At 40.7% G+C, this 41444-nt stretch carries 37 protein-coding genes and 1 pseudogene; 26 read left to right on the top strand and 12 right to left on the bottom strand.

All coding sequences use genetic code 11. From position 1 onward, the window contains the following. From ACE3PQ_RS09510 to ACE3PQ_RS09500, 3 genes and pseudogenes are all read left to right on the top strand, one after another. Positions 1-123 (top strand): annotated as a pseudogene (locus tag ACE3PQ_RS09510) (IS701 family transposase); the annotation flags it as partial. Positions 124-275: 152 nt separating this feature from the next. Further along, complete coding sequence (locus ACE3PQ_RS09505) at positions 276-728, top strand: glycine zipper domain-containing protein (protein WP_374297255.1); 453 nt, start codon at positions 276-278, stop codon at positions 726-728. A gap of 393 nt (positions 729-1121) precedes the next feature. Continuing rightward, complete coding sequence (locus ACE3PQ_RS09500) at positions 1122-2165, top strand: LLM class flavin-dependent oxidoreductase (protein WP_374297253.1); 1044 nt, start codon at positions 1122-1124, stop codon at positions 2163-2165. Between the two features lie 103 nt (positions 2166-2268). Here ACE3PQ_RS09500 and ACE3PQ_RS09495 read toward each other — a convergent pair whose 3' ends face one another. Continuing rightward, positions 2269-3105, bottom strand: a complete 837-nt coding sequence (locus tag ACE3PQ_RS09495; RefSeq protein WP_374297251.1) for a pyruvate, water dikinase regulatory protein — start codon at positions 3103-3105, stop codon at positions 2269-2271. A gap of 319 nt (positions 3106-3424) precedes the next feature. Here ACE3PQ_RS09495 and ppsA point away from each other — a divergent pair, with 319 nt between their 5' ends. The 10 genes from ppsA to rplI all read left to right on the top strand — a co-directional run bounded on the left by ppsA (position 3425) and on the right by rplI (position 13296). Further along, positions 3425-5800 (top strand): phosphoenolpyruvate synthase, encoded by a 2376-nt coding sequence (gene ppsA, locus ACE3PQ_RS09490; RefSeq protein ID WP_374297249.1) that lies wholly within the window; start codon positions 3425-3427, stop codon positions 5798-5800. A 127-nt stretch (positions 5801-5927) separates the two neighbouring features. After that, complete coding sequence (locus ACE3PQ_RS09485) at positions 5928-6695, top strand: RDD family protein (RefSeq protein ID WP_374297247.1); 768 nt, start codon at positions 5928-5930, stop codon at positions 6693-6695. 364 nt (positions 6696-7059) lie between these two features. Next, entirely contained in the window at positions 7060-8163 is a 1104-nt protein-coding gene (gene cyoA, locus ACE3PQ_RS09480; RefSeq protein ID WP_374297245.1) for a ubiquinol oxidase subunit II, read from the top strand. Positions 8164-8165: 2 nt separating this feature from the next. Next, the gene (gene cyoB / locus ACE3PQ_RS09475) at positions 8166-10163 is read left to right on the top strand and encodes a cytochrome o ubiquinol oxidase subunit I (protein ID WP_374297243.1); all 1998 of its coding nucleotides are present in this window, start codon (positions 8166-8168) and stop codon (positions 10161-10163) included. A 4-nt stretch (positions 10164-10167) separates the two neighbouring features. Then, entirely contained in the window at positions 10168-10791 is a 624-nt protein-coding gene (cyoC, locus tag ACE3PQ_RS09470; protein WP_241571593.1) for a cytochrome o ubiquinol oxidase subunit III, read from the top strand. Next, positions 10788-11111 (top strand): cytochrome o ubiquinol oxidase subunit IV, encoded by a 324-nt coding sequence (gene cyoD / locus ACE3PQ_RS09465; protein WP_241571595.1) that lies wholly within the window; start codon positions 10788-10790, stop codon positions 11109-11111. The genes cyoC and cyoD overlap by 4 nt, the downstream gene beginning before the upstream one ends. 9 nt (positions 11112-11120) lie before the next feature. Next, the gene (gene cyoE / locus ACE3PQ_RS09460; protein ID WP_374297240.1) at positions 11121-11999 is read left to right on the top strand and encodes a heme o synthase; all 879 of its coding nucleotides are present in this window, start codon (positions 11121-11123) and stop codon (positions 11997-11999) included. Between the two features lie 210 nt (positions 12000-12209). After that, positions 12210-12602 (top strand): 30S ribosomal protein S6, encoded by a 393-nt coding sequence (gene rpsF / locus ACE3PQ_RS09455; protein ID WP_241571599.1) that lies wholly within the window; start codon positions 12210-12212, stop codon positions 12600-12602. Between the two features lie 11 nt (positions 12603-12613). After that, entirely contained in the window at positions 12614-12841 is a 228-nt protein-coding gene (gene rpsR, locus ACE3PQ_RS09450) for a 30S ribosomal protein S18 (protein ID WP_092615240.1), read from the top strand. Positions 12842-12849: 8 nt separating this feature from the next. Further along, complete coding sequence (gene rplI, locus ACE3PQ_RS09445) at positions 12850-13296, top strand: 50S ribosomal protein L9 (protein WP_241571601.1); 447 nt, start codon at positions 12850-12852, stop codon at positions 13294-13296. Between the two features lie 181 nt (positions 13297-13477). Here rplI and ahpF read toward each other — a convergent pair whose 3' ends face one another. After that, on the bottom strand, positions 13478-15043 hold the full coding sequence (gene ahpF / locus ACE3PQ_RS09440) for an alkyl hydroperoxide reductase subunit F (RefSeq protein ID WP_374297237.1): 1566 nt from the start codon (positions 15041-15043) through the stop codon (positions 13478-13480). A 284-nt stretch (positions 15044-15327) separates the two neighbouring features. Here ahpF and trmB point away from each other — a divergent pair, with 284 nt between their 5' ends. Then, positions 15328-16104: a tRNA (guanosine(46)-N7)-methyltransferase TrmB gene (gene trmB, locus ACE3PQ_RS09435; RefSeq protein ID WP_374297262.1), complete on the top strand. Its 777-nt coding sequence runs from the start codon at positions 15328-15330 to the stop codon at positions 16102-16104. Between the two features lie 153 nt (positions 16105-16257). Further along, positions 16258-16803: a 1-acyl-sn-glycerol-3-phosphate acyltransferase gene (locus ACE3PQ_RS09430; RefSeq protein WP_374297235.1), complete on the top strand. Its 546-nt coding sequence runs from the start codon at positions 16258-16260 to the stop codon at positions 16801-16803. 61 nt (positions 16804-16864) lie between these two features. Here ACE3PQ_RS09430 and ACE3PQ_RS09425 read toward each other — a convergent pair whose 3' ends face one another. Further along, positions 16865-17752, bottom strand: a complete 888-nt coding sequence (locus ACE3PQ_RS09425) for a DUF4349 domain-containing protein (RefSeq protein ID WP_374297233.1) — start codon at positions 17750-17752, stop codon at positions 16865-16867. 87 nt (positions 17753-17839) lie between these two features. Further along, a complete protein-coding gene (locus ACE3PQ_RS09420; protein ID WP_374297231.1) occupies positions 17840-18469 on the bottom strand; it encodes a glutathione S-transferase family protein in 630 nt (209 codons plus the stop codon). Between the two features lie 240 nt (positions 18470-18709). On the opposite strand from ACE3PQ_RS09420, the gene ACE3PQ_RS09415 reads away from it, so the two are divergent. The 4 genes from ACE3PQ_RS09415 to ACE3PQ_RS09400 all read left to right on the top strand — a co-directional run bounded on the left by ACE3PQ_RS09415 (position 18710) and on the right by ACE3PQ_RS09400 (position 21830). Beyond that, the gene (locus tag ACE3PQ_RS09415; protein ID WP_374297229.1) at positions 18710-19456 is read left to right on the top strand and encodes a YebC/PmpR family DNA-binding transcriptional regulator; all 747 of its coding nucleotides are present in this window, start codon (positions 18710-18712) and stop codon (positions 19454-19456) included. 186 nt (positions 19457-19642) lie between these two features. Next, the gene (locus ACE3PQ_RS09410; RefSeq protein ID WP_374297227.1) at positions 19643-20245 is read left to right on the top strand and encodes a DUF1287 domain-containing protein; all 603 of its coding nucleotides are present in this window, start codon (positions 19643-19645) and stop codon (positions 20243-20245) included. A 106-nt stretch (positions 20246-20351) separates the two neighbouring features. Beyond that, positions 20352-21269, top strand: a complete 918-nt coding sequence (locus tag ACE3PQ_RS09405) for a LysR family transcriptional regulator (RefSeq protein WP_374297225.1) — start codon at positions 20352-20354, stop codon at positions 21267-21269. A 174-nt stretch (positions 21270-21443) separates the two neighbouring features. Continuing rightward, positions 21444-21830 carry a hypothetical protein gene (locus ACE3PQ_RS09400; protein ID WP_374297223.1) on the top strand — a complete coding sequence of 129 codons (387 nt, stop codon included), beginning with the start codon at positions 21444-21446 and terminating at the stop codon, positions 21828-21830. A 95-nt stretch (positions 21831-21925) separates the two neighbouring features. On the opposite strand, the gene rhlB is transcribed toward ACE3PQ_RS09400, so the two are convergent. The 3 genes from rhlB to ACE3PQ_RS09385 form a co-directional block, all read right to left on the bottom strand. Further along, positions 21926-23077 (bottom strand): ATP-dependent RNA helicase RhlB, encoded by a 1152-nt coding sequence (rhlB, locus tag ACE3PQ_RS09395; protein ID WP_374297221.1) that lies wholly within the window; start codon positions 23075-23077, stop codon positions 21926-21928. Between the two features lie 217 nt (positions 23078-23294). Continuing rightward, complete coding sequence (dnaX, locus tag ACE3PQ_RS09390) at positions 23295-25361, bottom strand: DNA polymerase III subunit gamma/tau (protein ID WP_374297219.1); 2067 nt, start codon at positions 25359-25361, stop codon at positions 23295-23297. 128 nt (positions 25362-25489) lie between these two features. Beyond that, the gene (locus ACE3PQ_RS09385) at positions 25490-26248 is read right to left on the bottom strand and encodes a Nif3-like dinuclear metal center hexameric protein (protein ID WP_374297260.1); all 759 of its coding nucleotides are present in this window, start codon (positions 26246-26248) and stop codon (positions 25490-25492) included. Between the two features lie 144 nt (positions 26249-26392). On the opposite strand from ACE3PQ_RS09385, the gene pyrC reads away from it, so the two are divergent. From pyrC to ACE3PQ_RS09370, 3 genes are all read left to right on the top strand, one after another. Further along, positions 26393-27433 (top strand): dihydroorotase, encoded by a 1041-nt coding sequence (gene pyrC, locus ACE3PQ_RS09380; protein ID WP_374297217.1) that lies wholly within the window; start codon positions 26393-26395, stop codon positions 27431-27433. A 7-nt stretch (positions 27434-27440) separates the two neighbouring features. After that, positions 27441-28136 (top strand): ribonuclease T, encoded by a 696-nt coding sequence (gene rnt / locus ACE3PQ_RS09375; protein WP_374297215.1) that lies wholly within the window; start codon positions 27441-27443, stop codon positions 28134-28136. 156 nt (positions 28137-28292) lie between these two features. Continuing rightward, positions 28293-29684, top strand: a complete 1392-nt coding sequence (locus ACE3PQ_RS09370; RefSeq protein WP_374297212.1) for an amino acid permease — start codon at positions 28293-28295, stop codon at positions 29682-29684. Between the two features lie 197 nt (positions 29685-29881). Here ACE3PQ_RS09370 and ACE3PQ_RS09365 read toward each other — a convergent pair whose 3' ends face one another. Then, a complete protein-coding gene (locus ACE3PQ_RS09365) occupies positions 29882-30505 on the bottom strand; it encodes a LysE family transporter (protein ID WP_374297211.1) in 624 nt (207 codons plus the stop codon). 112 nt (positions 30506-30617) lie between these two features. Further along, positions 30618-33539 (bottom strand): DNA translocase FtsK, encoded by a 2922-nt coding sequence (locus tag ACE3PQ_RS09360; RefSeq protein WP_374297209.1) that lies wholly within the window; start codon positions 33537-33539, stop codon positions 30618-30620. 321 nt (positions 33540-33860) lie between these two features. Between ACE3PQ_RS09360 and ACE3PQ_RS09355 the strand changes: the two genes are divergently transcribed. From ACE3PQ_RS09355 to ACE3PQ_RS09345, 3 genes are all read left to right on the top strand, one after another. After that, positions 33861-34733 (top strand): NAD(P)-dependent oxidoreductase, encoded by an 873-nt coding sequence (locus ACE3PQ_RS09355; RefSeq protein ID WP_374297207.1) that lies wholly within the window; start codon positions 33861-33863, stop codon positions 34731-34733. Between the two features lie 222 nt (positions 34734-34955). Further along, positions 34956-35228, top strand: a complete 273-nt coding sequence (locus ACE3PQ_RS09350; protein WP_374297257.1) for a YARHG domain-containing protein — start codon at positions 34956-34958, stop codon at positions 35226-35228. A 144-nt stretch (positions 35229-35372) separates the two neighbouring features. After that, the gene (locus ACE3PQ_RS09345; RefSeq protein WP_374297205.1) at positions 35373-35789 is read left to right on the top strand and encodes an HIT family protein; all 417 of its coding nucleotides are present in this window, start codon (positions 35373-35375) and stop codon (positions 35787-35789) included. Positions 35790-35887: 98 nt separating this feature from the next. Here ACE3PQ_RS09345 and tsaA read toward each other — a convergent pair whose 3' ends face one another. Then, the gene (gene tsaA / locus ACE3PQ_RS09340) at positions 35888-36625 is read right to left on the bottom strand and encodes a tRNA (N6-threonylcarbamoyladenosine(37)-N6)-methyltransferase TrmO (protein WP_374297203.1); all 738 of its coding nucleotides are present in this window, start codon (positions 36623-36625) and stop codon (positions 35888-35890) included. A 100-nt stretch (positions 36626-36725) separates the two neighbouring features. Here tsaA and ACE3PQ_RS09335 point away from each other — a divergent pair, with 100 nt between their 5' ends. Beyond that, entirely contained in the window at positions 36726-37505 is a 780-nt protein-coding gene (locus ACE3PQ_RS09335) for a ferredoxin--NADP reductase (RefSeq protein WP_374297202.1), read from the top strand. Between the two features lie 190 nt (positions 37506-37695). Here the strand turns inward: ACE3PQ_RS09335 and ACE3PQ_RS09330 are convergent, their stop codons facing one another. Together ACE3PQ_RS09330 and ligA are read right to left on the bottom strand one after the other, a co-directional pair. Beyond that, positions 37696-39423 (bottom strand): DUF262 domain-containing protein, encoded by a 1728-nt coding sequence (locus ACE3PQ_RS09330; protein WP_374297200.1) that lies wholly within the window; start codon positions 39421-39423, stop codon positions 37696-37698. A 107-nt stretch (positions 39424-39530) separates the two neighbouring features. Continuing rightward, on the bottom strand, positions 39531-41444 hold a 1914-nt coding region (ligA, locus tag ACE3PQ_RS09325; RefSeq protein ID WP_374297198.1), incomplete at its 5' end, for an NAD-dependent DNA ligase LigA.

Below are 41444 nucleotides of genomic sequence, written 5' to 3'. Positions count from 1 at the left end.
GAGCGGATCTTTGAAAATGTATATCGTTGGCAGAAGAAATTATTTAGACCAATCATCAAAGACTTCATTGATGACTTTATTCTCGATAAAAATCATCTCCTACCACAGAGAATCTATAAATAATAGTGCGTAAGTCCTATATGTGTTTACGCTATAGATCTCCATTTTTTAAGCCCTATCCTTTGCTAAATTCATTTCCATCAAAACATTTTGACATACTTTGTCAAAAAGACTCAAAAAAGATGGCTTAAATAGAAGCTTATAAGGAGAGCACAATGATACATTATGCATATATCTTAACTGGAGTTTTGGCGAGTTCGATCATTGCAACACCTGCGATGGCGGATAGTACTACACGTGTGGCAGCAGCGAGTGCACTTGGTAGCGTCGTGGGTAATGTCATCGGTAAACAAGTTGGCGGATCAAACGGTGCAGACTTAGGTGCTGCGATCGGTGGGGCTGGTGGGGCTGCAGCGGCAAGTAGCAAATCAAGTCGCACTGAATCAGCAATTGGTGGTGGTTTAGGCTCTTATGCAGGCTCTGCATTGGGTAAAAACTATGGTTCAAATGGTCAACTCATCGGTGCAGCGCTTGGTGCAGCAGGTGGCGCAGCACTTGGTAATAAAATCAGTGATGATAAAGATGCCGACAACCGCAAATACAACAACTCTCGCAAATACAAGCGTAACCAATGGAAACGCTCACGTTATAACCGTTATCGTGACTAATTTACACTTAATTCAGCTCAAGAAAGCACCTCAGGGTGCTTTTTTTATCACCTTCACCACAAGACTTCGATAATTTTAAATAATTGATTTTAAAGGGAGGCTTGGAGGGCGATAGCCCTCCAAACACCACAAAAAATCGCTTTCGCTTGCGAAAGCGATTTTTTGCTTTTAAATGACAAACCATGTGCTAATTTTATAAATTATTTTTGGATATTCACACTATCCAAAAATTGATGAAGTTTATAGACACAGATCCAAGAGTTGCGACACTATCATTTTCAAAATTAAAATCAGCTTATTTATAACCTTATGAAAAAACTAAAAGATAAAAATTGATTTTATCCGAATCAACCTTATATTAGCACGACATGATTTTTAAAACGAGGTGGCTTAGTGTCCAAAGCCGATACAGCGTTCAATGAAAACGCATCATCCAATCTGAAAGATGTAAAATTCTCCATTTTAGAACTTGCACCGATTCGTGATGATGGTACCGCTAAAGATGCTTTAGAAAATGCAAAACAACTTGCACAACATGCTGAGAAGCTGGGCTATCATCGTCTTTGGGTCGCCGAACATCACAATATGAAAGGCATTGCCAGCTCGGCAACCAGTGTGTTGCTTGGTTATCTTGCTGCCAATACGTCAACACTGCGATTAGGTTCGGGTGGCATCATGTTACCAAATCATGCCCCACTTGTGGTTGCTGAGCAATTCGGTACTTTAGCGACACTCTACCCTGATCGGATTGATCTCGGATTAGGTCGTGCACCGGGTACAGATCAGAGCACAATGCGAGCTTTGCGTCGTGGACGTTTTGAAACTGAGGAGCAATTCCCGCAAGATGTAAGTGAAATTTTAACTTATTTCGATGATGCTAAAGCAGGACAACAAATCATTGCTGTTCCAGGGCAAGGTTCAAAAGTGCCTGTTTACCTACTCGGTTCAAGTTTATTTAGTGCACAGCTTGCTGCACGACTCGGCTTACCTTATGCCTTTGCTTCACACTTTGCGCCACGGATGATGATGCAAGCCATCGCGTTGTATCGTGAAAACTTCCAAGCCTCGGCTTATTTGGATAAACCTTATGTGATAATTGGTGTGCCAAGTCTTGTTGCAGAGAGTGATGAAGAAGCAAAATATCTTGCCACGACCAATTATCAGCGCATCCTTGCACTATTTCGTGGTCAACCAACCAATCTTGTGCCACCTGTAGCGTCGATGGATGGTTTATGGTCTGAAGTAGAAAAACGTGGTGTTGAAGGTTTCTTTGGTGTTGAGCAGATTGGCTCAAAAGAAACCGTGAAACACGGCTTAGAGGAATTACTACAGCGTACTCAGGCAGATGAATTCATCTTCACTTGTGATGTGTATGATCCTGAAAAACGGCTCAAAAGCTTTGAATTATTGAAACAAATTCAAGGTGAATCTCAATAATTTAGATTGAAAAACGCCAAGTTGCTTATGAACTTGCCGTTTTATTATTTGCTTTTTGATATTTCCGTTTCGAAAAAATCAATTTTTCAAATTAAAGAAAATCCTAGCCAATCCGACGCTTTAAACCTGTCGTTTGCAAAATTCGTGTCGAAATTTCTTCGATCGACATTTCTGATACATTCAAATATGGAATACCTTCGGAAATATAAATCCCTTCGATTGCTCGAAGCTCCATCTGACATTGACTAAAGCTTGCATAACGACTATTTGCTTTGCGTTCGCTACGAATTGCTACCAAACGCTCCGCATCAATCATTAAGCCAAATAGTTTGCTTTTATGTGGTTTGAGTACCGCAGGCAAGCGATTGTCATCAAGATCATCTTCGGTCAATGGATAGTTTGCCACACGAATACCAAATTGTAATGACAAATAAATCGACGTTGGTGTTTTCCCTGAGCGAGATACACCGATCAAAATCAAATCCGCCTGATCATAATGACGAGTACGTGCACCATCATCATTATCAAGGGCAAAATGAACCGCATCAATCCTTGCTTTATAATACTCTGAGTCTGTTACTGCATGAGTCTGACCGACTAATGTGGTCGCTTTGGTATCCAACTCTGTTTCAAGCTTACTGATGATGCCTTCAAACACATCAAGGTTAATCGCATTGGCTGTATTGATGATGTCACGGACTTTTGGATCGACTAAAGTATCAAATACAATCGGTAAACATCCATCACCAGCTGCGATATTATTAATCTTCATGACCACATTCATTGCGCTTTCTTCGCTATCAATATAAGGCATGATATGAATGTCAAATTTTACGTTTGGAAATTGTGCTAAAAGTGAATGCCCTAAGGTTTCCGCTGTAATCGCTGTACCATCGGAAATAAAGAATACACTTCGATGGATCATGTTACTTTCTGACATGTTTTTTTCACCTTTAGCATTTGTTTTCATAGCACATAATCTTTATAGTAAACGCATGTTGATCTCCTGTCGCCTATTATTGCTGTATTCGCTGATAAAACGTGCAAACTGTGCAAAATAGTAAAAAATAATATGCCACTAGGGGTGGAAATTTGAATCATTGGTACGCATATCACAACTTAGATTTTCGTATAGATTGACGACATCGATTTATGAAATACGTTTTCGAGATTTTTTGATTTAGACTTGGATGTAGACGTTCGAAAGAAATTTTCGAATCAGTTAAATTTTTAATGAAGCACACAGTGGAGTAACGATTTTGGAAGCACGCGTTATTGGTCTGGAAAAATTAGGCAAGCATGATGTAGATAAAGTAGGCGGAAAAAATGCCTCTTTAGGTGAAATGATTAGTCACCTCTCTAATGCTGGAGTTTCAGTCCCAGGTGGATTTGCCACAACTGCTGAAGCGTATCGTGAATTCCTTGATAAAAGCGGTCTAAAAGAAAAAATCTCCAATGAACTCAAACAGCTGAATGTTGATGACATCTCAGCCCTTACTGAAACTGGTGCAAAAATCCGCCAATGGATCATCGACTCTCCGCTGACACCTGAGCTTGAGCAAGAAGTACGTAGTGCTTTTGAAACCATGTCAAATGGTAATCCTGAGATTGCTGTTGCTGTGCGCTCTTCTGCAACAGCGGAAGATTTACCTGATGCTTCATTCGCAGGTCAACAAGAAACTTTCCTCAATATTCGAGGTATCGACAATATCTTAGTTGCGATCAAAGAAGTCTTTGCTTCACTGTATAATGACCGTGCGATTGCTTACCGTGTTCATCAAGGCTTTGAGCATGACATCGTTGCCCTCTCTGCGGGTGTTCAACGTATGGTTCGCTCTGAAACCGGGGCAGCAGGCGTGATGTTTACCCTTGATACCGAGTCAGGCTTCCGTGATGTGGTATTTATCACTGCGGCGTATGGTTTGGGTGAAATGGTCGTGCAAGGTGCGGTCAATCCTGACGAATTTTATCTATCTAAACCATTATTAAATAACAGTAAACATGCTGTACTGCGTCGTAATCTTGGCTCTAAACATAAAAAAATGATCTATAGCGCAGACGGTGCAGCGGGTCGTTCTGTAGAGATCGTTGATGTGGATAAAGCTGATCGTCAACACTTTGCCTTAAATGATCATGAGCTCACCGAACTTGCGAAACAAGCCCTGATCATTGAAAAGCACTACGGTGCGCCAATGGATATCGAATGGGCAAAAGATGGTGATGATGAGCAAATCTATATTGTTCAAGCACGTCCAGAAACCGTCAAAAGCCGTCAAAATGTCGGCACAATGGAACGCTACTTACTCAAGCAAAAAGGTACTGTTCTTTGCGAAGGTCGTTCGATCGGTCAACGTATTGGTTCAGGTAAAGTACGTGTCGTCAACTCAATTAAAGAGATGGACAAAGTCCAAACTGGCGACGTGCTTGTTTCAGACATGACTGACCCAGATTGGGAACCAGTGATGAAGCGTGCGGCTGCGATCGTCACCAATCGTGGTGGGCGTACTTGTCACGCAGCGATTATTGCACGTGAGCTTGGTGTCCCTGCGATCGTCGGTACAGGTAACGCCACAGAGATTTTGTCTGATGGTCAAGAAGTCACTGTATCTTGTGCAGAGGGTGATACAGGCTTTATTTATGAAGGTGCTTTGGACTTCGAAGTACAACGCAACTCAATTTCTTCAATGCCACCACTACCATTCAAAATCATGATGAACGTTGGAAACCCTGACCGTGCATTTGACTTTGCGCAAATTCCAAATGAAGGGATTGGCTTGGCACGTCTTGAGTTCATCATCAACCGTATGATCGGCGTGCATCCAAAAGCATTATTAAATATCGACAGTCTACCTCGTGAAACACGTGCTGCGGTTGCGACACGTACCGCAGGTTATACTTCTCCAGTCGATTTCTATGTGGAGAAATTGGTTGAGGGAATTACCACGCTTGCAGCGGCATTTGCTGATAAGCCAGTGATCGTACGTATGTCGGACTTCAAGTCGAATGAGTATGCAAACTTGATCGGTGGTAAGCTCTACGAGCCTGAAGAAGAAAATCCAATGCTTGGCTTCCGTGGCGCAAGTCGTTATGTATCTGATAACTTCCGTGACTGTTTCGAGCTTGAATGTCGTGCCTTGAAAAAAGCACGTGATGAAATGGGTCTGACCAATATTCAAATCATGATTCCATTTGTACGCACTGTAAACGAAGCAAAGCGTGTGATTGAACTCCTTGCTGCAAATGGTTTAAAACGTGGTGAAAATGGCTTAAAAGTCATCATGATGTGTGAATTGCCAACCAATGCGCTATTGGCTGATCAATTCCTCGAACACTTTGACGGCTTCTCGATTGGTTCAAACGACTTAACCCAATTAACACTTGGACTTGATCGTGACTCAGGGATTGTTTCGCACCTCTTTGATGAGCGTGACGAAGCAGTGAAAACATTGCTTTCCATGGCGATCAATGCGTGCCGTAAAGCAGGAAAATATGTCGGGATTTGTGGTCAAGGACCTTCCGACCACCCTGATCTTGCGTTTTGGCTCATGGAACAAGGCATTGACTCTGTGTCATTGAATCCTGATTCTGTGCTCGATACGTGGTTCTATCTGTCAGACAACCAAAATAAAAAGTAAACGACATAATGTGATAAAATGTTCGCATTATGTCCATAAAAAAGACCCGCTCATGGGTCTTTTTTATAACAACTTTTTATTGACGGCAATTTTTAAAAATCATCAAGATTGCATTTGAGGTTATACATTGGATATTTATTTAGCTCGAAATAATGAACAAGCAGGCCCATATACTTTGGCGCAAGTTCATCAAATGATTGAAAGCCAACAAGTCGTTGCAACAGATTTGATTTGGTTCAAAGGCATGTCTGAATGGAAAACCATTGGCGAAGTCAAACAAAGTGGTCAACTTCCGCCTGCTGTAGATGAGGCAAATAATAGTGACTCAAAATGGGCAACGCCTGCATCTACTACACAGCAATATGACTGGAAAAATAACATTCAGGTTAATAAAAATGAAAACACCGATGGTGGCTTAGCACCATTTTCAAAACGTATTTTTGCCAAAATTATTGATTTGTTGTTATGGCTTCCTGCATTTTTATTTTTAACTGCATTTATGTCACCTGCGCAACATGCAGAGCTTGCCAAGCTTCAAGCACAAGGTATGTTGCCATCGCCTGAAACTCAAGAAGCGCTGTTTAGCCTTATTCCACAGATTGGTTGGATTGGCATGGGCGTGTATCTCATTTTGATGTTGACTGCACAAGCCGTTTTACTGACACGTAGCGGTCAAAGTATCGGTAAAAAAATCATGAAAATACAAATCGTAGATGCCGAAAGTAAAGAAACTGTAAGTTTCGGACGTGTATTTGTGATGCGTAGTGCATTGTTTATTATTTTGAATGTATTGTTTATGCCATTTAGCACCATTATCGACCTTGCATTTTCTGCATCGAAAAAGCGTCAAACCTTGCATGACAAAGTTGCAAAAACCATTGTCATTGAAAAATAATTCAGTATATGAATGACTCGCTATTCATTTATTTTATAGTGAACCTTTAGCCACAAAATAAACCATTTTGTGGCTATATTTTAATCAAATACATACAAAAAATATTTATTCTTCAAAGAATTATTAAAAATTTGTGCCTTTTGGTTTTAAACCATTACTTTTTTCATGGAATTAATTGTGTTTTATCAGAGTTTTGTTATAGCTTCGTGTCGATGAATCAGGCATAATGCCCTATAAAGTAGCGGTGCCACATGTTTGGCTAGAAAATAGCCTATTTGCTAATCAAATATCTAATCAATCATGCAGCACTCAAATCGCTATCCCATATTTTTTTGAAAATGGGTCTCTTCACCGAGGTTGTATTATGAGACAAACGACTATAACAGTATTGTCTTTATTAGTCGCAGCTATTGCCCTAACAGGCTGTGGCGGTGATATGGTTCTTCTTACTTCAGCAGGTCCTGTTGCCGAAGGATTGTCGAAATTAATGATGACTGCCATCTATGTGATGTTGCTTGTTGTTATTCCTTCAATCATTATGGCAATTTGGTTTGGTTGGAAATACCGTAAGTCTAATAAAGATGCAGACTATCAACCACATTGGGCGCATTCTACAGCGATCGAAATCGTTGTTTGGGGTGTTCCAATTATCATTATTGCTTACCTAGCATATCTAGCATGGTGGGGCTCGCATGAATACGATCCTTATAAACCACGCTCAGAAAATCCGACAGAGCAATTAACTATTCAGGTAATCGCTGAACAGTTCAAATGGGTATTTATCTACCCAGAACAAAACATTGCAACGGTCAATGAAGTTCGCTTCCCTGAAAACCAACAAGTTGCTTTTCGCGTTACTTCAAACTTCACGATGAACTCTTTCTTCATTCCGAAGCTTGCAGGTCAAATCTATGCGATGGCAGGTATGCAAACTCAATTGCATTTAAGTGCAACTGAGACTGGTAAGTATCGCGGATTCTCAGCCAACTATAGTGGTTATGGCTTCTCCCAAATGCGCTTCCTTGCACACAGTGTGACTGCACCTGAATTTGAACAATGGGTTCAAACGATCAAAAGTGGTCAAGGCAATACTGTTATCGTTGATGACAAAGGCACCACTGCAGTTCAAAAAGGCTTGCTTGACCAAGCAGAATTGAAATCACTTCGTGATGGTAACCGTGCTCAATTCCAAATTGATGCAATGGTGAAAACAGCACGTACAGAAGCTGAGAAAAAAGCGGCTGCAATTGCACAAGCGGAAGGTCCTTACCCTCATCACCCTCACCCAGTGACTTATTACTCATCGGTTGAAGCAGGTTTATTTGAAACTGTGATTAATACATATATGAGTAATTACCATGGTGATAAACATCATGGCGAGCACGTAGTTGAAACAACTACTACACCAAGTCATCAGCCTGAAGCTGTAGCGCATGATGCGACTACACCTGCTACCACAGGAGAATAATGATGTCTACACTTTTATTAGGCAAGTTAGGCCCTGAAGCAATTCCACATGATCCAATCGTATTGGTCACAGTTGCTGCCATGGTTTTAGGTGGTATCGCCGTTTTTGGTGCGATTACCTATTTCAAACTATGGGGCTACTTGTGGAAAGAATGGTTTACTACTGTTGATCATAAAAAAATCGGTATTATGTATTTCTTAGTATCGGTAATTATGTTAGTCCGTGGTTTTGCCGATGCACTCATGATGCGTTTGCAAATGTTCCTCGCAGGACCAGGTGGCGAAGGCTATCTGCATCCCGAGCACTATGATCAGATCTTTTCCGCCCACGGCGTGATTATGATCTTCTTCGTGGCAATGGGTCTTGTTGTTGGTATGTGGAACATTACAGTACCGCTTCAAATCGGTGCGCGTGACGTTGCATTCCCACTGCTCAACTCTTTGAGCTTCTGGTTATTCGCTGGTGCTGCGGGGCTAATGATGGCTTCACTTGCTATTGGTGAGTTTGCAGCAACGGGATGGTTAGCCTATCCTCCACTATCTGGCATTGAATATAGTCCAGGCGTTGGTGTGGATTATTATATTTGGGCACTACAGATCTCTGGTTTAGGTTCACTGTTGTCAGGTGTTAACTTCTTCGTCACCATCATCAAGATGCGTGCACCGGGTATGAAGTTAATGGATATGCCTGTATCAACTTGGACTACCTTGTGTGCCTGTGCATTAATCATTGCAACATTCCCTGTATTGACAGCAACTTTGGCAATGTTAACACTTGATCGTTACTTCGGTTTCCACTTCTTCACCAACGAGCTTGGCGGTAGCCCAATGCTATATGTGAACTTGATTTGGACCTGGGGTCACCCAGAAGTATATATCTTGGTATTGCCTGCATTTGGTTTATATTCTGAGATTGTTGCGACATTTAGCCGTAAGACACTATTCGGTTACAAATCTATGGTTTATGCGACGATCGCAATTACCATCTTGTCTTTAATCGTTTGGTTACACCACTTCTTCACCATGGGTGCAGGTGCAAACGTCAATGCCTTCTTCGGTATTATGACGATGATCATCGCCATTCCTACTGGTGTGAAGATGTTCTCATGGTTATTCACCATGTATCGTGGTCAGATCACGTTCACCTCTCCAATGTATTGGACAATGGGCTTCTTAGTTACCTTTGGTATCGGTGGTTTGACTGGTGTACTCATGGCGATCCCACCTGCTGACTTCCTTGTACACAACTCATTGTTCTTGATTGCGCATTTCCATAACGTGATCATCGGTGGTGTGGTATTTGGCTTCTTTGCAGGACTTGCATTCTACTGGCCAAAAATGTTTGGGTGGAAGTTAAACGAGTTTTGGGGTAAAGCAGCATTTTGGTTTTGGTTCTTCGGTTTCTATTTTGCATTCATGCCACTTTATATCCTTGGTTTCATGGGGATGACTCGTCGTCTGAATACATATGACAATCCTGAATGGACGCCTTATCTTAATGTAGCAATGATCGGTGCAGTGATGGTTGCCATCGGTATCGCATGTTGGTTGCTTTCTGTTGGTGTAGGTTTCTTAAAACGTCAAGAAACAATGGACTATACAGGTGATGCTTGGAATGCTGGTCGTACTTTTGAGTGGTCTACTTCGTCACCTGCACCATTTTATAACTTTGCACATGACTTAGATGGTGCTGGTATTGATCGCTTTTATTCAGACAAAGAAAATGGCGTCGCTTACCAACGTCCGACGAAATATGAAGACATTCATATGCCGACCAATCGTGCAGCTGGTTTTGTGATTGCGATTATTATTACAGTCATGGGCTTTGCATTGATCTGGCATATTTGGTGGTTAGCGCTTGTTACTTTCGTAATTGCGATCATCAGCTTCATTCGTAGTTCATTTACTAAAGAAGTGGATTACTACGTCCCTGCTGCCGAAGTAGAACGTATCGAAAACGAACGTTATGCTTTGTTAGAAAAACATTTGAAGAAGGACTAAGACAATGGCTGAAGTACTTCATCACGACAACCACGGACACGATGATCATCACGAACATGATGATACTGATCTAACGGTCTTTGGTTTCTGGACTTACTTGATGAGTGACTTGATCTTATTCGGCACACTCTTCATCGCTTTTGCTGTATTGAGCACACACATTCCACCTGGTACACCAAGTGCGAAGGATTTGTTCGGTGACTCTTTAGGATTTGTATTGACTGAAACTATGGCACTTTTGATTTCATCAGTGACCTTTGGTTTTGCAGTATTGGCTCGCTACCGTAATGATGTTGGCGGTGTATTGAAGTGGTTAATGATCACATTCTTCTTTGGTGCAGCGTTCATTGGCATGGAGCTTTATGAGTTCAATCACTTAGTACATGCAGGTCATGGTCCGAGCACAAGTGCATTCTTATCTGCATTCTTTACTCTAGTTGGTACACACGGTATTCACGTGACTTCTGGCTTGGTGTGGATGTTGGTCTTAATGTACCAAATCAAAAAGAACGGTTTGACATTACCAAACACACGTCGTTTGGCATGCTTAAGCTTGTTCTGGCACTTCCTTGATATCGTATGGATTTGTGTGTTTAGCTTAGTTTACTTAGGAGGCGTTCTCGCATGAGTCATGATGTGAATAATCCTGGTGCTGCGCACGGTAGCTTTAAGCAATATACAATCGGGTTTATCTTGTCTATCATCCTGACCCTTATCCCTTTTGGGATGGTCATGGCTGGTATGACTGGTGGTCTTGTCATTGCGACGATTGCGATTACTGCGATTGCTCAGGTACTCGTCCAGTTGGTGTTCTTCCTTCACTTGAATGGTTCTGAACAACAGCGTTGGGATTCGATTGCCTTTATCTATACGATTTTGACCATTGCAATTTTGCTCATTGGTTCAGTATGGGTAATGACTAATCTACATGCGAACATGATGATCTAAACGCTTGTCATGTTTAAAAAGTATTTATTCCTGACCAAACCAGGGATTCTATTTGGTAATTTCATTACCACTTTGGGCGGCTTCTTTTTAGCCGCCCAAGGTTCAATTGATCTCCCCCTTTTGCTCCTTACGCTACTTGGTACGACCCTTGTCGTGGCATCTGGCTGTGTCTTTAATAATATTATCGACCAAGATATTGACCAAAAAATGCAGCGTACTCAAAATCGTGCTTTGGTCACCAAAGCGATTTCTGTGCCTATTGCATTTATTTACGGCTGTGTACTTGGCGTACTTGGCTTTGTGATTTTGTATTTTTTGGTCAATCCATTGGCTTGCTTATTCGCAGGTATTGGTTTTATCGTTTATGTTTTTTTATATAGCCTATGGACGAAGCGTAGTAGCATCCATCAAACAGTCATTGGCAGTATCTCTGGTGCTTGCCCGCCTGTGATCGGTTATACAGCGATTACTGAGCAGTTCGATTTTGCAGCTTTAATCTTATTACTTGGTTACGCATTTTGGCAGATGCCACACTCGTGGGGCATTGCGATTTATCGTTTTCAAGATTATGCCAATGCCAATATTCCAATCTTACCTGTCGCACGTACTATCAAACGTACTAAAGTTGAATCGTTAATTTATGTGGTTTTATTTTTAGTCACGATGAATTTGCTTTATGTCTTTGGCTATACAAATATTTGCTTCGCAATTGCTTTAAATGCGATCGGCTTATATTGGATCTATCTCAGCATCAAAGGCTTTAAAGCTGATGATGATCAAGTTTGGGCAAAACATTATTTCTTATTTTCAGTTCAGTTTATCACTGTATTGAGTCTGAGCTTTTACTTTACAGCGATCTCCCCTGCACCGCATTTACCAATATTTTAAGTCGTATCTTTTTAGATTAGATGCTTGATGGCTAAGTTTTAGTGTGGGAATTTTCTTGTATTTTTTATTGCGAAGCAGTAAAATTTGCGCTTCGCAATTTGCGACATAACATGTCAAACACTATGTTTGAAAGTTATGACTCCTTGCTTCTAAGCGTTTTAAAAATTCTTTTGAACGGATTAGGGGCTGTTTAAACCGTAAGGAGCTGACATGCGTCACTACGAAATCGTGATCTTGGTTCATCCAGATCAAAGCGATCAAGTTGTTGGTATGGTTGAACGCTATATCGCACAGATCAAAGAAGCTGGTGGTCAAATCCACCGTCTAGAAGATTGGGGCCGTCGCCAATTGGCTTACCCAATTAACAAAATTCATAAAGCGCACTACATTTTGATGAATGTTGAATGTGGTCAAACTACGCTTGACGAATTAGAAGAATTGTTCCGTTACAACGATGCAATCATCCGTAACTTGATCATCCGTCGTGATGAAGCAATCACTGAAGAATCTTTGCTTGCTAAGAGTGCTGAAGAAAAACGTGCTCGTAAAGCGCAACGTGAAGACAATCAGCCGTCTCATCAAGACGAATCTGTTGAAGGATAAGGAGAACACACATGGCACGTTTTTACCGTCGTCGTAAGTTCTGCCGCTTCACAGCTGAGAACGTTACATATATCGACTACAAAGATATCGATACTCTAAAACAGTACATTACTGAAAACGGCAAGATTGTTCCCAGCCGTATCACTGGTACTCGTGCTCGTTATCAACGTCAATTGGCGCTTGCGATCAAGCAAGCTCGCTACTTGTCTTTGATTCCATACACTGACAACCATAAGTGAGGTGATCTGTGGACGTTATCTTATTACAACGTATTGTTAACCTTGGGAAGCTTGGCGACAAAGTATCAGTAAAAGCTGGTTACGGTCGTAACTTTTTGATTCCTCAAGGTAAAGCTGTTGCTGCAACTGAAGCAAATACTGCTGCATTTGAAGCACGTCGTGCGGAACTTGAAAAGCAAGAAGCTGAAGTATTGGCTACTGCTCAAGCTCGTGCTGACCAATTGAACGAAGTAAATATCGTGATCACTGCGAAAGCTGGTGATGAAGGTAAACTATTCGGTTCTATCGGTACGCGTGATATCGCAGATGCTTTGACAGCTGCTGGTCTTGAAGTAGATCGTACTGAAATTCGCTTGCCAAATGGCGCACTTCGCCACACTGGTGAGTTCCACATCGCAGTTCAATTGCACCACGATGTGACTTCTGAAATTTTAGTAACAATCGTTTCTGAATAATTTGTTTATTCCTAAATGATTGACCAAAAGACATATGCTTGCATATGTCTTTTTTGTTGCTTAATTCTCGAGTTTTGCTAAAGTTTTGTTTGTAAAAGCATACATAGTAAAAACCCAAAACCATTACCATGATTTTGGGTTTTATTTTTGAATTACTTTTTACCAAACACTCAGTGCAATATTACTGCCCTGAACGAATCATATAGTCAAAGGCGCTGAGTGACGCTTTAGCACCTTCACCAGTCGCAATGATGATTTGCTTATAAGGCACCGTAGTACAGTCCCCTGCGGCAAATACACCTTGCACATTGGTTTCGTTACGGTCATTGACCACGATCTCACCACGCGGGCTAAGCTCGACCGCACTGTCTTTTAAGAAGTCAGTATTTGGCAACAAGCCGATCTGTACAAAAATACCTGCAAGCTCCACGCTATGCTCTTGATCTGTAGCACGATCTTGGTATTTCAAAGCCGTCACTTGTTGCCCATCACCGATCACTTCTGTACTCAGCGCATTCAAAATGACTTCGGTATTTGGCAAGCTATTGAGCTTATTTTGCAAGACTTGATCAGCACGGAGTTTGGTATCAAACTCGATCAAGGTCACATGCTCAACAATTCCTGCAAGGTCAATCGCAGCTTCCACACCAGAGTTACCACCACCAATCACCGCAACACGTTTACCTTTGAACAATGGCCCATCACAGTGTGGGCAGTACGCCACGCCACGAGTCGCATATTCATTCTCACCTGGGACACCCATCTTTCTCCAACGTGCGCCTGTCGCCAAGATCACGGTTTTTGATTCCAGTTTTGCGCCATTTTCAAGCTCGACTTCAACCATGCCATAGGTAGTTTGATCGGCACCTTTGATTTTGCTGACTTTTTGCAAATTCATGATATCGACATCATAGTCTTTGACGTGTGCTTCGATATCGGCTGCGAATTTCGGCCCTTGGGTTTTCTGTACTGACGTAAAGTTTTCAATGTCCATGGTATCCATGACCTGACCACCGAAGCGTTCAGACACGATCCCTGTCGCAATGCCTTTACGTGCTGCGTAGATCGCCGCTGTTGCGCCCGCAGGACCACCACCGATCACCAACACATCAAAAGTATCTTTGGCGTTGATCTTCTCGGCGTATTTACTGGCAGAGTCGGTATCCAATTTCGCCACGATCTCTTCCAAGGTCATACGACCTTGACCGAACTGTTCTTCACCTACGAAGACCATTGGCACAGCCATGATTTTGCGTTGCTCTACTTCATCTTGGAAAAATGCACCATCGATCATGGTGGTGGTAGCATCTGGATTGTAGATTGCAATCAAGTTCAACGCCTGCACCACATCTGGACAGTTGTGACAGCTTAATGATACGAACACATCAAAGTCACCTTTCAAATTCAAACCTTTGATTTGATTTAAAATTTCATCAGACACTTTTGGCGCATAACCAGAGACTTGCAATAATGCCAAGATCAATGAAGTAAACTCATGACCCATCGGCAAACCAGCAAAGTGCACACGTGGTTGTTCACCGACTTTAGCAATGGCAAAACTCGGACGACGTGTATGTGTCCCATCAAATCGTGCGGTCACTTGATCTGACAGCTCAGCAATCTCAGTCACGAGCTCTTTGATTTTGGCTGCATTATTTGATTCATCGAGTGAAGCAATAATTTCAATCGGTGCTTCTAAACGCTCTAAATAAGTTTTTAATTGTGCTTTAATGTTTTGCTCTAACATCGTCAAACTCTCCAAATGTCTAAAATGTATAGGGTTAAAACTTTTCAATGAGGCTATAATATGCTGTTTTTGATGATTGGTAAAACAGAATGATTTTATCAATACAATCGGTTTTTTAGATTTTTATAAAAATAACGATGAAATAACCAATTAATGTTGAATACCCCATTTTACGATGATTTCTCTACATTTGCACAAACGAGCAGATACTTTTAGAATAGCGCCCACTTATCGTTAGTCATTAGCGCACCTTTTCCATGTCAGATCAAAATACCTCACCACTTATGCCGCAAAGTGCGCCACCTGTTTCCAACACACCACAAAATGCGCTAGAAATTCGTGATCAAATCGCAGCGATTCAAAATCTCGATGAACTCACCGAGCATCGTGAGATCGTCACCTTTATGCGTCGTTCTTCACCGCTGAATACCTCACAGCGTACAGCACTGGAGGATTATCAACATTTAATCCTTGATAGTAATGCTGAAGCGTTAAAGTCAGGTGATCTACGTCAGGCTTTTACGCATCCTGAACGCCCATTAACGGTGGAAATTGGTTTTGGTATGGGGCGCTCGCTGGTAGAGATGGCGAAAGCCAATCCCGAACGTAACTATATCGGCATCGAAGTGCATGTGCCTGGTATTGCGCAATGTGTTTATGAGGCAGGACTTTCGGAAATTGACAATCTACGTGTCATAGATGGCGATGCAATTAAAATTCTGACGGCAATGCCTGACAATAGCATCAACTGCATCCAACTGTATTTCCCTGATCCGTGGCAGAAAAAACGTCATTACAAACGTCGTTTTGTCGTTCCAAAACGTATGGCATTGGTGGAGGAAAAATTGGAAATTGGCGGAACTTTCCACTCTGCAACAGATTGGGAGCATTATGCGGCATGGATGCTTGAAGTGCTATCAAACCGTGAACGTCTGAAGAATCTTGCAGGCGAAGGAAATGCTTACCCACGTCCAGATTGGCGACCGATGACCAAGTTTGAACGTCGTGGACTGGAAGAAGGTCACGTGATTAATGATTTTATTTTTGAGAAAATCAATTAAAAACCACAATCGATCTTTGAAATTCCGAAAATCAAAGGGAATATCACGCAGAAAACTCGATATTTTCTTAATTTTTGTCACTTTATCACATTGCTTAATACAGATTAGGCGCATGATAATATTCACGAACTCTACTTTGTATTGTGTATATCAATGAAAAAATGGATTGGAAAAACGATCTTTAAACTTGCAGGATGGCAGTATCAAGTCGATGAAAGTCTACTTGAAGATAAACAAGTAATCATCGGATTTGAACATACCTCAAACTTAGATGCGATACTCGCCTACTCGATTTTTGGGATTCTCGATCTCAAAGCACACGGCTTAATCAAACAAGATTGGTTTCGCGGTCCCATGAAGCCTATCATGACAAAGCTCGGTGGCATTCCAGTCGATCGCAGTAATAATAAAGATGTCGTCGGTCAAATGGTCGATGTCTTTGCACAACATGAAAAGTTTACTTTAGTGATCGCACCAGAAGCGACTCGTGCCAAGAATGGTGTAGAACGCAAACCGATTCGTACTGGATTTTGGCATATTGCCAAAGCAGCCAATGTACCGATTGTATTGATTTACGCACATGCCAAAACCAAGAAAGGCGGACTATTTGCCAAGATTTATCCCACAGATTTAAAAAGTGATTTGATCAAAATCAAACAACTTTATGCAGAACTTGGGATAGATGTGCGGATTGAGTAATCCGCACTGTTTTAAATCTGAATTTAAATTTCAACTTAAATTTCAAAAGAACACTGGCGAATTAAATATTCGCCTTTTGTTTTTTCGCTCGAATCACTCGAAAAATAATATAAATCACCAATAGCACCACATACGCAGGCCAAATATAAAATAGCCACAGAATGAGTGCTTTAAACATTTCAAATCCATCTTGTAAGGCATACCAAATCCGATGATGGAAAGCATCTTGATGCTCTGCCACCACCTCATCGAGATTCATATCTTGACGTTGGCGTAGTTCAGGCATTTGGAAATAAGTTAGATGAATCGTGCTATATTGCAATCGGTCTTTTGCTTCTGATTCAGTCAGTTGCTGTAATTGTCGATCAGTCTGTTCCGATACATTATTAGCACGATCTGCTGTATTTAGACGTTGTTCTAAAAGTTTTAATTGATAGCGTTTTGCCTCATATGACTGCGCATCAAAATATTTCATCATCGCTGGCAAGGTATTTAAAAAGTTTGCCACCTCAGCATTCGGCACACGTACTGTAATACTTGTCGTTGGGACAATCTTCTCAAAAATCGTCACTGTACCGTCTTTATGATTTTTACGGCGATAATCATTCACTTCATAGCGTAGCTCTCTTGCTTCGATATAGCCCTTGTGGCTTGCGAGTTGTTGTTCAATTTTCGCTGTAGTGCTTTGAATATTCTCTACTTCAAAACGTACCGTCGCCGACTTCACCAATTGTCGTGATTGTTCGAGCTGTTGTTGTGTATCGGAAACCAGTTGCTCAGGATTCTCTATATTTTCTCGGTTCATGTCCGTAGCGGATACCGCCGAAGCTGCTGACTCTGAAACCGCATCGCCACTCGCATATTCACTAGGCTTACTACACGCCGAAAGGATCAGTACCGTACTTAATGTAGCGACAGTCAACGCATTAGTCGTTTTAATCGTATTCATCATTTTTCTCTTTTATAAATTTTGGCTTTTATAAACCATCTAGGAAAACACTTTAATTGTCATAGCAATGCTTTTCAATGTAATCCGTCATACAGAAATGGCTAATGCTTTTTGCACCGCTTCTCGTGCGTAGATACGTTCAAAATAACTTTTCACATTTACAAAATCATTGAGATCAATATTTTGCCATTCATGCGTCAACATCCACGGAAAGATCGCCATATCCGCAATCGAATACTCGCCTTGACCTTGTCCTGCCACAAATTCACGATTTTGCAAATGTGTATTTAACACACCATACAAACGTTTGGTTTCTGCTTGATAACGCTTGGTTGGGTATTCAAGTCGTTCAGGTGCAAATTTTGAAAAGTGATGATTTTGCCCAAGCATTGGACCAAAACCACCCATTTGCCACATCAACCATTGTTCAACTTGAATCCGTTCACGTTCATTTTGCGGATAAAACTGCCCTGTTTTCCGACCTAGATATTGTAAGATCGCACCCGATTCAAAGATTGAGATCGGCTGACCATCAAAGGTATCATGATCAACAATCGCTGGAATTTTATTGTTTGGGGAAATTTTTAAATAGTCAGGATCAAATTGATCATTTGCGAGAATGTTGATTGGATGGACAGTGTAAGCCAAATTCATTTCTTCTAAAGCAATGGAAATTTTATGTCCATTTGGCGTACCCCAATAATATAAGTCGATCACAAGATTGCTCCATCTAAGTTTTATCCAAATGTTCTCAGCAATTTATAGCATGCAGTATTGAGCCACACAATTTTCACTACAAAACTGCTATACAACTTTTTCGATGAGAACTCCTGTAACCACAGCGAATAAAACAACAGCGCAATATTTTCAAAAATCCTGCGCTATGCTAAGATTTCGCCACATTTTTTATTTAACATTTTTATTCAGTAATGGATTTAGCGTCGGAGTACTTTTCACATGGCGGGTCATTCAAAATGGGCAAATATCAAGCATCGTAAAGCAAAACAAGATGCGAGCCGTGGCAAGGTGTTTACCAAATATATTCGTGAGATTGTCACTGCTGCAAAGCTTGGCGGTGCTGACGCTGCGAGCAACCCTCGTCTACGTGCTGTAGTGGAAAAAGCCCTCTCTGTGAATATGACACGTGATGTCATTAACCGTGCCATTCAGCGTGGTGCAGGTGGCGAAGACAATGACGACTTAAAAGAAGTGACCTACGAAGGTTATGGCGTTGGTGGTGTTGCTGTGATTGTCGAAACCATGACGGATAACCTGAATCGTACTGTGCCTGATGTACGTCACTGTTTCTCTAAGACAGATGGTAATCTAGGTACGAACGGTTCAGTATCATTCTTATTTACCAAGCGTGGTGAGATCAGCTTTGAAGATGTATCGCTTGAAGATCAAATCATGGACGTGGCTTTAGAAGCAGGCGCAGAAGACATCGAAGTGTCTGAAGATGGCATCCTCGTCATCACGACTCCTGAAACATTTGGTACAGTACAAGATGCCTTAACTGAAGCAGGCTTAAAATCTGACAACGCCGAAGTGGTAATGAATCCTTCGACTAAAGCTGAAATCACTGACATTGATCAAGCGAAAAAAATCATGAAAATGATTGATATGCTTGAAGATTTGGATGATGTACAGAACGTCTATACCAATGTTGAGTTTAGCGATGACGTGATGGCTGAGCTTGAATAATTTGTTCTATTGATTTTAAATATCTATTGATTTTAATATCATTGATTGAAATAAATGAAACGTCACACAGGTGGCGTTTTTTTATCGAGTGATTAAAGTAAATCTTTACACAGCTCTGTATGACTATTTTCTTAATATTGATAAAATAAATAAAGAACTATAAATTCACCCTGTGTAGACAATGTAATGACAATATTTAAAAATTTTCCTCGGTACATTCTATTTTTGAGTCTGACGTGCTTGAGTTTGATTTTAAGCACTTTCAGCTATGCAATCTCTGCAAATCAATTGGTCAAAGATGCACGCAGTCAAATTGGTCAAACTTTAACTTATGATCCTGCTTATACACGTTTAAGCTATCCGATGGGCGATGTGCCAATACAAAAAGGTGTCTGTACTGATGTCGTGATTCGTGCTTTACGCAAGCAAAATATTGATCTGCAAAAAGTCATTCATGAAGATATGAAGCGAAATTTTAAAGCCTATCCACAGCTTTGGGGTTTAAAAAATACCGATCGTAATATTGATCATCGCCGTGTTCCAAATATCGCCAAATATATGACACGTCAAGGTTATAGCGTACAGAAAAGCCCTTTCAAAACCGCATTATTTAAAGCGGGTGATATCGTCACTTGGGATTTAGGTCGTGGTTTGGTACACATCGGTATCGTGTCAGATCGAAAATCTATAAGCCAAGTACCATTGATTATTCATAATATTGGGCGTGGTACGCAGGAAGAAGATATTTTATTGCAGTATAAAATCACAGGACATTATCGTATCCCATAGATTGAATCTGAATAACATTGAATGAAGCATTGAGTGAATTCAACTCATGACTATTATGCTAAGATGAATATTATTAAATATAAATTTTATCTGTTGAATTTTTATCATGTTAGAACTTCGTCATCTGCGCACACTGAGCGCTCTACGCTATCACGGTTCATTGGTTGCCGCAGCCAATGAGCTGAACCTTACACCATCTGCGATCTCACATCAGCTGAAAGAACTTGAGCATTGGTACGATGTAGAAATCGTGAATCGGCGCAGTCGTCCCCTACAATTCTCTACGGTTGGTTTGCGACTGCTTCAACTTGCCGATGATATTTTACCGCAAGTACAACTCACTCAATCTGATATTACTCGTATTGTACATGGGCAAACTGGACGAATTATTTTGTCTTCCGAATGTCATAGTTGTTTTGATTGGCTCATGCCACTGCTCAATCAATATCGACTGAACTATCCCGATGTGGATTTGGACTTTGCTTCGGCTTTTGAGGTGAATCCGCATGAGCTATTGCAAAATAGCGAATTTGACCTACTCATCACCGCTGATCCAATTGCATTGAAAGGCATTGAGTATTTCCCCATATTTGAATATGAATCTCGGCTCGTCTTGGCGCATACACACCCTTTAGCACGTAAGGCTGACATCACGCTACAGGATTTGAGCGAAGAAACACTGATCACCTATCCAGTCGATAAACATCGCTTGGACATCATGGCGCATATTTTCATCCCTGCAAATGTTCTGCCAAAGCAAATCCGTACGACAGAACTCACGCAAATGCTGATCCAATTGGTCGCCAGTGGTCGGGGAATATCTGCTCTACCTGATTGGGTGGTCAATGAATATGAGCAAAAAGGCTGGGTGACAAGTCGCCGTTTTGCCTTTGTATCAGACAACGGCTTGCGTCGTACTTTATATGCAGGCTTTCGCAGTGAAGATAAACATAAAGAATACTTCGCAGGATTTTTACAACAGTTAGAAAAATTCTCGAAAAAACGAGAAAGTTATTATGATTAACTACGCTTTAAGATTGCACTTTTTAACTGTGATATAACATTGATGCTCTAAAGAATAATGGAGATCTACTTACAGCAATCTACTGATTCATCATCATTTTTCATACATGAGCAAGTAAAGCAAACGGCATAATGATGTAAATCAATAAATTTGAAAAAAAATGAGGTATTGCATATGCAAAATTTAGTAAAAGCGCATTCACGCAAATGGATCGTTGGCGCAAGTGTGCTATCAATCATAGCACTCGTTGGCTGTCAAACCACAGAAACCACAACACTTGCAATGCAAAAAGAAAATAATCAATATCAAATCACAGGCATTGGTAAAGATAAACTCACTGCACAAAACAACGCCGTCAAAGCCGCACAAAAAACCTGTAGCCGTGGTACATCACCAGTCGTAACCAACGAAGCTGTGCAATATAACGGTGTTGTTGATGAGAAAACAGGAAAAATGATCAATCAGGCAGGTACGATTGCAGGTGTCTTTTTAGGTAAAGATGTCAACATCAGCCAAGATACCGACTATCACGTGACGCTAGATTTTTATTGTAAGTCTTAAGTGACTTGATTCTCATGGTTGGGTTGGCTAAAGACTTTATAAAAAGAAAAGCGTATTGATTTCAATACGCTTTTCATTAACCCATCAGATAAATATTAACAATACCCATCAAGCCGTGTCAGTGGCAACTTCTGCCCAATCGCTTTTTCAATATTTGGCAAGTTAAAGGCATCATCTTCAGATAAAAAGCTAATACTCACGCCTTGTTCGCCTGCACGACCTGTACGCCCAATACGATGCACATAATCATCCGACTGTTCAGGCAAGGTAAAATTCACCACATGCGACACGCCGTCGACATGAATACCTCGCCCTGCAACATCAGTCGCAATCATGATATTGATACTGCCTTTCTTAAAATTATCAAGCATCTTGGTGCGCTTATCTTGAGAAATTTCACCAGAGAGCATACCGACCTTGTATCCATCTTTTTTCAGACGATCGAATAAACGGCGCACTTGATCACGACGATTGGCAAAGATCATGACTTTTTCGATCGGTTCATTCGCCAAAATGTCTTCTAATAATCGGTATTTATCTGAATTCGATACCATATACACACGTTGTTCAACATCGGCATTGGTTTTCTTTTCAGGTTCAATCTCAACCGTGATTGGTTCAAATAACCAACGATGTGCCAAATTCAACACATCGATATTAAAAGTCGCTGAGAAAAATAAGGTTTGACGGCAATCATTTGGCGGAGAATAACGCACAATGCGTTTCACCGCAGGGATAAAGCCCATATCGAGCATACGATCGGCTTCATCAATCACCAAAAATTCGATTTGATCGAGCCATACTTCTTTTTGCTCAACAAAATCAATCAAACGACCTGGCGTTGCCACCATAATATCGACAAAGTTTTGATCAAGTCGCTTTTTCTGTACGTCAAAATCGACACCACCAAGCAAAGTCACAATGTGTAAATCAGTAAATTTGGTTAGCTCTTTGGCATCACTTTCGATCTGCAAAGCAAGCTCACGAGTAGGTGCAAGAATCAATGCACGAGGTTCACCACGAAAGCGATCTTGTTCGATCGGTTTATTTAGTAAATCATTAATAATACTAATCAAAAATGCAGCGGTTTTGCCTGTTCCAGTTTGCGCTCGACCAATCGCATCATGACCACCCAAAGTATATTGAAGTACCTTGTCTTGAATCGGCGTCATATGAGTGTAGCCCAACGCATCAATGGCACGTTTGAGTTTTGGGTGTAGCGGTAACTGGTCAAATCCACGGGTCATAATTGAGTGCTTTTGCGACCAATAAAGGTCTTGTCCTTTGACTTAAATCGAAAAAATTCAGAGTGCTTTATTAATGAAGCGTAACGAATGTCATACGCTTTAATAAACTTCGGCATTATACGCTGAAATTTCGCATCATGGGTTTTATTTCAGCGTTAACTTTTCACACACTAAAATGTTCCCTACATTTTTAAAGATGAAATTTAAAGATGGTAGCCTAGGTTTTTAATTTTAAATCAACCAATTCCGCTTGAAATTGCGCTTGCAACTGCTTGACCACATTTTGCGAACGAATCTTTTGTTCCGCCACATCATAAGCGTGTTGTTTACGTTGTTGTTGCAACTGAATCGGGCTATCTGAGTCAAGCACTGTATCGCTCAGTTCAAGTTGTATGTTTGGATTTAAAGCCGTTAACGCATCTTTTAGATCAGGCAGAAAATTTTGCAACATATTTAAGTAGTTGGCTTCGATATGTAGCGTACTTTTGCCTGCAATCTCACCTTGAATCACCCCACGTTGCGCCAATTCTTTGACCGCTGGTGACAATGACGACTGACGAATCCAATAATCCCATTTCGCCACATCCCACTCACCTTCTAAAGTTTGTACTTGAGGTTGTAATAATGTACGTGGATCATCGATATGCTGAGTAGCAATTGGATTTGATACAGAAAATTGTTCTTTTGGTGAAATAGTCTGCTCTTGAATAACTGATTTTTCTGTGGTTGCTTGAACGTCAATTTTTTCTTGAAAATTATCTTGGTGGATTGATTCTGCTTGAGCTGATTCAGGTTGTAAGATTTCTGATTGAACTGATTCTGGTTGATCATCATTTGCTAGAATCTGTTCTTGAGCTATATCTTCTTGCTGAGCCGTTTCTTCAATATTTAATTTAGGTGAGTTTTCAATTAGTGCTTGAAGACTTAATTCTGCTTCACTTTGCATAGTATCAGTAGCATTTTCAATATTCTGTGTTTGTTCAGATTCATTTGAATGATTTTCTAATTGTTGGTTTTGTAATTCATGTTTCACTAATTGTTGGCTTTCTAATTCTACCTGCTCATTTACGGATTCAACATGCTGTTCATGATGAGGCTCATCTCTTAGATTGCGATTCTGTTCGGCAATTTGCGTGTCAGAAATAACATTCTGTGCAATCGTTGTATCCTCAATTGTCGGCTGAATTACTTCATTCACGGACAATGGTCGAAATGCCAAAAGTCGCATGATGCACATTTCAAAGCCTTGCTCTGGTGTCAATGCTAGACTCAGATCAGCTCGACCTTGTACTGCGATTTGATAATACAATTGTAAATCTTGCGCTTGGATTTGCTTTGCCAACTTCATTTTATAATCGGCATTTTGTACGGTCTGTGCATGATTCACATCGCCCAAAATCTGCATGACCGCCAATTCATGCAAAATTGAAATCAGTTGTTCCAAAACATGCTGTACATCAATCGCTTGCTGACGCATATGTTGTACCAACTGCGCCACAACACCTTTTTGATTTTGATGTATCGCATCCAATAGATCAAAGACTAAAGTTTGATCAATCAGACCCAACATGTCGATCACATCTTGCGTTGCCACCTGACCCTGACCATAGGCAATCGCTTGATCGGTCAAAGACAAAGCATCACGGAGCGATCCTTGAGCAGATTCGGCGAGTTGCCACAGTGCATCAGATTCATGTTCGATCTGTTCAGTATTTAGAATTTGATCAAGATGATGGAAAATTTCATCTTTGGCGAGTGGTCGTAAAGTAAATTGCAAACAGCGAGAAATGACCGTAATCGGTAACTTCTGCGGATCGGTGGTTGCAAATAAAAATTTAACGTGTTCAGGCGGTTCTTCTAAGGTTTTTAATAAGGCGTTAAAGCTATGCGTGGACAGCATATGTACTTCGTCAATCAGGTAGACTTTATATCGACCTTGCGTCGGCGCATACGGCACATTTTCAAGCAATTCACGAGTATCTTCGACCCGAGTCCGTGACGCTGCATCAATCTCAATCAGGTCAATAAAACGTCCTGCATTGACAGATTTACAGACATTACATTGCTCGCAAGGCGTTGCCGTTACGCCAGTTTCGCAATTCAGACATTTTGCTAAAATCCGTGCGATGGTCGTTTTACCTACGCCACGAGTCCCAGTAAACAAATACGCATGATGCAAACGACCTCGTGACAAAGCACTACTTAATGCTCTAGAAACGTGGCTTTGTCCAACCAATTGACTAAAATTTTGTGGACGATATTTGCGTGCAAGTACCTGATACATGGGTGATCCTTAATTAAGCCTGCTTAGCATACCTTGTTTTTCATTCGCTTTCATTAACAATGATTTTACTGAAATCAAAATCCAAAATGTAATGACATAATCATATCATTAAAATGACTTTAATGAAGCTAAACTGGATTTGGTAATTCCACATAATGATGCGTCAATTGGAATTGCTCAGCTAAAGCCTTTGCTAATCGCTGTACACCGTAGCGCTCCGTCGCATGATGACCCGCAGCGAAATAATCCACACCATATTCCAAAGCTTCATGATAAGTACGCTCACTCACCTCACCTGAAATATAAGCATCACAATCTAAAGCTGCTGCTTTATAAAGGAAATCTTGTGCACCACCTGTACAAAAGCCAACTTTTTGAATGGTCGATTTGCCTGATGCAATATGAATCGGCTGTTGCCCTAACACGTCGATAATTCGCTGATTAAATTGATCAGGAGTCAATGCCGTTTCTAGTTCACCGACATTCCCGATTGGTAAACGCTCTGAACTATCCAAAGCACCTGTGATGTGAATACCTAATAATTCTGCCAAAGCCGCATTATTACCTAGCGTTGGGTGTGCATCGAGTGGTAGATGATATGCAATTAAAGACACATCCGCTTGCATCAGTTGTTTGATGCGTTTGCCCTTAATTCCTGTCAAAGGGCTTGGTTCGCCTTTCCAAAAATAACCATGATGTACCAAGAGCGCATCAGCATTTAAATCCAGTGCTTGCTCAATCGCTACTTGAGAAGCCGTAACACTACTCACCAAAGTTTGCACTTCAGCTTTGCCCTCGATTTGTAAACCGTTTGGGCAATAGTCTTTAAACTGCGAAACCTGTAAAGTCTGTTCGCACCACGCCAATATTTCTAAAAGTGTTGCCATTTTTTCAATCAAAATATTCATAAAACCTGCTTTCAGTCTAACAAGAATTATCCGAAATGACTGCAAACTTTTCGAACAATACACTTAGGATTTTTAAGGATTTTGCTTTATCATGTGTGCAATCTCATTTGTGGTATGAACGTCTTGGATAGCATCACTATTTTACAACCTGATGATTGGCACGCACATCTTCGTGATGGTGAGTCTTTGAAACGCACAGTTCCCGATCTCGCCCGTCAGTTTAATCGTGTGATTTGTATGCCAAATCTCGTACCACCAGTAAAAACTGTGAGCGAAGCACAAGCTTATCGTGCACGGATCATGGCGCACGTGCCTGAAGGTCAGAGCTTTGATCCACGTATGGTGCTGTATTTCACTGATCATACTGCACCTGAAGAAGTAGCAAAGATTAAAGCTTCAAATGAAGTCAATGCGATTAAACTCTATCCTGCAGGCGCAACAACCAATTCCGACAGCGGTGTCAGTGATATTCGCAAGGTCTATCATGTCATTGAGCAACTTGAAGAGCATCAAGTACCACTTCTACTTCATGGCGAAGTGACACACAACCACGTCGATATCTTTGATCGTGAAAAACGCTTTTTGGATGAAGTATTGACACCTTTATTACGTCAATTCCCAAACTTAAAAATGGTACTTGAACACATTACTACGGCTGATGCAGCCAACTATGTCCTAGAACAAGGCCGTAATGTCGCAGCAACGATCACACCACAGCATTTATTGTTTAATCGTAATGATTTATTGGTCGGTGGCGTGAAACCGCATTTCTATTGCTTACCAATTTTAAAACGTCAAAGTCATCAAACCACCTTGCTTGAAGTGGCAACCAGTGGCAATCCAAAATTTTTCTTAGGCACAGATTCTGCACCACATGCGCAAAGCAAAAAAGAAAATGCCTGTGGCTGTGCAGGTTGTTATAGTGCGCCTTATGCGATTGAACTCTATGCCCAAGCCTTTGATCAAATGGGTAAAATTGAAAAACTTGAAGGTTTTGCTAGTCACTTTGGCGCAGACTTCTATGGTCTAGCTCGCAATACTGATACCATCACTTTAGTGCGTAAATCACAAACGATTGCTGAGCGTATGGATTATTTGCCAAACGATGACATTATTCCGCTCCATTCAGGACAGACGATAGATTGGTCTGTTGTGTCAAGGTGAAGTTAAAATGAGTAATGAAAATCAAGCTGTACAAAGTCAAAACGAAGCTACCAATAACAAATCTAGCAATGAAATCCCTGTGATTGGACAGCGTTTTCGTGGGTTTCTACCAGTTGTTGTCGATGTAGAAACAGCAGGTTTTAACGCACAGACTGATGCACTCTTAGAAATTGCCTGTATTCCAATTGTCTATGATGAACATGGACAATTTACCCAAGGCGAAGCTTTTCAAGCACATATCAATCCTTTTGAAGGCGCAAATCTTGACCGTCGCTCATTGGATTTCACAGGGATTGATCCGTTTAATCCAATGCGAATGGCAATGGCAGAAAATGAACGTGATGCGCTAAAACGTATCTTTAAAGCATTGAATGAAGTACGCCGTGCTCAGCACTGTACCCATTGTGTCCTTGTTGGTCACAATGCGCATTTTGATTTGGGTTTCTTACAAGCAGCAATTGCTCGCACAAGTACGAAGAATCAAAATCCATTTCATAGCTTTTCTGTCTTTGATACGGTATCGCTCAGTGCGGCTGCATTTGGGCAAACTGTTTTAGCACGTGCATGTATTCAAGCAGGGATTGAGTTTGATGGTAAGGAAGCACATTCTGCATTGTACGATACGCAGAAAACCGCCGAGCTGTTCTGTCATTTGATGAATAATGCGATTCAATATACGCCTGCTCAGCATCAAGAAATTTAAAAATAATTTTCACTGTATTTCAAATAATGAATTTTTTTGTCGAAAATTGATCAATACACAGTCAGTTTCGGCAAACTTTCCCATCGAATTGCACTCAAAACTTTATTCTTCATAAAACTGTGCCTACAATAGATTCCTTTTTCGTTTGAATCATAAATGTCGAATACAGCTACTCCACAATTAAAACGTGCCATGCAACGACGTCATTTGGTGATGCTCTCACTGGGCGGTGCGATTGGTACAGGCTTATTTTTAGGTTCTGGTGAAGTGATTTCCCAAACTGGAGCCATCGGTGCAATCATCGCTTATACGCTTGGTGGTTTGATCGCTTATATGGTGATGCTTTGCTTGGGCGAACTTGCGGTACATATGCCTGTGGCAGGTTCATTTGGTGCCTATGCAGATCGTTATATCAATCCAGCCACAGGCTATATGATCACGTGGATGTATTGGCTGACGTGGACAGTGACGCTAGGCACGGAGTTTACTGCTGCAGCACTACTCATGCAGGAATGGTTTCCACATGTGTCGATGTGGATTTGGACGATTATTTTTGCGGCGACGGTCTTTATTTTGAATGTCAGCTCAACACGGTTCTTTGCAGAATCTGAGTTTTGGTTGGCAATGGTCAAAGTTGTCACAGTCATCGTCTTTATTCTGCTTGGCTGTTTGGTGATCTTAGGTATTTTGCCAATGCAAGGCTATGACACCGCACCACTGTTTAGCAATCTAACAGCACATGGTTGGTTTCCTGAAGGTTTATGGCCAATCTTTGCAACCATGCTCGTGGTGAATTTTGCATTCTCAGGCACAGAGCTGATCGGTGTTGCAGCAGGTGAAACTGAGAATCCTGAAAAGAATATTCCTCGGGCGATCAATGCGGCGATTTGGCGATTATTAATTTTCTTTGTTGGGACGATTGTCATTATTAGCGCCCTGTTGCCGTATCAAGCCACTGCTGTCGATAGTGCGCATGGACTAAGTCATAGTCCATTTGTCAGCGTATTTTCACGCATCGGTATTCCTTATGCAGAAGATATTATTCGCTTTGTCATCATCACTGCATTGCTTTCAGCTGCCAACTCAGGGCTTTATGCTGCATCACGTATGCTATGGTCTTTATCCGATCAAAATAAATTACCAAAAGTCTTCTCAAAACTTTCTCGTTCAGGTACACCGTTGATCGCCATTATGGCAACGATGATGGGCGCTCTGCCGGGATTGCTGTCTGAGTTTTTTGCACCTGAAGCGATCTTTGTGAATTTGCTGAACATCGCCGCATTTACCATGGTTATTGTGTGGATTTCAATTTGTATCAGTCAATTCAACTTTCGCCGTCAATGGTATAAAGCAGGTCGAACACGTCAAGACTTGAAGTTTTCAGCACCACTTTATCCAATCGTTCCTATCTTGGGTGGTATCTTCTGTGTGATCACTGGCATGAGTATGGCTGTTGACCCAAGTATGCGTGCAAGCTTCATTGGCTGTCTTGTCATTATGATGCTGTGCTATGTACATTATTACTGGCGCGTTAAGCCACGTCATTAAGTATAGTCAGAGAACTTAAATCCTGCTACAGCGTTAACCTCACTCGCAGTACTATCTGTATACCTTCGTTCGGCGGTTGCCTTGTATCAGAAATTAACTTCTTCGACTATAGTGTTGAACCTAAGTCCTTATAAAAAAATGCGAGTAATATCACTCGCATTTTTTAATTGAATCATTGAAATATTTGAAGTGTGAAGTTACTTCTGACCTAAAAGATACAAACCAAATGCGGTAAAAATACCACCAGAAAAACCATCAATCCATTGTCGTGCTTTTTCATAAGCTTGCTTAAACTTAGGGATTGAGAAGATAAAAGTCACAGCAAAAAACCACAAAAAAGTTTCAACCGCTACAATCACAAAAAGTAAGCCATGCAAATCATCCAAAAAAGGATTATTTAAGAAAAGTGAAAATACACTACCGAAATATATCACTGCTTTTGGATTAAGCAGATTCGTCAAAAAACCTTGTAAAAAGAAGCGCCAAGCAGACTGTGGTAAAGTTGGAATGTGCATTGTGCTTTTCGCATCTTGCTGAGCAAATGCTGAACGAAGCATTTGATAGCCGAGCCAACACAGATATATTCCACCTGCGACAAAGAGTAATCTTTTCAGCCAATGTACTTGTTCGAATAAAATATTTAAACCCAATAATGCCAACATCGCCCAAATCATCACACCCAACGTGATCCCTGCAACAACCATCAGGCTATCACGTCGAAAGCGACTAATCGCCGTCTGAGAGACTAAGAAGAAATCTGGACCGGGAGTAATTAATGCGCAAAAGTGAATAAACACTAAGGTCGCTAAGGCAACAAACATCGCTTTCTCAACACATCTGTAAAATAAAAAATCGTAAAAACAAAACGGTCTAAATGACAAAACTATTCTCTATCATTTAGACCGTTAAATTAAGGCTGATTAGACTAAATAATCAGACTAGAATGTCACGCTTACCATTGGCACCCATTGGGCTAACTAGACCATTTTCTTCCATTTGATCAACAATACGTGCAGCACGGTTATAACCTAAACTGAACTTACGTTGTAATGACGACACAGAAACTTTCCGTGACTCAAGTACGAAGGATACACACTCATCATACAAGGCATCACGATCCGCCGAACCTTCGCCCGAGTCATAACCACCCGCAGAACCACCTTCTTCATCATATGGTGTCAGGATTTCATCGACATAATTAGGTGAACCACGTTCACGCCATGCGTCACAGATGCGATTCACTTCATCATCACTGATAAATGCACCATGCACACGTTCAGGCTCAATTTTCCCAGGTCCTAAGAACAGCATATCGCCGTGACCGAGCAAATCTTCTGCACCACCCGCATCGAGAATAGTTCGCGAGTCAATCTTACTATTTACACGAAGTGCGACACGAGTCGGAATATTGGCTTTGATCAAACCTGTGATGACATCAACCGACGGACGCTGTGTCGCAAGTAATAAGTGAATCCCTGCTGCACGTGATTTCTGCGCAAGGCGTGTGATCATTTCCTCTGCTTTTTTACCCACTTGCATGATCATGTCCGCAAACTCATCGGCAACGATGACGATCATTGGTAGTGGTGTCAAACGTGGTGCACGTTCTTGCGTTGCAGAGTCACTTGGCTTCCACGTTGGATCAATAAGATCTTCGCCACTAATTAATGCCTCTTCGACTTTGCGATTGTAATCCGTGATTTTACGAATCTTCATGAATGACATTAATTTATAACGTCGTTCCATCTCATTCACACACCAGTTCAGCGCACTGACAGCATCTTTCATATCAGTAACGACTGGTGTCAATAGATGTGGAATATCATTGTAGTTGGCAAGTTCAAGCTGTTTCGGATCAATGAGAATTAAACGTAATTGATCAGGTGTATATTTGAGGAGCATCGACAAAATCATGGCATTCACTGCTACAGACTTACCTGAACCTGTCGTTCCTGCGACGAGCATATGTGGTGCTTTGGCAAGGTCTGTCAATACTGGATTGCCGGAAATATCTTTACCCATTGCCATACTGATCAAACCACTTGGATCACGATAAGTTGGCGTTTCCAAAAGCTCGACCAAACGTACCATTTCACGTGCACTATTTGGAATCTCAATACCAATATACGGTTTACCTGGAATCACTTCGACCACACGTACCGATGCCATCGACATAGAACGTGCCAGATCTCGTGAAATATTGGTGACTTTCGAAGCTTTCACACCTGGTGCAAGATCGAGTAAGAATCGTGTTACCACAGGACCTGGCTGTGCTTCCACCACAGTTGCTTTGACATTAAAATCTTGCAATTTGATCTCTAGCAATTCAGACAAACGATCTAATTGTTCTTTGGTAAAATTGACCTTTTTATTCGGATCAACTTTGTCAAGCAATTCCATCTCAGGGAGTTTGGATAAATGCTTACGTTTCTCAACTACTTGCATGGCAGCAGACACAGGACGACCTGACGCATCAGTTAAAGGTGCATCCAAATCATCCCAAAAATCATCACTTTGCTCTTCTTTTGGCTTACCTGCTGTTTCTTGCCAAGCTTCGATGAATTCTTCTTTATTTAAATGATGTAAATCTTTCTGCTCATTTTGCACAAGTTGCTCATGATTTTGCACCGCTTGCGAAAAGCTATCATTCAAATAAGCACGTTGCTCTGCATCCAAGTCTGCTTCTTCAACAGGCTTTTGATCAAATATGGCATGTTTCGCTGTAGCTTGATGATGTTGTGTATCAGGTACAGCAGCAAGAAGTTCATCAAATACTTCATCATCACTCCAATCTAATACTGACTTTTGTGGTTGAGATGAAGCGTGTGAAAAATCTGCTGAATTTGGTCGAGTATGTTGATGTTGTTCTTGCAAATGACGATCTGCTTCTGCAATCAACTGACTGATTTCATCATGCGAAGGATCATTGGGATACGCATCATTGGCGATCTTTTGTTGCGCTTTTGAGGTATTACTATGCTTTAACTGGCTGTTGTTTAAATGATTGTGATTTAAACTCGATGCAAATGCATCATCAAATGAATGCGCATTCGGTTGCGTGGCGATCTTTTTTTCTAATTGATGTTCTGCTACATCGTGTTGAATCTCATCTTGGAACAGCTGATGCAACACACTTTGATCTTCATGAGAATTGCGAACTGCGTGGTGTTCTTCAAACTCATCTAAAGGCTGTACCTTAGATTTTGTATGTGATGAATTGGTTGCAGTGCTCGATGTAGATTGACTACCAAGACTCAGGTCAAAGTCTTCAGCATCAGTAGGTACATTTTTATAAAACAAATCATTCAGATAATCAGGAATATTCTTAATGAGTTGTACTGTTTTCAACCATTCAATTTTAAAAGCAAAAGTCCATAGCGCAATAACAAATAGCACCAAGAAAATGATGGCAATATATAAACCAACCATGCTTGATAAGCTACGCCCTACTTCATAACCGATAATGCCACCAGAGGCATTTACCAGTGAGTCCGTGGGTACTTGCCAAAAGAAGTATAGTAAAGCAGAAGTGGTCAGAATAATAAAAAATTGCGCAGCATAGCGAAATGGACGTGTTAAGTAACTACGAGGCCACCACACTTGGATCGCCTCTATGATCAAGAATAAAGGCAATAGCAATGCTGCCCAGCCAAATAAGCCATACAGCATATCAGCAAGCCAAGCCCCCGCTACGCCACTGGCATTACTGACCTGCTGTGTATCACTCGACACACGCATCCAACCCGGATCAAAAGGTGTATATGTCACCGTCGCCAAAAACAAATAAATACCAAATGATACGAGGAAAATGGTACTAATGACACGATGCGCATATTGACCAGTCGCTACACTCATGAACAATCCTATTATTCTTAAAACCTCTAGCCTAGATACGCTATACAAACGAGATACAACGTAACGATCCGACTATTACCTTGACACTGTAATTCTTTCACATGACAGTTTGAATTGATATTCAGAACAGCACAAAAAACAGCAATTTTATATTATGCACAGCTTTGATGCGAAAATCTTGTCAAATTATGCAAATGTCTTCTATTCAAACAAATCCTTAGAACATTAATAAAAAGTCATATATCTCCGTTTTGCGCATTCGCCTCAGCGTGATAGATTAAGTGCTTCATTTGAATATCGTTATTAGATTCAGGAGCTATGATGTCTATTTCTATTGCGTTCATCGGTTTAGGTGCAATGGGTTATCGTATGGCTTCACATTTGCCGAAGTCATTCGAACAAGTTTTAGTTTGGAATCGTAATTTCGCCAAAGCCGAACAACATGCCTCAGGATACAGCACACAAGCCGTCGATATTGAAACCGCAACACAAGCAGACATTATTTTCTCCTGCTTACCGACCAGTACTGAAGTAGAAACCATCATTACGCAGTACCCACCAAAGTCAGGTGCAATCTGGGTTGATTGTACCAGTGGAGTGCCTGAATCTGCAGTAAAAATGGCGAAGTTTCTGCAAGAACGTGGTGCTTACTTTCTCGATGCGCCTGTATCAGGTCAAACTATTGGTGCAGAAAAAGGCACATTAACGGTCATGATTGGCGGTGATGCAAAAGCTTTTGAGCAAGCTTATTCCGCTATTGAGCCCTTTGGTGGATTGATCAAACATGTGGGTGACTCAGGCGCAGGCTTTGCGGTAAAAGCAGTCAATAATATGCTCCTCGCAGCAAACCTTTGGGCAACCGCAGAAGGCTTTACCACGCTCAAAGCCAATGGTGTTGATCTCAACAATGCACTCGAATGTATTAATGCTTCCAGTGGTAAAAGTGCAGTGACGGAAATGATCCTACCTCAGCGTATTTTAAACCGTGAATTTCCACTGACTTTTGCTCTACCTTTACTCGTAAAAGATACAGGAATTGCCCTATCTTTGGCGCAACAAGCTAAGCTACCCACACCTTTGCTGAGCCTCACCCAAAATCTGATTCAAACTGCAAACTTAACCAGTGATGCTGAAAGTGACTTTTCAAGTGCAGTTAAGCTCTATGAAAGCTGGACAAATATCACCATCGAATAGATGACCTAACACATCATGATCTGCAAATGTGAAGAAAACATGATGAAATTCGCATGAATATTTGCCTTAATTTACACTTGTACAACTTTAAACATTCGAAATAAATTGAAACATATTCGCATCGACACCATATATGTCTTATACTCAACACATGTACTCAGCGAACACAAAAGAGGAATACATATCATGAAACTTAGCCTAAAACGCATCGCTATAAAAAGCATGGTCTTGAAAAGTATCGCTATCTCAAGTCTTGTTCTCGCAGGCTTTGGTAGCGCATATGCAGCCGATGCACAATGTGATCAATTACAAAAGCAAAAAGCGTTGATCCATGCTGCGCACGGCTATTGCTTTAAAGATGAAGACGCCAAAAAGAAATATGGTAATAGTGACTGTCATACCAAAAAGCCTAAATTCAGCGGACCTGAAGCAAAACGTTTAGCGCAAATCGAAGAGAAAGAAAAAGAGCTGAATTGTCCGAAAAAAGACTTGTAATCTGAGTTGCAGTTTCTGAGTCCCAGTCTAAGCTAGTTAAACTCGTCAAAAAGAAAGTCGAATGAGCATTTCATTCGGCTTTTTTTACGTTACACTGTTGGCAATTCATTTTTTTAAGAACAACTGAACAAGGACTAAAGCATCATGGCATATGACGATCAAAATATTTTTGCAAAAATTCTCCGTGGCGAAATCCCTGCGATCAAAGTCTATGAAGATGAAAAAACCCTTGCATTTATGGACATCATGCCACAAGCAGATGGGCACACTTTGGTGATTCCAAAATCCCCTGCGGTCACCCTACTTGATCTCAATCCTGAAGACGCAGCCTATACCATACAAATTGTCCAAAAAGTCGCAAAAGCCATAGAAAAAGCATTAGATCGTAAAGGGATTGTACTCATGCAACTCTCTGGTGAAGAAGCAGGTCAGACTGTGCCACACATTCACTTTCACTTGATTCCATCATCTGTGCATCAGCTTGGTAAACATGCAAGTACAATGGGTGATCAAGAGAAAATCAAAGCTTTAGCAGAAAAGATTAAAGCGTCAATTGAATAAACTATGAAATCTTTGCGCTCATAAATATGGGCGCAAAACGCTATAAATAAATCGAATCAAATTAATCCCTACAACTTAGTCATTCAACTTAAAATATCCTACAAACTATACATATCAACAATTTTCACGGATTGTTCTGAAATTTGAAACTTCACATTAAAATTGGCAAAACTGAGTCCATAGACACGTTCAGGATCCTTCTGATAAGCAGGTTTAGGATTCTGTGCAAGGACTTGTTCTAACTCTTGAAGTATTTGTTCAGTACATACTTTTTCATTGAGTAATTTTTGCTTTTGAAGTAAAGCATCATCAGACCAAATTACCTCTAAAATCTGCGGTGCATCGGGCGCATAACCGCTCATCGCATCAGGAATTGCATCGGCATAAGCGAGATACGGCTTGATATCCACGATCGGCGTGCCATCCAAAATGTCCGCACCTTGTACATACAAACGCAGTTCATTTTTAACTTTTTTAATCTCAAGCAAATGTACTACGGATAGACCAATCTGTGATGGTCGATACATGCTACGACTGGCAAACACGCCGATTTTTTGATTGCCACCTAAGCGGGGAGGACGAATCATCGGCTGAAATGTTCTAGTCTTATTGACAACACTATCATTTTTTTTCACATCGTTAGCATGAAATTGCCAAAGCAACCACAGATGACTAAATTGCTCTATCCCTTGAAAGGCGTTGATATCATCATAAGGCGCAATCAGTTTAATATAACTCGTTGTATTGACAAGATTTGATTGTCTTGGAATGCCAAATTTTTCCACGAATGGCGAACACATATAACCGATTATCGGCATGGAAATCTGATCGTTCATCACTTTTTTTGATAAAGCCCATTAATTATATTCAGTGTATCGAGAATCGTTTTAGATTAGAATAGCAGTCTGTTTTTATTGAGCAATTATTGAGAAGTAAATGGCTGCATTTAATGTAGAACGTATCACTCACGTTCATCACTGGAATGATACTTTATTTAGTTTTAAAACCACTCGTGACACTGCCCTTCGCTTTAAGAATGGTCAGTTTGTAATGATCGGTTTGGAAGTGAATGGCAAACCATTGATGCGTGCCTACTCGATTGCCAGTGCCAACTACGAGGAAGAGTTAGAATTTTTCTCGATCAAGGTTCAAGACGGTCCTTTGACGTCGATCTTGCAAAAAGTCCAAGTCGGTGATGAGATTCTGATCTCGAAAAAACCGACAGGTACGCTGGTACATGATGATTTGTTACCTGGGAAAAATTTGTATTTCCTTTCTTCAGGTACGGGTCTTGCGCCATTTTTATCATTGATCCGTGATCCTGAAACCTATGAAAAATATGAAAAAGTGATCTTGGTACACGGTGTGCGTTATATCAGTGAGTTGGCTTATCAAGATTTGATCTTGGATGAACTACCAAACAATGAATGGTTTGAAGATTTGATGATCAAAGAAAAATTGATCTATTTCCCAACCGTGACGCGTGAGCCGTTCCATACGCAAGGTCGTGTGACGACGCATATCAAAGAAGGTACGCTATTTGAAAAAATCGGTTTGCCAAAATTCAATCGTGAAACTGATCGTGCCATGCTTTGCGGTAGCCCTGCATTCTTAAAAGATGTGGCGGCGTTGCTTGATCAACATGGTTTGGTTGAGTCACCTCGTATGGGTGTAATGGGCGACTATGTGATCGAACGTGCCTTCGTTGAAAAGTAAGTTTTTACTTTAAAAGCGATATATTGAAAAAATCCAAATGCTTCGGCGTTTGGATTTTTTTACTTACTAACAAATTATAATCATAGTACTTCATTTCTAACATAAGGTAACAATATAAAGCTCTAAATAATGATAAATCTAACGATGCTTACATTATCGATGAGTGTTAAGTACTGATACTATCAACTTCTTATGCTTTCCATATTTCCTTTGCTTTATTTAATAGAAATTCAGCTCTTTTTTCAATTTCTGTTTCGTTCCATTCGCTTAATTCAAGATATGGTGCAAGAGTTTCAATTCCGCCCGAATAGTGAGTTAATCCCTCTTTATTTCCGCTTCCTCTTTTCTTGGTTGGCCAATTTGCATCTCGAATAGAAGCATTTAACGACTGTGTAATAATAGCCAAATTGCCCAAAGTCTTTAATTTGAAGTTCCGATAGTCTTTGGCTTCTTTGGTTGAAACACTATTCCATTTATTTTCCCATTTTTTAGGCATTAAATGCTCTAAACTGTATTTTTTAATTCCTAAAAGTTGTGTCGCCTGTTTGTGCCTGTTCCTAATTTTGGATTCAATGAGATAAATAATTCCTGCGGTTTGCATGTTGATTAATACAGAATTTTCAAATCCTTGTTTTAGTTCGGTGTCATTTGGCAGATAGTTTACTTTATCATTTCTTGTTTCGAGGAATTGAATAAACTGTTCCTTGGATAAGATTTTGTTTGATATAAGCCTGTCGGTAAATAGTTGGTTGTAATTTTTCGTTGTAGCCTTAACAACTATTCTTCGCATTACATAGCTCTCGATAAACGCAAATAATTCATTTCTCTGATTTTGGTCATTTACATTTTTAAGAATATAAAGCGTGTAAGGAATTAGAGTAGAAGTGTCAAGCCCAAAAATTACAGCGTTTATACGTTCAATTCCACTTTCATTAGTAAGTTCATTGTTTACAATGTCATAGTCGAAATTGTCTTTAAATAAGATTGCGTATTCTCTGATTTCATCAAGGATTTCAGTTTTATTCAATTTATAATCTCTTATAAACCGCTTATACGATTCAAAAAGACTTTCAACTTTAGAAAACTCGATTTTATCCTCTGTTTTTACTTTTAATTCTGGTTCTTGTATTTTTATTTGAAGATAAGAGTAAAAAAATAGGTCAATGAATGTTCTCTTTAAACGACCTGTTGTGATTTCTCTGTCCCAATAGATTTTTATTTCATCATCTTTCTCAAATATCTTTTTCCAATACTTCTCGTAATTTTCAATTTCATCTCGTTTAAAGAAGTAGTTTTTTAGTAATTCGGCTGTTGTCAATCGAACACCGAGAGAGTTTATGGTGTCGAATATTTGTTGTTCATCTTCTTCATAACCAAGGTCAATACCAACGAATAAGATATTGTCCAAAATATTGAAAAAATCCAAAAAGTTTGTTAAGTCCTCTTCTGTAATATTTTCATTGAAAAAGTTGTAAGCTGCGAGAATGTGGTCGTTTTCGGAAACGTCTTTAAAAAATTGAATTGCCTCAAGATTTACAACTTTATTAAATGAATCTTGGTCATTGTGGTTGTGAAGTAAAATGATTGACTTATCTCTTTGTTTTTTAAAAGTTTCTGTAAAGTCAGAATCAGCATTATTTTTAAGGCACAACACTTTTAAAAAAATGTTTAATGTCGTAAGGCGTTGTTGTCCGTCAATCACGGTCAATATAGAATCCTTATTGGAAGCGGTTTCCTGTTGCTTTAGAATGACAGAGCCCAAAAAGTATGGTCTTTTGGTTATTGAAACCATACGCATATCTTCTAAAAATCTTTGCCATTGTTCGTTATCCCAAACATAAGCTCTTTGAAAAAAAGGAATTTCTAAATTTCTTCCTCTATTGAAAATATCTCTAATTGTTCTTTTTCCTGCTTCCATTAACTTCGCCCTTTTTATTCAATTTTGCTGAGGTTTAACAATTGATTTACCAAATTATCAATCATCATATCCTTAAACCAATTTTCAGATTGAGAATTTTAATACTTTTAAACCTGAAACTCGCCCAACATCTGCAAAAACTCATCTTCATTCATCACCGCCAAACCAAGTTTTTCCGCTTTATCGAGTTTACTGCCTGCTTTCTCACCTGCCACCACACACTTGGTCTTACTCGACACACTCCCCGACACCCTTGCACCAAGTGCCTGCAATCGCTGTGTCGCCTCATCACGCCCCATACTGGCAAGCGTGCCTGTGACTACCCAACTTTCTCCATTCAATGGCTGACGTGTCGGTGCTTGCGGTGCAGCCCAATGAATCCCTGCATCGATCAAGGCCTGAATCACTTCAATATTATGCTCGGCATGGAAGAAGTCAAAAATCCACTCTGCTGTAATGTCGCCAACATCAGGCGTTTTCTTCAACTGTTCTAAATCTGCCGACATCAACGCATCTAAAGTTTGGAATTGATTGGCAAGCATTCGAGCTGTGGTTTCTCCCACACCACGAATACCCAGCGCATAGATGAATCGGTGTAGCTCTGTTTCTTTACTTTGTTCGATCGCATCAATGAGATTCTGAACGGATTTTTCACCCATCTTTTCAATGGTGAGTAATTTTTCACGATGCAGATGCAAACTGTAAATATCAGCGACATTATCCAGTAGTTCAAGATGTAACAACGACTCGACCCAACGATCGCCCAAACCTTCAATATCCATCGCTTTACGAGCCACGAAATGGCGAATCGCTTCGATACGCTGTGCCGCACAGTACAAGCCACCCGAACAACGTGCCAATGCCTCACCTTCAGGCATCACCACAGGCGACTCACAGACTGGACATTGGCTTGGTAATTCAACCACTTGAGCTGTATCAGGACGAAATTCTTGCCAAACTTTTTCGACTTTGGGAATCACATCACCAGTCCGATACACGCTCACCGTATCACCGACTCGCACATCAAGGCGGTGAATTTCACCGATATTATGTAGCGTGACATTGGATACCGTCACACCACCGACGAATACAGGTTTTAGGCGTGCCACAGGCGTCAGCGTACCTGTACGTCCAACTTGCCACTCGATATTATCAACGGTAGTGAGCGCCGCTTGCGCAGGGAATTTATATGCCGTCGCCCAGCGAGGTTCACGACTCAAAAAACCAAGTTGTTTTTGCTGTTGTAAGCTATCAACTTTGATCACCATGCCGTCGATTTCGACGCTTAAATTTGGACGCTCCTGCATGATCTCTTGGTAGCAATTTTCTACATCTTCAATGCTATCCACGAGCCATTGTCGCTCGGCGATTTCAAAACCTAATGTTTTTAACCAATGCAGACTAGCACTCATCGAATCCAACTCATGATGCGGTTCGCACTGCGCAATGCCATAGGCATAAAATGCAAGTGGACGACTTGCAGCAATCTTCGGGTCGAGCTGACGTAGACTACCTGCTGCGGCATTACGTGGATTGACAAAGGTTTTCTCACCTTTTTGCTCTGCTTCACGATTGAGCTTTTCAAAGCCTGATTTTGGAATTAAGACTTCGCCTCGCACTTCTAATAATTTAGGAACTTCGACTTGCGCATCGCTACGCTTGCTATTAGCAAAAAGTTGCAGTGGGATATTGCGCACTGTACGCACATTTTGCGTGATGTCCTCACCTGTTTCACCGTCACCACGGGTCACGCCTTGCACCAGTTGACCGTTTTTGTACCATAATGAAATCGCCAAACCATCAAGTTTGAGTTCAACATCATATTGCACGTTTTGATTAGGCAATCGATCTTGAATACGCTGATCAAAGGCTTTGAGTTCATCAAAATTGAAGACATTACCTAGCGACAACATCGGCACAGCATGTTTGATGGATTGGAATTTCTTTAAGGCCTCACCGCCAACTTTCTGCGTTGGCGAATCATTTTGGATGGATTCAGGATATTGTTGTTCTAAGGCTTT

Origin of the sequence: Acinetobacter sp. (genome assembly GCF_041911495.1) — a bacterium.
Lineage (GTDB): Bacteria > Pseudomonadota > Gammaproteobacteria > Pseudomonadales > Moraxellaceae > Acinetobacter.
This window is presented reverse-complemented; position numbering and strand designations above follow the sequence as displayed.

Excerpts from the sequence above, each read along its gene's own strand:
- ACE3PQ_RS09505 (WP_374297255.1), top strand. The coding sequence starts at position 276 with ATGATACATTATGCATATATCTTAACTGGAGTTTTGGCGAGTTCGATC.
- ACE3PQ_RS09495 (WP_374297251.1), bottom strand. The coding sequence starts at position 3,105 with ATGTCAGAAAGTAACATGATCCATCGAAGTGTATTCTTTATTTCCGAT.
- cyoA (WP_374297245.1), top strand. The coding sequence starts at position 7,060 with ATGAGACAAACGACTATAACAGTATTGTCTTTATTAGTCGCAGCTATT.
- cyoB (WP_374297243.1), top strand. The coding sequence starts at position 8,166 with ATGTCTACACTTTTATTAGGCAAGTTAGGCCCTGAAGCAATTCCACAT.
- cyoC (WP_241571593.1), top strand. The coding sequence starts at position 10,168 with ATGGCTGAAGTACTTCATCACGACAACCACGGACACGATGATCATCAC.
- cyoD (WP_241571595.1), top strand. The coding sequence starts at position 10,788 with ATGAGTCATGATGTGAATAATCCTGGTGCTGCGCACGGTAGCTTTAAG.
- cyoE (WP_374297240.1), top strand. The coding sequence starts at position 11,121 with ATGTTTAAAAAGTATTTATTCCTGACCAAACCAGGGATTCTATTTGGT.
- rpsF (WP_241571599.1), top strand. The coding sequence starts at position 12,210 with ATGCGTCACTACGAAATCGTGATCTTGGTTCATCCAGATCAAAGCGAT.
- rpsR (WP_092615240.1), top strand. The coding sequence starts at position 12,614 with ATGGCACGTTTTTACCGTCGTCGTAAGTTCTGCCGCTTCACAGCTGAG.
- ahpF (WP_374297237.1), bottom strand. The coding sequence starts at position 15,043 with ATGTTAGAGCAAAACATTAAAGCACAATTAAAAACTTATTTAGAGCGT.
- trmB (WP_374297262.1), top strand. The coding sequence starts at position 15,328 with ATGCCGCAAAGTGCGCCACCTGTTTCCAACACACCACAAAATGCGCTA.
- ACE3PQ_RS09430 (WP_374297235.1), top strand. The coding sequence starts at position 16,258 with ATGAAAAAATGGATTGGAAAAACGATCTTTAAACTTGCAGGATGGCAG.
- ACE3PQ_RS09425 (WP_374297233.1), bottom strand. The coding sequence starts at position 17,752 with ATGAATACGATTAAAACGACTAATGCGTTGACTGTCGCTACATTAAGT.
- ACE3PQ_RS09415 (WP_374297229.1), top strand. The coding sequence starts at position 18,710 with ATGGCGGGTCATTCAAAATGGGCAAATATCAAGCATCGTAAAGCAAAA.
- ACE3PQ_RS09410 (WP_374297227.1), top strand. The coding sequence starts at position 19,643 with ATGACAATATTTAAAAATTTTCCTCGGTACATTCTATTTTTGAGTCTG.
- ACE3PQ_RS09405 (WP_374297225.1), top strand. The coding sequence starts at position 20,352 with ATGTTAGAACTTCGTCATCTGCGCACACTGAGCGCTCTACGCTATCAC.
- ACE3PQ_RS09400 (WP_374297223.1), top strand. The coding sequence starts at position 21,444 with ATGCAAAATTTAGTAAAAGCGCATTCACGCAAATGGATCGTTGGCGCA.
- rhlB (WP_374297221.1), bottom strand. The coding sequence starts at position 23,077 with ATGACCCGTGGATTTGACCAGTTACCGCTACACCCAAAACTCAAACGT.
- dnaX (WP_374297219.1), bottom strand. The coding sequence starts at position 25,361 with ATGTATCAGGTACTTGCACGCAAATATCGTCCACAAAATTTTAGTCAA.
- ACE3PQ_RS09385 (WP_374297260.1), bottom strand. The coding sequence starts at position 26,248 with ATGGCAACACTTTTAGAAATATTGGCGTGGTGCGAACAGACTTTACAG.
- rnt (WP_374297215.1), top strand. The coding sequence starts at position 27,441 with ATGAGTAATGAAAATCAAGCTGTACAAAGTCAAAACGAAGCTACCAAT.
- ACE3PQ_RS09370 (WP_374297212.1), top strand. The coding sequence starts at position 28,293 with ATGTCGAATACAGCTACTCCACAATTAAAACGTGCCATGCAACGACGT.
- ACE3PQ_RS09365 (WP_374297211.1), bottom strand. The coding sequence starts at position 30,505 with ATGTTTGTTGCCTTAGCGACCTTAGTGTTTATTCACTTTTGCGCATTA.
- ACE3PQ_RS09360 (WP_374297209.1), bottom strand. The coding sequence starts at position 33,539 with ATGAGTGTAGCGACTGGTCAATATGCGCATCGTGTCATTAGTACCATT.
- ACE3PQ_RS09355 (WP_374297207.1), top strand. The coding sequence starts at position 33,861 with ATGTCTATTTCTATTGCGTTCATCGGTTTAGGTGCAATGGGTTATCGT.
- ACE3PQ_RS09350 (WP_374297257.1), top strand. The coding sequence starts at position 34,956 with ATGGTCTTGAAAAGTATCGCTATCTCAAGTCTTGTTCTCGCAGGCTTT.
- ACE3PQ_RS09345 (WP_374297205.1), top strand. The coding sequence starts at position 35,373 with ATGGCATATGACGATCAAAATATTTTTGCAAAAATTCTCCGTGGCGAA.
- tsaA (WP_374297203.1), bottom strand. The coding sequence starts at position 36,625 with ATGAACGATCAGATTTCCATGCCGATAATCGGTTATATGTGTTCGCCA.
- ACE3PQ_RS09335 (WP_374297202.1), top strand. The coding sequence starts at position 36,726 with ATGGCTGCATTTAATGTAGAACGTATCACTCACGTTCATCACTGGAAT.
- ACE3PQ_RS09330 (WP_374297200.1), bottom strand. The coding sequence starts at position 39,423 with ATGGAAGCAGGAAAAAGAACAATTAGAGATATTTTCAATAGAGGAAGA.